Raw genomic sequence first — 57,671 nt, forward strand, 5'->3', positions numbered from 1 at the left:
TTTGCCACGCTCTTCGTTAGAACGACGCTGACGATCCTGCTCGAAAGCCTGTGCTTTCTGAGAGAAAGTCTGACGCTGTGCCATTACGTCTTTTTCCAGCTTGCTACGGTCGCTCGCTTTCATGGTAGAACCATCACGCTGCAGACGCTGCATTTTGGACTGAAGATCGTTTTCCATACCTTGCAGTTCACCAGCACGGCCTTTGAATTCGTTTTCCAGAGTCGCAGAAACACCCGTTTTCTGGGCTACCTGCTGGAAAAGATTACCCATGTTGACGATTGCAATTTTGTCCGCTGCCTGAGCAGAAGTCACCATTGCCAAACCCAGACCTGCAGCTAATAACCACTTTTTCACAATAAACTCCTTACCATCCCATTGGTACCCGAAGGTACCGTTCTTTGCGTGGCAAGGCGATCGTCTATGCGATCGCCGGTTGTCAGCGCTACACTGCCAACGCATTCCATTGCAACGGATAATTACCAGGTTTTACCAATGTTAAACTGGAACTGTTCCGCTTTGTCTCCATCGTATTTCTTAAACGGCTGGGCGTAGGAGAAGACCAACGGCCCCAACGGTGACATCCATTGTAATGCGATACCTGCAGACATGCGAATGTTGCTCGGATCGCTGTAATCCGGCACACCTTCTGCTTTCATCTGAGCAGTGTTATCCCAGTTGGTATCCCACACGGTACCCGCATCCCAGAAGAACGAGGTACGCACAGAGTTCGCATACTTATCGCTGATGAACGGCGTAGGCGTAATGATCTCCAGGCTGGCGACGCCCATGGCGTTACCGCCCACCGCGTCATCAGAGCTACAGACTTCTGACGAAGACTTCTTATCACAGTTATCAGAGTCGTTGCCGCCGTAGTACACCGCTTTCGGACCAATGTTATTGGACTGGAAACCACGTACTGTGCTGGAACCACCGGCATAGAAGTTCTCATAGAATGGCAACTCTTTGCCACCTAAGCCATCACCGTAACCCCAACGTGTACGACCCAGCACAACCCACTTGTGATCCTCATCAATTGGGAAGTAAGACGCCGTGTCCAGCGTAACTTTGTAGAACTCGTTATCAGAACCCGGAACGGTCACTTTACCGTTCAGGTTGACGCGAGAACCCGCTGTCGGGAAGAAACCACGGTCAAGGCGGTTATACGTCCAACCGTAGTTGAAGGTGAAGTCATCTGCAGCGAAACCGTTGTTGTCGCTGGAGGTGCTCGCCGACTGACCGATAGAGTCCAGATAACGCCACATTGCCACCTGCGGTTGCATATTGGACAGGTCGTTATGCACGTAACCTAAACCAGCACGCAGGGTGTTGTATTCGTTAATCGGGAAGCCAAGCGTGCCATCCACACCGTAACTTTTGTTGGTGTACGAGGACAGGTCCGCATCGTCTGCTTTAAAGTCGTTATAGAAAATACGACCGCCCAGGCTCACACCGTCAACGGTGAAGTATGGGTTAGTGACAGAGAACTCGGAATAGGTCTGGTAGTCGTTCTTGGTACCGTTGATACCAACGGAATAACCCGTACCTAACCAGTTATCCTGCTGAACGCCCACCTGGAAGCTCACGCCACTTTCGGTGCCGTAACCCACGCCGAAGTTGAAGCTACCGGTGTTACGCTCTTTCACCTTGTAAACCACGTCTACCTGATCCGGGCTGCCTGATACGCGCTGTGTATCGGTATCGACCGTTTCGAAGTAACCCAGACGGTTCAGACGCTCTTTACCCTGGTCAACGAGGTCGCTGCCCAACCATGCGCCTTCCATCTGGCGCATTTCGCGACGCAGTACGGAGTCTTTGGAGGTATCGTTACCTTCAAAGCGAATTTTACGCACATAGAAACGGTTACCCGCATCCACGTTAACGTGGAGCTTAACGGTTTTATCCGTGTCGTTGATTTCTGGCTGAGTCTGTACGCGCGGGTAGGCATAACCATAACGGCCGAGCAGCTTTTTAATGCCGTCTTCCATTTTGGTTACTTTCGCGCCGCTATACAGTTCACCCGGTGCAAGCTTGGTCAGACTCTCGATCTCAGCGGAATGACCCGCCAGGTTTCCGCTTACTTCAACACCGGAAAGCTTGTACTGATCGCCTTCAGTGATGTTAACCGTAATGTAGATACCTTTCTTGTCCGGAGTCAGACTGACCTGAGTAGAGTCAATGTTGAAACGGGCATAACCGCGGTCCAGATAGTAGCTACGCAGGGTTTCGAGATCGCCCGCCAGCTTCTGTTTCTGGTATTTACGATCGCCGACTACGTTCCACCACGGCACTTCATCGCGCAGCTGGAAGGTAGAGATCAGCTCGTCCGTACTGAACGCGTGGTTGCCCACGATGTTGATCTGCTGGATCTTCGCTGAAACGCCTTCCTGGAAGACGAGTTTCAGATCGACGCGGTTACGCGGCAGCGGGGTGACAACGGCTTTGACGCTCGCGCTGTACTTACCGACGCTGTAGTAGAAATCTTCCAGTCCTTTTTCGATGTCGGACAGGGTTGTGCGGTCCAGAGATTCACCCACACGAACACCAGATGCTTCAAGGTTTTGCTTGAGCATATCGTCTTTCACCGATTTGTTACCGGAGAAAGTGATACTGGCAATCGTCGGGCGTTCTTTCACCTGAACCAGCAGCGTATCACCATCGCGCAGGACGCGAACGTCCTCAAAGTTGCCAGTGGCAAACAGTGCACGAATGGTATTACTGATATCTTCATCATTAACCGTGTCGCCCTGGCGAACTGGCATACTGAGGAGGGCCGCACCGACGGCGACACGCTGAAGACCTTCGAAATGAATATCCTTCACTACGAAACCTTCAGCACCGTATACGGTTGCGCTGCTAAACAGCAGCGACGCTATGAGCAACTTTTTCATCGCCATCGTTATTATGCATTCTTCCTAACTATCTCTCTTACAACCGAGAGAAATCATTGAAAAGCGCAAGCCCCATTAACAGCACTAGCAGTATCGAGCCAATGCGATAACTAAAGTCTTGAACTCGCTCGGATACCGGTCCACCTTTTAGCTTTTCGATCGCTAAAAACAGCAGATGCCCCCCGTCTAATACGGGAAGCGGGAACAGGTTGATTATCCCGAGGTTCACGCTAATGAGCGCGAGAAACATGAGATAGTAAATCACCCCGAATTCCGCTGACATCCCAGCCCCTTGAGCGATAGAAATCGGCCCACTGAGGTTGTTCAGTTTTACGTCACCGGTAATCAATTTCCCCAACATGTTGACCGTCAGCTTCATCAGTTGCCATGTTTTATCCGTGGCTTCAAGGATGGCGCTGAACGGCCCATACTGGCGTATTGTCTTGTACTCATCTGGCAGCGGTATCACTTTGGGCACTACGCCCGCAAATCCTTCTGCCTTACCACCGCCCGGCTTGGTGTCCGGGATTAGCGTCAAGGAGAGCGGACTCCCCTGTCGTTCGATCTCAACTGCCAGCGGTGTGCCAGGATTATCGCGCACCAGAATAACAAACGTCATCCATTGTGTTAACGGTTGACCATCGACTTTAACGATCCTGTCGCCCGCTTGCAAACCTGCTTTACTCGCCGCTGAATCAGCCTGCACTTCAGCTAACACCGGTTCGATCTGCGCACCGCGTGGGCGAATGCCCAATGCCGCAACCGGATCTTCTTTATCTGGCTCAAACGCCCAGTGACGCAAATCGAGGACTTTGTCCTGACGCTGACTGGCACCAAAGGGTGAAACAGTGATGGTGGTCTGATCATCGCCGATTTTAGAAACCAATTGCAGCCTGACAGCTTCCCAATCAGGGGTTTCGATACCATCGATCGCTTTAAGTTCCATCCCTGGTGCAATTTGCGCCGTCGCGGCGATGGAGTTGGCGTTTATTTCACCAACAACCGGACGAACACCAGGGACACCGATGATAAACACCAGCCAATAGGCGAAGATGGCGAAGATGAAGTTCGCTACCGGACCGGCAGCAATGATGGCGGCGCGCTGGCCGACGGTTTTGTTGTTGAAGGCGTAGTGTCGCATCTCAGGCGCAACAGGCTCTACGCGCTCATCCAGCATTTTCACGTAGCCGCCGAGCGGGATCAGCGCGATGACAAACTCAGTACCATGGCGATCAGTGCGACGCCAAAGCGCTTTACCGAAGCCAATCGAAAAACGCTCGACCCGCACACCGCAACGCCGCGCAACCCAGAAATGGCCAAATTCGTGCACAGTGATGAGTACACCAAGTGCAACAATGAACGCCGCCAGATTCCATAGGATGCTCAGCATAAAACCTTCCGTTAAATCGTGCCAAATACCAGCAACAACAGGCATGCGAAGACCGGTACCGCAGCCGTCAGGCTATCGATGCGATCCAGTATTCCACCATGTCCTGGGATAAGGTGACCGCTGTCTTTGATCCCTGCTTCACGCTTGAACATGCTCTCGGTTAAATCCCCAAGAACGGACGCCAGTGCGGCAAAAATAGAACAAATCAGCAGCGTGGTCGGTGCGACGTCAAGATTCGCCCACACGCCATATCCCCAGGAGATAATCGCCGCCGTAAACAGACCGCCGATGAACCCCTGCCAGGTTTTGCCAGGCGACACTTTCGGCGCCAGTTTATGTTTGCCAAAGAGTTTACCAAACATATAGGCCCCGGAGTCAGCACCCCAGACGAGAATCATCACATAGAGCAGCCACAGTGAGCCGCTGTAGTGGTTGTCGTCGTAGTGCCAGACACGCAGCACAAGCATACCCCAGAAAAAAGGAACAATTGTGAGCAGGCCGAAAATCAGGCGCAGCGTTTTAGAGTTGCGCCAGAATGTTGCAGAGCCGGGATAAAAAAGCACCAGCAGCAATGCGACAACCCACCAGCCCAGCGAGGCCCACAGGGAACCCTCAATCAATGGCTGATGGATATTGTGATGATACTCAGGCAACAACAACAGCATCAGCGCCAGTAACAGGCCACAGAGTACAGCTAGCCATACCCGCTGAGTGCGCGAAGTAAAGCCGCTAAGCTGCCCCCATTCCCACGCGGCGAGCATACACACCACCAGCGTGACAATGGCAAATCCCACCGGTGGCAGTAAAAACAGCGCCGCGATAACGATGGGTATTAATACAAAAGCGGAAATCAGGCGATACTTCAGCAAAAGCTACCCCCATCAGACTTTTTCGGCGCCTGGCTCAGTGCCGCCGAAGCGACGCTCACGATTGGCAAAGGCATTCAGCGCACCTTCAAAGTCTTGTTCATCAAAATCGGGCCAAAGAACATCCGTAAAGTAAAGTTCGGCATAGGCAATTTGCCAAAGCAAAAAGTTACTGATTCGATGTTCTCCCCCTGTCCTAATAACCAAATCCACAGGTGCCAGTTCGTTCATGCAGATTTGCTGACCCAGCGCCTCTTCATCAATTTGGTCGGGTCTTAACAGCCCTTCCTGAACTTGCTCAGCCAGATGCCGAACACCCTGGATAATGTCCCAACGTCCACCGTAATTCGCCGCGATATTGAGCGTCAGACCGGTATTGTTTTCGGTCACCGCTTCCGCTTTACGAATGCGTTCCTGCAGACGTGAGTTGAAACGACTGGTATCACCGATAATGCGCAAGCGGACGTTGTGGCGGTGCAGGCTTTTTACTTCGCTGTCGAGCGCCCACACAAACAATTCCATCAACGCAGTCACTTCCTGCGGCGGTCGATTCCAGTTTTCACTGCTGAAAGCATAGAGCGTTAACGCATCAATGCCGTTATTGGCGGCAAAAGATACGGCGCGGCGAACAGATTTCGCCCCAGCTTTATGCCCAAAGGCTCGTATCTTCCCTTGTCTTTTCGCCCAGCGGCCATTGCCATCCATGATGATTGCTACATGGCGACAGCCATGAGCTGGCAAGTTTTCGCTTATTGGTTGATTCGCAGACAACATAACGCGTTTTTAGTCCCTGAAAGGATTTAACGGTACTCAGGAATACTGAAGCCTTTCCACAAAAAAGCCGTGTAAACCACGGCTTACCTGACCACTTTACGTCAAATACCAGCGATCAGGTGGCGCAGACTATATCACCGAAGCCCAACGCTAACAAATAGCACGACGACTCGTGGGTGGATTATCGCCCGCTTGCGAGACGCGTCACTTGTTCGCGTGCAACGACGCGCGCTTGCGCATCGACTGCCAGCACTTCTTCCACGCTCTGCGGTTCACGCAAATCCATCGCTTCAAGCACCGAAAGATTGAGTGCCGCGATATCCGTAAAGCGGATGTGCTGATTCAGAAATGCCTCAACGGTCACTTCATTGGCGGCATTGAGCGCGGTAGTCGCTGCTTGTCCCTGATCGAAGGCGTTCATCGCCAGTTTCAGACAAGGGTAGCGATCGTAGTCAGGCTCGCTGAAAGTCAGTGAGCTGATTTTGCAAAAGTCGAGCGGTTTTACCCCTGAGACTACACGGTTCGGCCACGCCATCGAATGGGCGATAGGCGTGCGCATGTCCGGTTCGCCCAGTTGCGCCAGCACGCTACCGTCCTGATAGCGCACCATCGAGTGAATCACCGACTGCGGGTGGATCAGCACTTCCATCTGTTTCGCCGATGCATTAAACAACCAGCGAGCTTCAATGTATTCCAGACCTTTGTTCATCATAGTGGCGGAATCGACGGAGATTTTTCGTCCCATCGACCAGTTCGGATGCCGACAGGCCTGATCGGGCGTCATTGCGGCCAGTTCAGACAGCGGCGTTTCACGGAATGGGCCACCAGACCCGGTAAGCAAAATTGACACCACGCCATTCTGCTCAAGTGAAGCGTACCCCAGGTTTTCCTGAAAAGGTTGCGGTAAACTCTGAAAAATCGCGTTATGTTCGCTATCTACCGGCAAAAGTCGCGCACCTCGCGCTTTCACGGCTTCCATAAACAGGCGGCCGCAGGTCACCAGCGACTCTTTATTTGCCAGCAGTACCGTCTTACCGGCATCGATAGCAGCAAGCGTTGGCAGTAAACCCGCTGCCCCCACGATGGCCGCCATGACCTGGTCCACGTCACTTAGCGCAGCCATTTCGCATGCGGCCTGCTGACCACTTAAAACCTCAGTGCGACTGCCATTCTCTGTCAGTAACGTTTTGACCTGGCGAGCACTTTCCTCGTCATCCATCACCGCATAGCGGGGAGTAAACTCCAGACACTGTTCAACCATGCGCTGCACGTTCTTACCGGCCACGAGGGCGATTACCGTGTACTGGTCAGGGTTGTGACGAACAACGTCGAGAGTGCTGCAACCGATAGAGCCGGTCGAGCCGAGAAGAGTTAAATGCTTCATGAGATGCCCGGAAGAAAAGTTAGACCATATAAAAGCAAAACGCCGCCAGCAAAGTCACAGGACTTTCTGAACGGCGTTTTATCAGATGACGTCAGAAATCAGAACTGCATCAGTTCCGCTTCTTTATCTGCCAGCGCCGCGTCAACTTTCTTGATCGCAGCGTCAGTCATTTTCTGCACGTCGTCCTGAGAACGACGATCGTCATCTTCGCTGATTTCTTTCTCTTTCAGCAGCGCTTTCACTTTATCGTTCGCATCACGACGCACGTTACGCACGGCAACGCGAGCGCCTTCAGCTTCGCCACGCACGACTTTGATCAGCTCTTTACGGCGTTCTTCTGTCAGTGGAGGCAGCGGAACGCGGATATCAGTGCCCGCAGAGCTTGGGTTCAGACCCAGATCGGAAGCCATGATGGCTTTTTCAACAGCCGGGCCCAATGAACGATCGAAAACGTTGATTTTCAGGGTACGGGTGTCTTCAACCGTTACGCTCGCCAGCTGACGCAGCGGAGTTGGGGTACCGTAGTATTCCACTACAATGCCATCCAGCAGGCTTGGGGAAGCACGACCAGTACGCACTTTGCTGATTTGGTTTTTGAACGCTTCTACGCATTTTTCCATGCGTGTTTCAGCATCTTTTCTGATGTCGTTAATCACGTTACGAATCCTTGAACACTAGTCTCAGGCAGACTATCCGCCAGCACAGCCGCTATAGGTGTGCTAAGTATAGTCGCGTTTAATTCATGACAACGCCAAAGGCGCGTCCAGGTAACAAACCCACTACAAAAGTAATGCGGAATCTTACCTGTATTTGTCGTCAACGGAAATTATTCCGTGATCAAAGTGCCTTCTTTTTCGCCCATCACTACGCGACGCAGTGCACCAGGCTTATTCATGTTAAAAACACGAATCGGTAATTTGTGGTCACGAGCCAGCGTAAAGGCGGCAAGATCCATCACTTTCAGCTCTTTATCCAGCACTTCGTTGTAGCTCAGCTGATCATACATGGTCGCAGTCGGATCGGTTGCTGGATCGGCAGTAAACACGCCGTCGACTTTGGTGGCTTTCAGCACCACGTCTGCTTCGATCTCGATCCCGCGCAGGCACGCTGCGGAGTCGGTCGTAAAGAACGGGTTACCGGTACCGGCGGAGAGGATCACCACGCGGTTATTGCGCAGCAGGCTGATCGCCTCTGCCCAGCTGTAGTTATCACATACGCCATTCAACGGAATAGCGGACATCAGGCGGGCGTTCACATAGGCACGGTGAAGCGCATCACGCATCGCCAGGCCATTCATCACGGTTGCCAGCATACCCATGTGGTCGCCCACAACGCGGTTCATACCCGCTTTCGCCAGACCAGCGCCACGGAAGAGGTTGCCACCGCCAATAACTACGCCAACCTGGATACCCAGTTCAACCAGTTCTTTGATTTCCTGTGCCATGCGGTCAAGAATGCTTGCGTCAATACCGAAGCCTTCCGTTCCCTGCAGTGCTTCGCCACTCAGCTTAAGCAGAATGCGTTTGTACACGGGTTTTGCATTGGTAGCCATGTTTCTTTCCTGAGACTGTCAACGATTAAGATGGGGGTTAATTCTGGCGACATAGTATGCCGCTTATCAGTACAGAAACCAGAGGGCTCTGTCTGATTTACACATGAGGGGCAAAAAGAAGCCGCCCTCAGGCGGCTCCTTCGCAATCATTAAGACTGCTTGGACATTGCAGCAACTTCTGCTGCGAAGTCAGTTTCAACTTTCTCGATGCCTTCGCCCACTTCGAAGCGGATGAAGCCAGTTACGTCAGCGTTGTGCTCTTTCAGCAGCTGAGCAACAGATTTGCTTGGATCCATAACGAAAGGCTGGCCAGTCAGAGAAACTTCGCCGGTGAATTTCTTCATGCGGCCTTCAACCATTTTCTCTGCGATTTCTTTAGGCTTGCCAGACTGCATGGCGATGTCCAGCTGAACCTGGTACTCTTTTTCTACTACTTCAGCAGACACGTCTTCTGGTTTCACGAATTCTGGCTTGCTTGCAGCGATGTGCATAGCCAGCTGTTTAACCAGCTCTTCGTCAGCGCCTTTAGCCGCAACCAGAACACCGATACGTGCGCCGTGCTGGTATGAACCCAGAACGTCGCCTTCCAGTGCTGCAACACGACGGATGTTGATGTTCTCACCGATTTTAGCAACCAGAGCAACACGTTCTTCTTCGAACTGTGCTTTCAGAACGTCAACGTCAGTGATTTTGCCAGCAACCGCTGCGTCCAGTACTTTGTTTGCAAAAGCCTGGAAACCGCCGTCTTTAGCGACGAAGTCAGTCTGGCAGTTAACTTCCAGAATGATGCCGTAGGTGCCGTCGATCTTAGTGATGATCACGCCGTCAGCTGCAACGTTACCTGCTTTTTTCGCCGCTTTGATTGCGCCGGATTTACGCATGTTTTCGATTGCCAGCTCGATGTCGCCGTTCGCTTCAGTCAGCGCTTTTTTGCAATCCATCATGCCTGCGCCAGTACGCTCGCGCAGCTCTTTTACCAGGGATGCGGTAATTTCAGCCATTCTTTAATCCTCGGGAGAGATGTCCTGCCCGGTTTAAGAAACCAGACAGGCTTAAAAGTGAAAAAGGGGCCAGATAGAGGCCCCTATTTATACACGGTACTAAATAAGGGACAGAACCTTATTATTCAGCTTCTACGAAGCTTTCTTCCGCCTGGGAAGCCAGATCCTGGGAACGGCCTTCACGAACGGTAGCAGCAACAGCGCTCAGGTACAGGCTAACAGCACGGATTGCATCGTCGTTACCCGGGATAACGAAGTCAACGCCGTCCGGATCGGAGTTGGTATCAACGATAGAGAATACCGGGATACCCAGGTTGTTAGCTTCTTTGATTGCGATGTGCTCGTGATCAGCGTCGATAACGAACAGAGCGTCTGGCAGACCGCCCATGTCTTTGATGCCGCCCAGGCTGTTTTCCAGCTTGTCCAGCTCACGAGTACGCATCAGCGCTTCTTTTTTGGTCAGCTTATCGAAAGTACCGTCCTGAGACTGGGTTTCCAGATCTTTCAGGCGCTTGATGGACTGACGAACAGTTTTCCAGTTGGTCAGCATGCCGCCCAACCAGCGATGGTTCACGAAGAACTGATCGCAGCTGTTTGCAGCTTCTTTCACAGCTTCGCTTGCAGCGCGCTTAGTACCAACGAACAGAATCTTACCTTTACGGGAAGAGATCTTGTTCAGCTCAGCCAGGGCTTCGTTGAACATTGGTACAGTTTTCTCAAGGTTGATGATGTGAACTTTGTTACGCGCGCCGAAGATGAAAGGCTTCATTTTCGGGTTCCAGTAACGGGTCTGGTGACCGAAGTGAACACCAGCCTTGAGCATGTCGCGCATGGAAACAGTTGCCATGTTTAAAACCTCTATTTAAAAGTTGGGGTTATGCCTCCACGTATCCCATATTACCGACCCCGAAGGGCACCCCGGAATATGTGCCGATACGTGTGTGTTATTTACACAATGTGAGAGTTGTCGCCTCTGGTCCATCTTGTGTATTACAAATGGATCGGAAGTCCGGCGCGCTTTATACCACAAAACGCCACCATAAACCAATAATTGTTGGCGGTGTGTGCTGTTAATGATTCTCAATTTGGCAGGCAACGCTCCAGACTGGTACCATTGACAACACTTAGACTAGTATTGTCGAAAAAATCGACACCGATGGACAGATTACATGGCTATCTCTATTAAGACCCCTGAAGAAATTGAAAAGATGCGCGTCGCCGGTCGTCTGGCCGCTGAAGTGCTGGAAATGATCGAACCGTACATCAAACCGGGCGTCAGCACCGGCGAACTGGATCGCATCTGTAACGACTATATCGTCAACGAGCAGCACGCGGTCTCTGCCTGCCTCGGCTATCACGGTTTCCCGAAATCCGTCTGCATCTCTATTAATGAAGTGGTGTGTCACGGTATTCCGGATGACGAGAAGTTGCTGAAAGATGGCGACATCGTCAACATCGACGTGACCGTCATCAAAGACGAGTATCACGGCGACACCTCCAAAATGTTTATCGTCGGCAAACCGACCATCCTCGGTGAGCGTCTGTGCCGCATCACCCAGGAGAGCCTCTACCTGGCGCTGAAAATGGTTAAGCCGGGCATCCGCCTGCGTACCATTGGTGCCGCGATCCAGAAATTCGTGGAAGCGGAAGGTTTCTCCGTCGTGCGCGAATACTGCGGTCACGGCATTGGCCGCGTGTTCCACGAAGAGCCGCAGGTTCTGCATTACGATGCGGATGACGGCGGTGTGGTGCTGCAAAAAGGCATGACCTTCACTATCGAACCGATGGTGAACTCCGGCGACTACCGCATCCGTACCATGAAAGATGGCTGGACGGTAAAAACCAAAGACAGAAGCTTGTCTGCGCAGTACGAGCATACTATTGTGGTAACAGACAACGGCTGCGAAATTATGACGTTGCGAAAGGATGACACCATCCCGGCGATACTCTCGCACAACGAATGATAAGAAGCCGGCAAATGCCGGCTTTTTTAATGGCTATAGCTTTTACTTATGGGTGGCGCACGAGATGAGTAACCTTTTACCCGAACAGTATCCGAACACGGCACTCCCCACCCTGCCCGACCAGCCGGACAATCCTGGAGTCTGGCCGCAGCGCGAGCTCACGGTGGCGGATATTAAAGCGCATATCGACGTTTTTCAGCGCTGGCTGGGTAAAGCCTTTGACGAGGGTATTTCGGCGGAAGAGCTCATCGAAGCGCGCACCGAATTTATCGATCAGCTGCTGCAACGCCTGTGGATCGAGTACGGTTTTGGTCAGATAAGCGACGTCGCGCTGGTCGCCGTGGGCGGCTACGGGCGCGGTGAACTGCACCCGCTTTCCGATATCGACCTGCTGGTGCTGAGCCGCAAAAAGCTGCCCGACGAACAGGCGCAAAAAATTGGCGAACTCCTGACGCTTCTGTGGGACGTGAAGCTGGAAGTTGGTCACAGCGTCCGCACGCTCGAAGAGTGCCTGCTGGAAGGGTTATCGGATCTCACGGTCGCCACCAACCTGATTGAAACGCGCCTGCTGATCGGCGACGTCGCCCTGTTCCTTGAGCTGCAAAAACATATCTTCAGCGACGGTTTCTGGCCGTCGGAGCGCTTCTTCGCCGCAAAAGTAGAAGAGCAAAACGTACGCCACCAGCGCTATCACGGCACCAGCTATAACCTTGAGCCGGACATCAAAAGCAGTCCCGGCGGCCTGCGCGACATTCACACCCTGCAATGGGTCGCCCGTCGCCATTTTGGCGCGACGTCCATGGATGAGATGGTCGGTTTTGGCTTTTTAACCGAAGCCGAACGCAACGAGCTTAACGAATGCCTGCATCTGCTGTGGCGCATCCGTTTTGCCCTGCATCTGGAAGTGACCCGCTACGATAACCGTCTCTTGTTCGACCGCCAGCTCAGCGTCGCCCAGCGCCTGAACTACAGCGGCGAAGGCAACGAGCCGGTTGAACAGATGATGAAGGATTTCTTCCGCGTCACCCGCCGCGTCTCTGAGCTTAACCAGATGCTATTGCAGCTCTTTGATGAAGCCATCCTGGCGCTGACCACCGATGAAAAGCCGCGTGCGATTGATGATGAATTCCAGCTGCGCGGCACCCTCATCGACCTGCGCGATGAAACGCTGTTTATCCGCGAGCCGGAAGCGATCCTGCGAATGTTCTACACCATGGTGCGCAACAGCACGATCACCGGGATCTACTCCACCACGTTGCGTCATCTGCGCCATGCGCGCCGCCATTTGACGCAGCCTCTTTGCTATATCCCGGAGGCGCGTTCGCTCTTCCTGAGCATGTTACGCCACCCCGGTGCTGTCAGCCGTGGTCTGCTGCCGATGCACCGCCATAGCGTGCTCTGGGCCTACATGCCTCAGTGGTCGCACATTGTCGGCCAGATGCAGTTTGACCTGTTCCATGCCTACACGGTGGACGAACACACCATTCGCGTGATGCTGAAACTGGAGAGTTTCGCTAAAGAAGAGACTCGGTCGAAGCACCCGCTGTGCGTTGAGCTTTGGCCGCGCCTCAGCCACCCGGAACTGATTCTGATTGCCGCCCTGTTCCACGATATCGCCAAAGGACGCGGCGGCGACCACTCGGTGCTCGGAGCCCAGGACGTGCTGAAATTTGCTGAACTACACGGCCTGAATTCGCGCGAAACCCAGCTGGTCGCCTGGCTGGTGCGCCATCATCTGCTGATGTCCGTCACCGCCCAGCGCCGCGATATTCAGGACCCGGAAGTGATCAAGCAGTTCGCCGAAATCGTTCAAACTGAAAACCGCCTGCGTTTTCTGGTCTGCCTGACGGTCGCGGATATCTGCGCCACCAACGAAACCCTGTGGAACAGCTGGAAGCAGAGCCTGTTGCGCGAACTCTATTTCGCGACCGAAAAACAGCTGCGTCGCGGGATGCAAAATACGCCGGATATGCGTGAACGCGTGCGTCACCACCAGCTTCAGGCGCTGGCGCTGCTGCGAATGGACAACATTGATGAAGAAGCGCTGCATCAGATCTGGTCGCGCTGCCGGGCCAACTACTTTGTCCGCCACAGCCCAAATCAGCTCGCCTGGCACGCGCGGCATCTGCTGAAGCATGATCTGAAAAAACCGCTGATCCTGCTAAGCCCACAGGCAACGCGCGGCGGGACCGAAATCTTTATCTGGAGCCCGGATCGGGCCTATCTGTTTGCCGCCGTCTGCGCAGAACTCGACCGGCGCAATCTGAGCGTTCACGACGCGCAAATTTTCACCACCCGCGACGGCATGGCGATGGACACCTTTATCGTGCTGGAGCCGGACGGCAGCCCGCTCTCATCCGACAGGCACGAAGGCATTCGCTTCGGTCTGGAACAGGCGATTACCCAGCACAGCTGGCAGCCGCCACAGCCGCGTCGCCAGCCGGCGAAATTGCGCCATTTTACCGTCGATACGGAGGTCAATTTCCTGCCGACCCATACGGACCGGAAATCGTTCCTCGAACTGATCGCCCTTGACCAGCCGGGCCTGCTGGCGCGCGTTGGCCAGGTTTTTGCGGATCTGGGAATTTCGCTGCATGGCGCCAGAATTACAACCATTGGCGAGCGAGTAGAAGATTTATTCATAATCGCCACCGCCGACCGACGTGCCCTTAATAATGAGCTGCAACTTGAGGTACAACAACGGTTGACAGCAGCCCTCAATCCAAACGATAAAGGGTGACGTGTTTTTTAGTGAAATGGAAAGAGTAAAAACAATGCAGCAGTTACAGAACGTTATTGAGTCCGCCTTTGAGCGTCGCGCCGAAATTACCCCGGCAAATGTGGATACCGTCACCCGCGAAGCGGTGAATCAGGTGATTTCTCTGCTTGATTCCGGCGCGCTGCGTGTCGCGGAAAAAATTGACGGCCAGTGGGTAACTCATCAGTGGCTGAAGAAAGCCGTGCTGCTCTCTTTCCGTATTAACGATAACCAGGTTATCGACGGAGCAGAAAGCCGCTACTTCGATAAAGTGCCGATGAAATTCGCTGATTACGACGAAGCGCGTTTCCAGAAAGAAGGTTTCCGCGTGGTTCCGCCTGCGGCCGTTCGCCAGGGCGCGTTTATCGCACGCAACACCGTACTGATGCCGTCCTATGTGAACATCGGTGCTTACGTTGACGAAGGCACCATGGTGGATACCTGGGCAACCGTCGGTTCCTGCGCGCAGATCGGTAAAAACGTTCACCTGTCCGGTGGCGTCGGCATCGGTGGCGTTCTTGAGCCACTGCAGGCCAACCCAACCATCATCGAAGACAACTGCTTCATCGGCGCGCGCTCCGAAGTGGTTGAAGGCGTGATCGTAGAAGAAGGCTCAGTGATCTCAATGGGCGTCTACATCGGCCAGAGCACCCGCATTTACGATCGTGAAACGGGTGAAGTGCATTACGGTCGCGTTCCGGCCGGTTCGGTTGTCGTTTCCGGTAACCTGCCGTCTAAAGATGGCAAATACAGCCTGTACTGTGCGGTTATCGTAAAAAAAGTCGATGCGAAAACGCGGGGCAAAGTCGGTATCAACGAACTGCTGCGTACGATCGATTAATCGGGTATAACAAAAAGCGGGGGCCACCCCGCTTTTTTTACATCTGATGGTGGCGAAGATAGATTTTTTCGTTAATTATTCATAGGTTATGTTGAGCTCAAGGGTACCGCTATGTACGATAATCTGAAAAGTCTGGGCATTACCAATCCTGATGAAATTGATCGTTACAGCCTCCGCCAGGAAGCGAACAACGATATTCTGAAAATCTATTTTCACAAGGACAAAGGAGAGTTTTTCGCGAAGAGCGTGAAGTTCAAATACCCGCGTCAACGTAAAACCGTCGTCGCTGATGGCGTCGGCCAGGGGTATAAAGAGGTTCAGGAAATCAGCCCGAATCTCCGCTATGTCATTGATGAACTCGATCAGATCTGCCAGCGCGATCGCACCGAAGTCGATCTTAAACGTAAGATCCTTGACGATCTGCGTCATCTTGAAAGCGTTGTGACCAACAAGATCAGCGAAATTGAATCGGATCTTGAGAAGTTAACGCGCGGGAAATAAATGCAAAACGGCAACTCCCGGTTGCCGTTTTTTGTTTTTCACTCTTCCTTAAAAGAGGGCGGAGTTAAGGCGTCAGGCCGTACATCACCGCTGCTCATCCAGTTGCAACGCCACATACAGCAGCAACCTGTCATCGAAATTCCCCAGATCCAGACCGGTCAGTTCCGAAATACGGTTCAACCGGTATTCCAGCGTATTGCGGTGAATAAACAGCGCTTTTGAGGTCGCCAGCGGCTGAACGTTATGACGAAACCAGGCCTGCAGCGTACGGCGCAGTAGCCCGTTATTATCCATCGCTTTCAGGCGCACCAGCGGTCGCGCCAGCTCATTGGCCTGCCAGCCGCCGCGTAAACTGTCGAGCAGCACCGGCAACATTAAATCCTGATAGAAATAGCCCCGGCTTTCGGGCATCCGCTGTTTCCCCACCATCATGGTGGTGCGCGCCGTTCGCCATGAACGCGCGATGCTGCCCGGCCCGCTGAAATAGTTGCCGAGCGCGACGCGGAAACGCAGCTGCCCGTTCTCTTTCATGCGTGAGATAAGTTGCTCAACCCGACGCCGATGGTCTTCCGCATCCCAGCGGCCAAACGGGTTCAGCGCCGGTTTCAGCACCACCATTTCCGTCAGCGACACGATTGCTACCAGGTTATTCCGCTCCGGTGTCGCCAGCGCGTTTTGCAGCTGCTGCAGCTCCGCCATTGCGCTATCCACACCAAGCTGACCGCTGTCTACCTCAATCACCGCCACCACGCGCGGTTGATTGAGATCGATACCCAGACGCTGCGCCCACTCCGTGAGCGCCGGCGTGTGCTCTTCGGCCTGAATCAGGTTCATCACCAGCTCTTCGCGCAGACGGCTGTCCTGGGCCAGGAGGTGCATCAGGCGCGATTGCTCCAGCATCATCTCGGCGGTCATGCACACCAGTTCACCGTATTTTCGCAGTGATTCTGGCTCGCCGGTCAGGCCGATGACGCCCACGATCTCCCCTTCCAGACGTAGCGGCAGGTTTATCCCCTGACGCACGCCGTGCAGGTGTCGCGCCACCGCATCGTCGATATCCACCACCCGCCCCTGGGAAAGCACCAGAAGCGCGCCTTCGTGCAATTCCCCAATGCGCTCACGATCGCCGCTGCCGATAATTCGCCCACGGGCATCCATTACGTTGATATTGGTATCGATGATGCGCATGGTTCGCGCCACGATTTCCTGCGCCATTTTGGTATCAAGATGCCAGCCAGCCATGTAACCCTCCTGTGAGCTGAGCTCAAGCATAGGGGAGTTCAAAGGGTGTCGCATTGTGCGGATGCACAAAGTCAGGGGGAGAAGTATGGACTTGTGGAAAGGGTCACAGAAACGAAGAAAGCCCCTGCCTGATAGCAGGCAGGGGCTGAGGGGATTACTGCATCAACAGGTACAGCGTAGTGTCACCACGCTGAATATTCAGCGCCAGCACCGTTGGTTTGCTGTCGAGAATTTTGCGCAGTTCCGCGATGTTTTTCACCGGCTGCTGGTTTGCGCCGATAATCACATCGCCTTTTTTCAGGCCAATACGCGCCGCCGGAGTGTTAGCTTTGACATTGCTCACCACCACACCTTTATCCGCACCTTTGTTGCTCATATCCGCACCTTCAATACCGCTGAAGATAGTGCTGGAGTCGACCTGATTTTGGCTGCTCTGCTGCAGTTCCAGACTCACGTTCACCGGTTTGCCATCGCGCAGCAGGCCCAGGTTCACTTTGCTGCCGACCGGCATAGAGCCGACTTCAGCACGCAGCGCCGCGAAGCTGCTGATTGGCTTGCCGTTCAGGGTGGTGATCACATCACCGGCCTTGATACCGGCCTTCGCCGCAGAAGAGCTCGGCATGACCTGGCTGACGAATGCGCCGCGCTGAGCGTCAACTTTCATTGCTTTCGCCAGCTCGGAGTTCAGCTCTGTACCCAGAATACCCAGCTCGCCGCGTTTCACCTGGCCAAACTCAACCATCTGACTGGTCAGGTTTTTCACCATGTTGCTTGGGATCGCAAAGCCGATACCGATGTTGCCGCCGTCCGGTGCCAGGATCGCGGTGTTAATCCCGATCAGCTCACCGTTCAGGTTCACCAGCGCACCGCCGGAGTTACCACGGTTAATCGCCGCATCGGTCTGAATGAAGTTTTCGTAGTTTTCCGCATTCAGGCCGCTACGACCCAGCGCAGAAACGATACCGGAGGTCACGGTTTCACCCAGACCAAACGGGTTACCGATTGCCACGGTGTAATCACCAACGCGCAGAGCATCGGAGTCAGCGAGTTTAATCGCCGTCAGGTTTTTCGGATCCTGAATCTGGATCAGAGCGATGTCAGAGCGAGGATCTTTACCCACCACTTTGGCATCAAATTTACGGCCATCGCTCAGCTGCACTTTGATGGTGCTGGCGTTGTCCACCACGTGGTTGTTGGTCACAACATAGCCTTTCGCGGCATCAATAATGACACCTGAGCCGAGCGCCATGAATTTCTGCTGCTGACCGCCGCCGTTACCCGTACCTGGGCCATCATCGCCCGCGCCGCCACCCTGACAGAATGGCGAACTCTGGAACGGGGAACCGTCCTGGCAGAACGGTGAGTTGTCACCGAAGAACTGCTGGAAGTTGCGCGGCATGCGCGGTGTATTAACGGTTGTGCTCCCCTCAACGTTAATACTCACCACCGATGGCATCACTTTTTCGAGCATCGGGGCAAGGCTTGGCATCTGCTGCGCCGTGGCGGCCGAAGAGGCGGTCTCGGCTGCGGTGGCAGTCAGAGGGGATAACGCTAAACCTAAACTCAGAGCCAGTGCACTCATTGCTAATGTGGTTTTTTTCATGTTCTCAATCTCGATTTACAGATAACGCAAAATTGCTGTGTACATCAGATTCGTTTTATAGCCCGAAGTTCCGGGAATAAGTTTTTGGAAAAAGTAAAAATTTATTGTTCGTCTTTACAAAACTCATTCATTATTCCACTGCCATCAGGCGCCGGTATTCATCCCATGCATACAAATCGGTCATTCCGCTGATATAGTCCTGAATAAGACGGCAGCGATAATAATATTCCAGCACCGGCCACTGCACGGTATCGCGTTCAATTTTACTCACCGCTTCGACGTAGGCAAGACGATGGCGTGTCGAGAGTTTATGCAGCAGCCGCGTTTCTATCGGCAGACGCTTAATACGATCTTTTTCCACCAGCTCGGTAAAATCGTCGACGGATAATTGCAGCAGCGGTCGATAAATTTCCAGCAGGCCGCTGATCACCCGGTAACCCTGCAATTCCAGCTGTTCGACGTCGGGATGGCTGAATACATGCCGCATCGCAACGTTCTTATACAACTCAAGCAGTTGGCTGAAGCCACTGTCATCTTCCAGCAGCGCGTGATTAAACTCCCCGCTAAAAATCGCCGGCAAATTATCGATAAAACGTGATGCCGCGTAGGGCACCAGTTTATTTAATGTATTGACGCGCAAATACATAAAGAACTGATCTTCTGTGCTGCGACTCAATGAATTAGAACGCGATTTATCCCACGCATTTTCGACCACCTGAGAAAACAGAGAGCCTTTCTCATGCGTGCCCCAGGCCTCGTAAAGATGCTGGTAAAGCTCTTCAACGCTGAATATTCTTTTCTCAACCGCGTCTTCCAGATCGGCCACGCAATAGGAGATATCGTCGGCGGCTTCCATAATCCAGGTCAATGGAAAGCGGCCATGCGGCGTCAGCGAAAGTTCTTTACGCAGCCTTTCAATATAGCGTTCTTCGGATAAATAATAGCCGGGCTTTTTCATTAAATAGCTGTGCGTCGCGGGCGGTTCACCCATCCACCACGCCGGGCGGGTGTATTTCAGAATGCAGCCGACCTGCGCCCACGTCAGGTTCATGCGCATCAGGGAGTGCACCAGCCGAATCCCCTGCGCATTGCCTTCGAACTGGCAAAGATCCTGCCGCACCTTGCGACGCAAATCGTTTAAGGTCTCTTCGCCTTCGCGCAGACGAAGCGCCCTGACGATACAACGGTCATCGCTCAGCGGCTGGCTTGCCGCATCGGAGGGGAACAGCTTCTGTTTGAACCAGTCGTTTATCGCCGCCTCGCCAAAATGACCAAACGGCGGGTTGCCAATGTCATGCATCAGACAGGCCATCTCTACGATGCTCTCGAACGGCCCGGTCAGTTCATCCAGACCGTAGGTTTCGAGCAAACGCTGCTCTTTCAGGCGACTTAAAATCTCTTTGGCGATGTAACGCCCGACCTGCTGTACTTCCATGGAATGGGTGAGGCGCGTGCGAACCGCGGCATTACGCTCCAGCGGGAACACCTGGGTTTTTTGTTGCAGGCGGCGGATCGCCGGGGAGTTCACAATGCGCCCGCGATCGCTTTCAAAGATACGCAGGATCTCGTGCTCGCTCTTTTCTCCCTGCGGAGAACGGAAACGACGATGCCAGTTAATTTTGTTGCGAAAATCGATTGGTGCCATGAGCTCCCCCGCCTGAGAATGCGTTTCCCCTGATGCGCATGATAGACTATGCATCTTAACAAGGCACATCGCGAGTAAATCTATGAAAATCGGCATTATTGGTGCAATGGAAGAAGAAGTTACGCTGCTGCGTGACAAAATTGAGAACTGTCAGACGCTCTCTCTGGGTGGGTGTGAAATCTACACCGGCCAGCTGAACGGAACTGACGTCGCTCTGCTGAAATCAGGCATCGGTAAAGTGGCGGCAGCACTGGGCGCGACCCTGCTGCTTGAGCGCTGCAAACCGGACGTAATCATCAACACCGGTTCTGCGGGCGGTCTGGCTCCTACGCTGAAAGTGGGCGATATCGTGGTCTCCGATGAAGCGCGCTATCACGATGCCGATGTCACGGCATTCGGTTACGAATATGGCCAACTGCCTGGCTGCCCGGCAGGCTTTAAAGCCGACGATAAGCTGATTGCTGCCGCAGAAAACTGCATCGCCGAGCTGAACCTGAACGCCGTGCGCGGTCTGATTGTCAGCGGTGATGCGTTCATCAATGGCTCTGTCGGTCTGGCGAAAATCCGCCACAACTTCCCACAGGCGATTGCCGTAGAGATGGAAGCGACCGCTATTGCACATGTGTGCCACAACTTCAGCGTGCCGTTTGTGGTGGTTCGCGCCATCTCCGACGTGGCCGATCAGCAATCCCACCTGAGCTTCGACGAGTTCCTGGCAGTTGCCGCCAAACAGTCCACCATCATGGTCGAAACCCTGGTGCAGAAACTGGCGCGTGGCTAAGTATGCAAGGGCGCTGGTCGCCCTCTTCTTACTTGCACCGGCGTGGCTTGTGGCCGCGCCGCGTGTTATTACCCTCTCCCCCGCCAATACGGAACTGGCTTTTGCCGCCGGGATCACCCCCGTGGGTGTGAGCAGCTTTTCTGACTATCCCCCGGAAGCGAAAAAGATCGAAGAGGTCTCGACCTGGCAGGGGATGAATCTCGAGCGCATCGTGGCGCTAAAGCCGGACCTGGTGCTTGCCTGGCGCGGCGGGAATGCCGAACGTCAGGTCAACCAGCTCTCATCGCTCGGCATAAAAGTGCTGTGGGTCGATGCCATCAGCATTGAGCAAGTGGCACAGGCGTTACGTGATTTAGCCCCCTGGAGCCCGACGCCGGAAAAAGCGCTGCAGGCCGCACAGCAAATGCTGAACGACTACGCTGCACTGAAGAAAAAGTACGACACGCCGGTGAAAAAGCGCGTCTTCCTGCAGTTTGGCAGCCAGCCGCTGTTTACCACCGGAAAAGGGTCGATACAGAATCAGGTTCTGGAAGTGTGTGGCGGTGAAAATATCTTCGCAGCAAGCCGCGTTCCCTGGCCTCAGGTCAGCCGTGAACAGGTACTGGCGCGTCAGCCACAGGCCATTGTGGTGATAGGGAATGCGAGTGAGATTCCGAAAATTGAAAATTTCTGGCAAAGCCAGCTAAAAATTCCCGTTATTGCCCTACACAGTGACTGGTTTGAACGGGCAAGCCCGCGTATTATCCTCGCCGCAAAACAACTCTGCTCTGCCCTGGCGCAGAGCCATTAATTAGGCCCTCATTCTCTGAGGATTGAAAAATGCTCGTTTATTGGCTGGATATCCTTGGCACAGCCGTTTTTGCTATCTCCGGCGTTCTGCTTGCGGGCAAATTACGCATGGACCCCTTTGGCGTATTAGTGCTCGGCGTGGTGACGGCCGTCGGCGGTGGGACGATCCGCGATATGGCGCTCGATCATGGCCCGGTGTTTTGGGTCAAAGATCCCACCGACCTGGTGGTCGCGATGGTGACGTGCCTGCTGACCATCGTGCTGGTGCGCCAGCCACGCCGGTTACCAAAATGGATCCTGCCGGTGCTTGATGCCGTGGGTCTGGCGGTGTTTGTCGGGATTGGCGTCAATAAAGCCTTCATGGCGGGAACCGGTCCGCTGGTGGCAATCTGCATGGGCGTATTGACCGGCGTCGGCGGCGGGATTATCCGCGATATTCTGGCGCGCGAAATCCCAATGATTCTGCGCACCGAAATCTACGCCACCGCCTGTATTATCGGCGGAATTGTCCACGCAACCGCGTTCTACACCTTTGGCGTCGAGCTGGAAACCGCAGCGATGATCGGCATGGTGGTGACGCTGGTGATTCGTCTGGCGGCAATTCGCTGGCACCTGAAGCTGCCGACGTTTGCACTGGATGAAAACGGAAGGTAAAAGCAAAACGGCAACCCAAGGTTGCCGTTTTTGGTGTTCGTACCCTCTCCTGGTCGGAAAAGGCCGCATCACTGTTAAATACTGAACGAAGATCCACACCCACAGGTGCTTTTCGCGTTCGGGTTAGTCACCACAAAGCGCGAACCTTCCAGGCCTTCGGTGTAATCCACCGCGCCACCGACCAGATATTGCAGGCTCATCGGGTCAACGACCAGCGCGACACCCTGCTTCTCAATGGTCATGTCACCGTCGTTAATCTGATCGTCAAAGGTGAAACCATACTGGAAGCCGCTGCAACCACCGCCGGTAATATAAACACGCAGTTTCAGCTCCGGATTATTTTCATCCGCAATCAGGCTTTTCACTTTAATGGCTGCTGCTTCGGTAAACTGCAACGGCAGCGCTACGTCATCACTCATTTTTTGCTCCCATGAATACTGCTACTGAATCGGATTAAAAAACATCCAATTCTTTTTTTCATTATCTAATACCCTGGTAATTCATTCAAGTATTCTGCTTCTCAGCCAGTGCCGCCTCCTGCTTCGCCAGGGTACGCGCAAGAATGGTGGAGTATAACGGCTTTCCGCCAAGGAATTGGGCTAATAGTGTCGCGCCGAGACAGGTAATGATCATTGGCAAAATGAGCTGATAATTGTCGGTCATCTCCAGAACCAGCACGATGGCGGTCAGCGGCGCGCGCAACGACGCCGCCAGCAGCGCCCCCATTCCGGCAACGGCAAAGGTCCCGGCCTGCAACTCATACGCCGGGAATCCCGCTGCGGCGGCCATTCCAAAAGCGGTGCCGAGCAACATTCCCAGCGCCAGCATCGGCGCAAAAATTCCGCCCGGGGCGCCCGAGGAAAAACAGAGCAGCGTCGTCACCACGCGGGAGATAAACAGAAACAGCAGCATTCCCAGGCTAAAATTGCCGGCCACGGCGATGGGAATCAGGTTGAATCCGCCGCCTGCTGCACCCGGTTCGATCACGCCCAGCACACCGCACATCCCGCCGAGCAGACCGCCGATCAATACCCATTTCGTGATATTACCGCCGTGAATGCGCTGGAACATATCCTGTGTTTTGAGTATCAGGAAATTAAACAGCGGCCCCAGCACGCCAAAAATCATCCCCAGAATCAGATACAGCCACAGCGTGTTCACCGGCGCATTGGTGAGCTTACCCACCTCAATGACTGCGGATTCGCCGTTGAAAATACGAAACACAATGCTCGACATGATCACGCCAGTGAAGACCGCCTTGATCGAGATAAGGTTGTAGCGAAACTGCGGGCGCATCTCTTCGATGATAAACAGTATCCCGGCCAGCGGCGCGTTGAAGGCCGCCGAAAGCCCCGCCGCGGCCCCGGTCGCCAGCAGCGTATGGCGTGCTTCGCCGCTGCGCATGCGGAAAACATCCGCCACCATCCGCCCGATATTTCCGCCGAGCTGCACCGTTGGCCCTTCACGGCCTAACACCATGCCTGCCCCGAGCGTTCCCATCCCACCGATGAATTTCACCGGAATCACCCGCCACCAGCGCACCGGACGCAGCTCTTCCAGCGCGCCTTCGATCTCGGGAATACCCGATCCGCCCGCCTCCGGGGCAAATTTGCGTACCAGGAAATAGCCCAGCATTGCCAGAAGCGCCGACAAACCAAAAGCCATCGACCACAGCAGCCACGGGTTATCGGCCACACCGCCCAGCGTGCCGATGCGCCAGTTTTGTACGCCATTGACGGCTTTCTCAAACGCCACGCCCACAAGCCCTGCGAGCGTTCCGACTACTGCGGCCATCACCAGGATCACCAGCGGCGTTTTGTCGCGATTCAATAAGCGTCGAACGCTGACCCGACGGCGCTGGCGGGCAAATTGCTGTTCTTCAAAAGAGGAGTTTTGTGCTGTCATCACGGCTTCTTTTATTGGTCATACAATTAACGCAGGGATTTTAATGCCCCTGACGCTGCCCGTCGCCTGAAAAATCCTAAACAATTGTTCAGGATCATTGGGGCAAAAATTTTATAACCTTCGGCGAATCCCTTAGAATAGCTGGCTAAACCCTTTTCTACGAACCAGGAACGACGCTATGAGTAAGTCTGAAAACCTCTACAGTGCAGCACGCGAGCTAATCCCAGGCGGGGTCAACTCTCCTGTTCGCGCCTTTACCGGCGTCGGCGGAACGCCGCTGTTTATTGAACGTGCGGACGGCGCGTATCTGTACGATGTGGACGGCAAAGCCTATATCGATTATGTCGGCTCCTGGGGTCCGATGGTGCTGGGTCACAACCACCCGACTATCCGCAATGCGGTGATTGAAGCTGCACAGCGCGGCCTGAGCTTCGGTGCACCTACCGAGATGGAAGTCAAAATGGCGGAGCTGGTGACCGAACTGGTCCCGACCATGGACATGGTGCGCATGGTGAACTCCGGTACGGAAGCCACCATGAGCGCTATCCGCCTAGCGCGCGGCTTTACCGGTCGCGACAAAATCATCAAATTCGAAGGCTGCTATCACGGTCACGCCGACTGCCTGCTGGTAAAAGCCGGTTCCGGCGCGCTGACCCTCGGCCAGCCGAACTCTCCGGGCGTACCGGCAGATTTTGCCAAACACACCCTGACCTGCACCTATAACGATCTGGAGACGGTTCGCGCCGCCTTCGAACAGTATCCGCAGGAGATCGCCTGCATCATCGTGGAACCGGTCGCGGGTAATATGAACTGTATCCCTCCGCAGCCAGAATTCCTGCCAGGCCTGCGCGCGCTGTGCGACGAATTCGGCGCGCTGCTGATCATCGACGAAGTAATGACCGGCTTCCGCGTGGCGCTGGCAGGTGCTCAGTCTTATTACGACGTGGTGCCAGACCTGACCTGTCTGGGCAAAATCATCGGCGGCGGTATGCCGGTGGGCGCCTTTGGCGGCCGCAAAGAGGTGATGGAAGCGCTGGCCCCGACGGGTCCGGTTTATCAGGCGGGTACCCTGTCCGGTAACCCGATTGCGATGGCGGCAGGTTTTGCCTGCCTGACCGAAGTGGCGCAGCCGGGTATTCACGAAACCCTGACCGATTTGACCACCCAACTGGCGAACGGGCTGTTGGAAGCCGCAGAAGAAACGGGCATTCCGCTGGTGGTGAACCACGTGGGCGGCATGTTCGGGATCTTCTTCACCGATGCGAAAACCGTGACCTGCTATCAGGACGTGGTGAAGTGCGACGTTGAGCGCTTTAAGCGTTTCTTCCATCTGATGCTGGAAGAGGGTGTGTATCTGGCACCGTCAGCGTTTGAAGCGGGCTTTATGTCCGTGGCGCACAGCGAAGAAGATATCAATAACACCATCGACGCAGCGCGTAAGGTGTTTGCGAAGCTTTAATCGCCACGCGACAAACAAAGTAAATGCAAAACGGCAGCCTCTCGGCTGCCGTTTTTTTATCGGCTCTGCTTTCTCAGCAAATAAATAAAGTACGGCGCACCAATAAACGTCGACAGCAGCCCCGCCGGGATCTGATACGGAAACAGCACCATCCTGCCCAGCCAGTCGGCGATCACCAGTATCATTCCGCCCACCAGCGCGGAGATCACGATATGCGGCATCGTGCGGCGGAACCCCATCATGCGCGCGATGTGCGGCGCCATCAGACCAACAAAACTCAGTGGGCCGATGGTCATGGTCGCGACGGCGGTCAGGCAGGCCGCCAGCAGCAGCAAGCCGACGCGCGATGGCGTCAATGCAATCCCGACCGCGCGTGCCGTTTCACCGCCCAGTGGCAGAATCGTCATCCAGCGGCGGCACAACGGCGTGATTGCCAGCAGCAAGATCATCGCAATCCCGGAATGCACCACCTGTGCCCCCGTCGCGCCGTAAGTCGAACCAGAAATCCAGGTCAGGATCTGCGCCATGCGCGGATCGCCGCTGGCCTGCAGCATCATCAACAGCATGGTAAATGCGGTGCTGAGCGCCATACCGGCAAGCAGCATCCGGTGCGGTGAAAAGCCCCCGCGCCCGGCGGCGATCATAATGATCATCAGCGTGGCGGCGGCACCAATACTGCCCGCAGGCATCAGCCAGCCAAACGCATCGCCCGGTACGAAGAAAAGCATCATCACTACGCCAAACGCCGCGCCGGAGCTGATGCCCAGCACTTCCGGGCTGGCCATCGGGTTACCCGTCAGACGCTGGATAATGCACCCGGCGACCGCCAGCATCACGCCTGCGATCAGCGCCGAGAAAATACGCGGCCAGCGCCATTGCAGCAGTTCATCCAGCATCGGGCCTGTCGCCCAGTGCCAGCCGCTCGCATCGCGCCCCAGTGAGAGGGCAATCCACGCGACAATCAGCAATACGATCAGCCCGGTCAGCACAAACCATTGAATGTGCTGACGCTCGGCATAGACTTTATCCCCAGCGTCCATCGCGGGCGCGCTCATGCTGCGCAGACGCGGCAGCAGCCATAGCAGCAACGGCGCCCCAATCAATGCGGTGACGGAACCGGTGGAGACTTCCATCCACACGCGGGCGAGCCAGAGAATGATTTGATCCGACAGCCAGAGGATCAGCGCCCCAATCAGCGGCGCCAGCATCAGTCGCGACAGCAGGCGACGCGCACCGAGCATTTTCGCCAGCAACGGTGCAAACAGGCCGATAAAGCCGATAATCCCGACCGCATTTACCAGCAGTGCGCTGAGCACAATCGCCAGCGTCAGCGCGGCAAGACGTGCCAGAGAAAGCGCCAGCCCGAGATTGCGCGCCACGCCATCATCCAGCCCCATCAGCGTCAGCGGACGCAGCAGCAGCAGGGTCAGCACTACGCCGCCGATCAGCTGTGGCCACAGGCGTTGCACGATACTCCAGTCGGTCTGGGTCAGCGTCCCGGTGCTCCACAGGAACATGCTTTGCAGCTCGTCGTGATGGAACAGCACCAGCAGCTGGTTGATGGCCCCGCAGTAGAGGCTCACCACCAGCCCCGCCAGAATCAGCGTTACCGGAGAAAGACGTTTCCCCCACGCCACACCGAAGACCAGCGCACCGACCACACAGGCCCCCGCCAGCGCAGCGAACTGGCTGGTGAGTGCGCCGGGCAGCGCCCAGAGCGTGGTAATCGTGATACCAAGCTGTGCGCCAGTGGCGACGCCAAGCGTCGTCGGTTCCGCCAGCGGGTTACGCAGCACCTGCTGGAACAGCACGCCGACCAGCCCCAGCCCCGCGCCCACCAGCAATGAAATCGCCAGGCGTGGCAACAGGCTGTAGTGGAACAGCATCTGCTGGATGTTATCGATATCCGGTACGGAGAAGGCCTGGCCCCACTGCGCGCGCGGCAGCGCAATCGACAAATTTGACCAGGTTAAGAACAGTGCGACGACGAAAACGACGGTTAACAGCAGCGTCGGGAAAAGTGCGATCCGCGATCTCATGCTTTGCCTCCCAATGCGCTATCAAGCACGCGGGCAAAGTGCATCGCCGACAGCGTCGCTCCGTAGAACCACACCGCAGGCACACGCTGGAAACGCTGCTCGCGCACGAACGGCATCGCCTGCCACAGCGGCGTCGCCATCAGGGTTTGCATCTCACGGTCATTGCCATGATCGAAACAGAGCACGTCTACATCGCGGAACTGCGCCAGACGATCGATGCCGACAGTGGTACTGCCCCAGAAGGTCATCTCCCCTTCCCAGGCATTCGTAATAGCGAAGCGATCGAGCACTTCCTGGAACAGGCAGTTTTTGCCAAATACCAGCACGTGACGCGCATCCAGCAGCGTGACCATCAGCAACGGACGGTTGCCACGCGCGGCAAAGCGGGGTTTGAGCGAATCGATAAAACCGTCGAAATGGTCGAGGTGCTGTTTTGCCGCCGCCTCGCGGTCCAGAAGCTGGGCCATTTCATTAATCGAATGACGCGCCATGGTCAGCGGTTTTTTACCGTCGCTGAAGGTGAACCCCCGCCCCGGCGCAATGCGTGCCAGCGTCTCCGGCGAAGGGCCGTAGCCCGCAGACCAGACCAAAAACGAGGGTTTCATCTGCGTCAGGAGTTCGAGATTCGGCTCGGTGCGCAGGCCGATATCGATGGTTGACGCGGGGATCTTTGGCTCGTTGACCCACATGTTGTAGTTAGGAATATCCGCCACGCCGTACGGCGCGATGCCCAGCGCCAGCATCAGCTCAACCGGCAGCCACTCCAGCGCCACAATGCGGTGCGGATCAACAGAAGCCGCACGCGCGGTATTCATTTTTAACAGCAGTGGCGAAAGCGCCAGCGCCGTCAGTAACCGACGGCGACTTATCAACGTTGGATCCAGCATCAATACACAAAGCTCACCGGTGCAGCCCCTGACGGGTGAGGCAGGATACCCATTGGAATTCCGTAGATCAGTTCCAGCGTTTCGCCGCGCATCAGCTCAGACGGCGTACCTTGCGCAATCATCTCGCCCCCGCGCAGGGCCACCAGATAATCGCAGTAGCGCGCGGCCATATTGATATCGTGCAGAACGGCGATCACCGTCAGCCCTTTCTGCTGGCTGAGGCGATGAATCAGCGCCAGCACATCCACCTGATGGGCGATGTCCAGCGCCGAGGTTGGTTCGTCCAGCAGCAGGCAGTTACTGTCCTGAGCCACCAGCATCGCGATCCACGCGCGCTGACGCTCGCCGCCGGAGAGGCTATCCACCAGACGGTGCGCCAGCGGTTTTAACCCCACCAGCGCGATCGCCTCTTCCACTTTCTCTCTGTCAGCCACACCAAACCGCCCGAGCGCGCCGTGCCACGGATAACGTCCAATCGCCACCAGTTCGCGCACGGTCATCCCTTCAGCCTGCGGCAGTTGCTGCGGCAGATAGGCGACTTTGCGGGCAAAGGCTTTGCTTTTCCAGCTCTCAAGCGGCTGCCCGTCGAGCAGGATCTCCCCTTCGGACGGCGGCTGATGGCGCCCCAGCATTTTGAGCAGCGTGGATTTACCCGAACCGTTGTGACCGATAAGGCCCGTGACTTTGCCGACAGGGAATGTCAAAGAGAGCGGATGCAGCAGCGTGCGTCCAGGGACGCGAAAGGAGGTGTTATTAAGCGCAAACGTGGTATCGGAGTGCGGTCTAATTTCCTGCATAGTGGCCAACTTGTTAAAGGGCACGGCGAACCGTGCCCGAAGAGAGATTAGAAGCGGAAGGTCGCCGTGGCGACAACCTGGCGTTCAGCACCCCAGAAGCAGCCGTAGGTGTTGAAGCAGCTTGCGACGTATTCACGATCCAACAGGTTGTTGACGTGAACCGCCACGTTGGAGCCCGCCATACCGAAGCGCGCCAGATCGTAACGGACCAGGGCATCGACAACGGTGTAACTGCCCACTTTGAAGGAGTTCGCCGGGTCGCCATAGCTGGAGCCGGTCAGACGGCCGCCGGTCCCGAGTGTCAGGCCAGACAGTGCGCCATCAAAGAAGGTGTAGTCACCCCACAGCGAAGCCATGTGTTTTGGCACCTGCGCAGGCGTGTTGCCTTTGTAGTTGGTGTCGGTGGTGTATTCCGCATCCGTGTAGGTGTAAGACCCTACGACGTTAACACTCGCAGACAGCGCCGCTTTAGCTTCAATTTCCACGCCGCGTGAACGAATTTCGCCACCCTCAACGGAGAAGAATGAGCCTGCCGGGTCAGCCATCAGGTTGTTGGTTTTGGTCAACTGGTAGACCGCACCGGTCAACACGATAGGACGATCGCTCGGCACATATTTCACGCCCGCTTCGTACTGCTTACCTTTAGACGGTGAGAACAGTTTACCCTGCGCATCGGTCTGAGACGCCGGTTCGAAGGATTCGCTGTAGCTGAAGTACGGGGTTACGCCGTTATCAAACAAGTAGTTAACGCCACCACGCCAGGTGAACTGGGCATCGTCACGTTTGGAGGTGGTGTTGTAAACACGGTTGTAGGATTCCTGATCGGCCCAGTCGTAACGACCGCCCAGAGTCACCAGCACTTTATCCCACTGCGCCTGGTCCTGAACGTACAGACCCGTTTGCTTCTGACGGTTCAGGATCTGATACGGACCGGACGTAGCCGGATCTTTCGAATTGAAATCGAAATCGGTGTACACCGGATTGTAGAGATCCAGCAACGGCACGGAGTCGTCGTAGCCGAACCAGGAGTTGATGTCGTTACGCATACGCATAAAGTCAACGCCGGTCAGCAGGGTGTGGTCAACGGCACCGGTCGCAAATTTGCTCTGCAACTGGGTATCCACGGTGAAGTTTTGCAGCTTCTCATCATCAACCACGTATTTACGCGCCAGATAATGGCCCTTGTCCGCTGGCGCTAAGGCCGCACACTGTTTGCTGCCCGCATTCGCCGGATCGGTACATACACCGTAACCGTAGACGCTGTTTTGCGAGGTTTTATTCTCAGCAAAGCGCAGGTTCTGACGCACGGTAAAGGTGTCGTTGAATTCGTGGTCGAAGCTGTACCCAACCATTTTCTGGTTACGGGAGTAGGTATTGTTCTTCGCACCTTCGTTGAAGTCGGTCGGCAGACGGCTGCCGTTTGGCAGTGGCTCAACCGTACCCTCTTTTGGCAACCAGCCGTAGTAGCCCGTTTCTGGCTCATTCTGGAAGTAAGAGAGGAAGGTGAAGTTAGTTTTGTCATCCGGACGCCAGGAGAACGACGGCGCGATAGCATAACGCTGCTCTTCCGCACGCTCCTGCTGGGCGTTATTGGAACGCGCTACGCCGGTCAGACGGTAGGAGTAGACGCCGTCATCATCGATTGCATCGCTGAAGTCAAACCCGGTCTGGAACAGGCTGTCGGTGCCGACTTTGAACTGGATCTCTTTCAGCGGCTCCGTCATTGGGCGCTTGCTCACCATGTTCAGCAAACCGCCTGGGCTGCTTTTTCCGTACAGCACGGAAACCGGACCGCGCATGATTTCAGCGCGCTCCAGCATATAAGGGTCAATCACCGCGTCGTTGTAGAAGTTGCCCTGCATCTTCATACCGTCGAGGTAGTTGTTCTGGCTCTGACCATCGGCCGCAAAACCGCGAATGACCAGATAGTCATAGGTGTTTGATGCGCCACGCGTGCCAACTGCAACGCCTGGGGTGTAGCTCAACGCCTCTTTTACCGAGCGTGGCTGATGCAGCGCCATCTCTTCGGCGGTCACCACAGAAATAGACTGCGGGACTTTTTGAATAGGGGTATCGGTTTTGGTGCCGGTTGCGGACTGACGCGCCGCGATGGTTGCCGCCGGTCCCCATGCACTTTCTTGTGCCGCTGGGGCCGCCGTCACCGTAATGGTGTCTTCTTTTTTGGGGGTGTCAGCCGCATGTGCAAAAGCAGACATGCCGCCTACCGCTGTGGCTACAACGACCGCGATTTTACGCAGCGAAGGACTCTTTGGCTGAGCAGTTTTGAGCGCCATTGGTATATCTCTGATGAAAGAGTGAATGATAACGTAAACGAGAATTATTATTATGACCGCAGAATAATATGCGAAACGCTGGCGGCATAGCAAGCGATATGCGGCCCTACAAGAATTGAGGGTTTAAGAAATAACCAGAGGGAAAATGAGGAGTTAAAGCAGGATTAAATAAGGGTTAGGAATATGTTCTTTATGCGTGAATAAACTCCCTCTCCCGCAGGAGAGGGAATTCTCAGACTTAGTTACTGCCAAACATATCTTTGATCCAGCCCGCCACGCCGTCGCTGTCTTTCTTCTCATTCTGCGGCTGCTGCTGTTGTTGCTGCGGCTGCTGTTGAGGCTGAGACTGCTCAAACGGATTGCCCGTCGGCTGTTCTGGCTGGCTTTGCTGGCACAGCGATTCCGGTTTGTCCGTCCAGACCGGCAGGGAACGCATCCCGCCGCCGCAGACGAAGTTACCCGATTCATCCACACCCATATCGACGATATCTTCCGGCGGCGTCAGGTTCAGCGGCACCGGCGACTGGTTGGTCAGGTAACGCTGGTAGATAGACATCGCGCCGCTCGCACCGTACAGACGGGTCGGCTGGTTGTTATCACGTCCAACCCAGGTGATCACCACTTCACGGCCATCAATCCCGGCAAACCAGGTATCGACGTTGTTGTTGGTGGTCCCGGTTTTACCCGCCAGATGCAGGCCCGGATATTTCGCGCCCAGCTGGCGACCCGTACCGCGCTGCACCACTTGCTGCATGGTCCACAGGGTCATGTAAGCAGCCTGCGCGGGAACCACGCGTTCTGCCTGCGGGAAGCTCTGATAAAGCACCGTACCGTCTTCAGCAATCACCGAGCGCACCGCAGAGAGCTGCGCACGGTTACCGCCGCTGGCGATGGTCTGGAAGGCCTGCGCCACTTCGATAGGCGTCAGGTTCAGCGCCCCCAGAATCATCGCTGGCACCGGATGCAGCTGATCTTTTGGCACACCCAGTTTCTGCCAGGTGTCGGTAATCGCCGGCAGACCCAGCGCCATACCGAGGTTAACCGTCGGGACGTTCATCGAACGCGTCAGAGCATCCACCAGCATCACCTGGCCGCTGAACTGTTTATCGTCGTTCTGCGGAGACCATACCTGGCCATTCGGCTGACGCAGCGCAATCGGCGCATCGGCAATCCAGGTATTGAGTCGATACTGATTCGGCTGGCTCAGAGCAGTCAGATAGGTCGCCGGTTTTGCCAGAGAACCAATCGAACGACGCGCCTGCATCGCACGGTTGTAGCCCGCAAACTGCGGCTCTGCCCCGCCAACCATCGCGCGCACTTCTCCGCTATAACGATCGACGACGACCATTGCGGTTTCCAGATCGCTCAGCTTGCGCTGCTTTTTCAGCACCGGAATGCCGTCAACGGCAGCTTTCTCAGCGGCGTCCTGCGCCACGGAGTCAAAGGTGGTAAAGATCTTCACGCCGGAGAGATCTTTCACTTTGTCGCCGAGTTTGGTCTGCAGCTCCTGACGCACCATCTGCATAAATGCAGGCTGTGGCGAGATCACGCCACCGCGCGGTTGCACGCCCAGCGGACGCGCGCTCAGCATGTCGTACAGCTCCTGATCGATCACCTGCTGCTGTTGCAACAAGCGCAGAACCAGGTTACGACGCTCCAGCGCCAGTTTCGGGTTGCGCCACGGGTTATAGATTGACGCGCCTTTCACCATCCCCACCAGCAGTGCCTGCTGGTCGAGGCTCAGCTCTTCCACCGGACGGCCAAAGTAGTAGAGGCTCGCCAGCGGGAAACCGCGAATTTCATTATCGCCGCTCTGACCGAGATACACCTCGTTCATGTACAGCTCAAGAATACGATCTTTGCTGTAGCGGGCGTCCATCAGCACGGCCATGTACGCTTCGTTGGCTTTACGCCAGTAAGAGCGTTCGCTGGAGAGGAACAGGTTTTTCACCAGCTGCTGGGTCAGGGTACTCGCCCCCTGCACCGTACGACCGGCCGTCAGGTTCGCCAGCACCGCACGCCCGATGGAGTACAGGCTCACGCCGTCGTGCTCGTAGAAGTGGCGGTCTTCGGTGGCCAGCAGGGTATCAACCAGCAGATCCGGGAAGCCATTACGCGCGACAAACAGGCGCTGCTCGCCGTTTGGCGAGGAGAGCATGGTGATCAGGCGCGGGTCGAGACGGAAGAAACCGAACTGACGGTTGCTGTCCAGATTCTCGATGGTTTCCAGGTGGTCGCCGTCAAAGGTCAGACGCGCGCGCACCTGCCCCTCTTTGCTGTCCGGGAAATCGAACGGACGGCGAATCATCTCGATGCTGCTCGCCTGCACGGTAAACTCGCCAGGGCGGGTCATTTTCGACACCTGACGGTACTGCGTGGCTTCCAGCAGTTTGACCATTTCGTTCTTGCTGATGGACATGTCCGGCTCAAGGTTCACCATGCGACCGTACACCGCCGCAGGCAACTGCCAGACTTTACCGTCGATACGGCTGCGGATCTTCTGATCCAGGTACACGCCGTAAATCGCCATCAGAACAACAAATACAATAAACAGCTTCAGCAGCAGCCAGAGCCAGCCGCGTCTGCCACGAGGCTTCCGCCCTTTGCCTTTTCCTTTCCGCGGCATGGGTTCATCCTCATCATCGTCTTCATAGTCATCGTCATACTCCTCATCGCTGAGGCGACGACGGCTGATTTTTTCCTTCGCCGGACGCGCAGGTTTACCCTTACGTCCTATTGGCTCGCGGTCATTCCCCGCCATGCTTTCTCTCCGCAACATTCCAGGCGCAATGGCCCGATTCTCTTTTCTTCCACCCAACGGTGAAAGAAGAAATCTCTCAAAACCTATGAATACTTCTTCGTCCGCCGCGTCGGCGCGGTATTCGCCGGATCGTCCGGCCAGACGTGTTTCGGATAACGCCCTTTCATCTCTTTCTGCACATCGCGATAGCTACCAGCCCAAAAAGCACCGAGATCGCGCGTGATTTGCAATGGACGATGGGCGGGCGACAGCAGCTCCAGCACCAGTGGAACGCGCCCGTCGGCTATCGACGGCGTGGTGGCTTCACCAAACATCTCCTGCATCCGTACCGCCAGTGCCGGAGGATTATCCTCATGATATCGAATGGCGATCCGGCTTCCGGTCGGCACAGTGTAATGCGAGGGGAGCGAACTCACCAGTCGTTGACGTAATGACCAGTCGAGTAAATTCTCAAGCGCGGCCTTCACATCCAGTGATTTCAGCGCTTTCAGGGAATGCACACCGCCCATTTCTGGCAGTAACCAGGTTTCCAGGGAGGCCAGCAGCGCATCGTCGTCCACCTCGGGCCACGGGTACTCCGGCAGCCAGCGCGCGGCGCAGTGTAAGCGCAGGCGATACTGTTCCGCTTCCGGCGTCCAGTTCAGCACAGTCAGCCCTTTATCGCGAATACCGTTGAGCATCGCCTGGTGCAGCTCGTCTTCCGACGGTTTTGCCAGCGGTTTAACGCTGACGGTCAGTTTGCCGATCTGGCTGCGGCGAAACGCTTTCAGGGTGCCCTGCGCGTCGTCCCACTCGATGGTGTCCGACTGCTGCAACAGCTGCGGGCAGTCGCGTGTGAGCGCGTCGATATCCACCGCTATCGCCTGTAAAATTCGCGCGTCCGGGGACGAACTGCCCTGCAACAGCAGCGGTGCTATCAGCCATTCGTGGCGAGTGAGCGCGTCATCGCTGTCAAGCATCGCGCCCATGCCGTTCGCCAGCTGGTAGCGGCCATCGATCCCCCGCCTGCGTGCGATGCGATCCGGGAAAGCCTGCGCCAACAAACTGGGGATCAGATCGCTGTCCAGCGCTCCGCCACGGCGGTTCAGGCGCTGACAAAGCCGCTGGGCGCGCTGCTGCCAGTTAGGCTGATTGCGCGAAAAGGCCGAGGCCAAATCGCTGCTCCCGCCGCGCGGAGGCTCTTCCAGAATCGCCGCAAGCTTCGCGGCAGTGGCGATTTCATCATCCTCTTTTGCCGCCACCAGCATCGCCGCCAGACGCGGTTCGTTGCCAAGAGACGCCATTTTCTGGCCGCGAGGTGTCAGGCGTTCATTCTCAAGCGCACCAAGCTGAGTAAGCAGCCTGCGCGCCGCCGCCAGATTCACCGCAGGCGGCTGATCGAGCCAGGCCAGTTGACTCGGGTCCGGGCAGCCCCATTGCAACAGCTCCAGCAGCAGGCCGGAGAGATCGCTTTGCAGAATTTCCGGCGTGCTCTGCGTCGCCGCACGTTCTGCCTGCTCGGCGCTGGTCAGGTGCAGACAAATCCCCGGCTCCAGGCGTCCGGCGCGGCCTGCGCGCTGGACCATGGATGCCTGGCTGATACGCTGCGTGAGCAGGCGGGTCAGGCCGGTGCGCGGATCGAAGCTCGCCACCCTCTCCTGCGCCGTATCGACCACCAGACGAATGCCCTCGATCGTTAAACTGGTTTCGGCAATGTTGGTCGCCAGCACCACCTTGCGCTGCCCGGCAGGTGCCGGAAGGATCGCTTTACGCTGTTCGTTCAGCGACAGTGCGCCATACAGCGGGCAGAGCAGCACATCGCTGCCGACGCGTGACGCCAGTTTCTCCTGCACGCGCTGAATTTCGCCGACGCCTGGTAAAAAGAGCAGCAGCGAGCCAGATTCGTGGCGCAACAGCTCCGCGGTAGCGATAGCGACCGCCTCATCAAAGCGCAGGTTCACCGACAGCGACTGGTAGCGGCGATCGACGGGAAATGCCCGCCCTTCGGAGGCGATCACCGGTGCATCGGGAAGGATTTGTTGCAGACGTGGGTTGTCGAGCGTCGCCGACATCAGCAGCAGCCTGAGATCGTCGCGCAGCCCGTGCTGAACATCGAGCAGCAGCGCCAGCGCCAGATCGGCCTGCAGGCTGCGTTCGTGGAATTCATCGAGGATCACCAGCCCCACGCCGCTCAGTTCCGGATCGTTTTGCAGCATCCGGGTGAGAATGCCCTCCGTCACCACTTCGAGGCGCGTCGCGGGGCCGATGCAGGTTTCGGCGCGCATGCGGTAGCCGATCGTTTCGCCCGGCTTTTCATTCAGCAGTTCGGCGAGGCGTTGTGCCACGTTGCGGGCCGCCAGCCGGCGCGGTTCCAGCAGAAGAATTTTTCCGGGAATATTCCCCTCTTTGAGGATCTGCAGCGGCAACCAGGTCGATTTACCGGCGCCCGTGGGCGCATTCAGCAGGATCTGAGGGGCATGTTGTAACGCGGCAAGTAGCTCGGGAAGTACGGCGGCGACCGGCAATGAGGACACGAACAGCTCCAGAGGGTTAACATTAGACGGCGGACATTGTAGCATCGGCGCATATCATTACCGAGCCCCCCTATGTCTGATTCAAAACGACTGTTTTTCGCCATTGAGCCACCGGCCACTGTTCAGCGGCAAATCGTCCGCTGGCGCGCGGCGAATTTTCCGACCGAAGCGGGCCGCCCGGTTGCGGCCGCCAACTTACACCTGACGCTGGCGTTTCTCGGTGAGGTCAGCGCAGAAAAGCAGCAAGCGCTGTCGGCGATGGCCGGGCGGATCCGCCAGCCGGGTTTTACCCTCAATCTGGACGACGCCGGGCAGTGGCTGCGCTCTCGCGTTGTGTGGCTCGGGACGCGTCAGCCGCCGCGCGGATTGTTGCAGCTGGCGAATCTCCTGCGCGCCCAGGCCGCTCGCAGTGGCTGCTATCAAAGCCCGCAGCCCTTTCACCCGCACCTCACCCTGCTGCGTAATACCGCGCATGCGGTTGCCATTCCCGCCCCAGGCTTTAGCTGGGCCTTTCCGGTAACCGAATTTGTCCTCTACGAATCCGTATTCCATCAGGGACGCACCCGCTATACGCCGCTGACGCGCTGGACGTTAAGCGAATAATCAAGGACTCACGATGAAGTTTAGCCCTGCCTTACAGCAAGCCACCCTGATTCAGCGCTATAAGCGCTTTCTGGCCGACGTGATCACCCCCGAGGGCGAGCATCTCACGTTGCACTGCCCGAACACCGGTGCGATGACGGGCTGCGCCACGCCGGGCGATACGGTCTGGTACTCCACCTCTGCCAATCTTAAGCGTAAATATGCGCATACCTGGGAAATCACCGAGACCCAGCAAGGGGCCTTTATCTGCGTGAATACCCAGCGCGCCAACCCGCTGGTGAAAGAGGCCATCGACGCCGGGCTGATTCCAGAGCTAATGGGCTACAGCACGCTGAAAGGCGAAGTGAAATATGGCGAGGAAGGCAGCAGAATTGACTTCATGCTACAGGCGGATGACCGCCCTGAGTGCTATATTGAAGTCAAATCAGTGACGTTAGCAGACAGGGATAATGGCTACTTTCCGGATGCGGTGACGCTACGCGGCCAAAAGCATCTGCGAGAGCTAATGAGTGTTGCGGCGGCGGGCAAGCGCGCCGTATTGCTGTTTGCCGTGTTGCATTCAGCGATTGAACGATTCTCACCCGCCCGCCACATTGACCCAAAGTACGCACAATTGTTGAATGAGGCACAAAAGCAGGGGGTAGAAGTTTTCGCTTATAAAGCGGAACTTTCTGCCGATAATATGACTCTGAAGTCGACGCTCCCCGTTGTGTTATAAGGGGTTAGAAGATGACGATTTGGTGTTCTGGCCGCGTGCGCAAATACGCTTTTCCTCACAGGCTTGTCAAGTGTTACGTTTAGATAATTGCCTTACGGAAAAGCATCTGCTATTTATAGCGACCTGATTTTTCCCCCACACGGGGATCGATAGTGCGTGTTAAGGAGAAGCAACATGCAAGAAGGGCAAAACCGTAAAACATCGTCCCTGAGTATTCTCGCCATCGCTGGGGTGGAGCCGTACCAAGAGAAACCGGGCGAAGAGTATATGAACGAAGCCCAGCTGTCTCACTTCAAGCGTATTCTTGAAGCATGGCGTAATCAACTTAGGGATGAAGTCGATCGCACTGTTACCCATATGCAAGACGAAGCAGCAAACTTCCCGGACCCGGTAGACCGTGCCGCTCAGGAAGAAGAGTTCAGCCTCGAACTGCGTAACCGTGACCGCGAACGCAAACTCATCAAAAAGATTGAGAAAACGCTGAAGAAGGTCGAGGACGAAGATTTCGGATACTGCGAGTCCTGCGGTGTGGAAATTGGCATTCGTCGCCTGGAAGCGCGTCCGACTGCCGATCTGTGCATCGACTGCAAAACGCTGGCTGAAATCCGCGAAAAACAGATGGCAGGTTAATTCCTGTTCTGTCGTAACGATCATAAAGGCGGGAGTCACTCCCGCCTTGTGACTTTTTGTCTGCTGTGACTATGCCTCAATCCGACTATATCGGGCGCTTTGCGCCATCTCCCTCTGGTGAGCTACACTTTGGTTCGCTCATCGCCGCTCTCGGCAGCTACCTGCAAGCGCGTTCTCAGCACGGCCTCTGGCGCGTGCGTATCGAAGATATTGATCCCCCTCGTGAAGTTCCCGGTGCAGCAGAAACCATCCTGCGTCAGCTGGAACATTACGGTTTGAACTGGGACGGAGAAGTATTGTGGCAGTCAAACCGCCACGAGGCTTACCACGAACAGCTGGCGTGGCTGTATGAGCAAGGGCTGTCTTATTACTGCACCTGCACCCGTGCGCGTATTCAGCAGGCAGGCGGCGTCTACGACGGCCATTGCCGAACCCTGAATAACGGGCCGGAGAATGCGGCGGTGCGTCTGCTTCAGCATCATCCTGTCACCCGCTTTAAGGATTTACTGCTCGGCGAAATTAACGCCGATGAGCGTCTGGCGCGTGAAGATTTTATTATTCATCGTCGCGATGGCTTATTTGCTTATAATCTTGCTGTGGTGGTGGACGATCATTTCCAGGGCGTGACAGAAATTGTGCGCGGCGCAGATTTGATTGAACCGACGGTGCGACAAATTTCGCTCTACCAGCAGTTAGGCTGGAAGGTTCCGGACTATATTCATTTGCCGCTGGCGCTGAATGAACACGGGAATAAACTTTCCAAGCAGAATCACGCGCCCGCGCTGCCTGACGGGGATCCGCGCCCCGTTTTGATCGACGCATTACGATTTCTAAACCAAAATGTGAACAATGAATGGCAGGATTTATCCGTTGATGAATTGCTGAAAAAAGCCGTCGAGGGCTGGTCGCTCTCTGCCGTGCCAAAAATCCAGCATTCTCAAACGCGTCTCGCTGAGCTATGATTAGCCGCTTTTTACACGAAGCATCTCCGCTGTATCAAGGCGGCAACTGAGTGAATCACCGCGAGTTTACGTTTGTAAACGGCCCGTGAGAGCGAAGGCAGCCAACGCAGAGGCAGCATAAAAGATGACGTGTAATTTTTTGTCCAATATATGAAACACACTACCGAGGTGTACTATTTTTACTCGAGTCGCTAATTTTTGCCGTAAGGTGCTAAGCCGCGATGAGAGCGTAGCGAATGACGCTATTGCTCAATCCCATATGTCGGTTATTCCGCGTGAGCAGCACACTATTTCCCGCAAAGATATCAGTGAAAATGCCCTCAAGGTGCTCTATCGTCTGAATAAAGCAGGCTACGAGGCCTATCTCGTGGGCGGCGGGGTTCGCGATTTACTGCTTGGCAAAAAACCAAAAGATTTTGATGTGACGACCAGCGCCACGCCGGAACAGGTGCGTAAATTATTCCGCAACTGTCGTCTGGTAGGCCGTCGTTTCCGTCTTGCACACGTGATGTTTGGTCCGGAAATTATCGAAGTGGCAACCTTCCGTGGCCACCACGAAGCCGGCGCACCAACCGATCGCACGACCTCTCAGCGTGGCCAGAACGGCATGCTGCTGCGTGACAACATCTTTGGTTCCATCGAAGAAGATGCCCAGCGTCGCGATTTCACCATCAACAGCCTTTACTACAGCGTGGCCGATTTCACGGTGCGTGATTTCGTGGGCGGCGTACAGGACCTGAAAGAGGGCGTGATTCGCCTGATTGGCAATCCTGAAACTCGCTACCGCGAAGATCCGGTGCGCATGCTGCGCGCCGTGCGCTTTGCCGCCAAGCTGAATATGCAGATAAGCCCAGAGACCGCTGAGCCGATTCCGCGTCTGGCGACGCTTATCAACGACGTGCCACCGGCGCGTCTGTTCGAAGAAGCGCTGAAAATGCTGCAAGCCGGTTACGGGTATGAAACCTATAAACTGCTGCGCGAAAACAGCCTCTTCCAGCCGCTGTTCCCGACCATCGTGCGCTACTTCACCGAAAGCGGTGACAGCCCGATGGAGCGCATTATCGCTCAGGTGCTGAAAAACACCGACACCCGCATTCATAACGATATGCGTGTGAACCCGGCGTTCCTGTTCGCGGCAATGTTCTGGTATCCGCTGCTCGAAACTGCGCAGAAAATTGCTCAGGAAAGCGGCCTGGCCTATTACGATGCTTTCGCGCTGGCCGCCAACGACGTGCTGGACGAAGCCTGCCGTACGCTGGCAATTCCTAAGCGCATCACCACGCTGGTTCGCGATATCTGGCAGCTGCAATTACGCATGTCTCGCCGTCAGGGCAAGCGCGCGTGGAAGCTGATGGAACATCCGAAATTCCGCGCGGCTTACGATCTGCTGGCGCTGCGCGCTGAGATCGAGAACAACAAAGAGCTGCAAAGTCTGGCCCAGTGGTGGGGCGAATTCCAGGTTTCCGCTCCGCCGGAACAGAAAGGAATGCTCACCAATCTGGATGAAGAGCCAGAACCGCGTCGCCGTCATCGTCGCCCACGCAAGCGCGCCCCGCGCCGCGAAGGCAGCGCATGACCCTTGCGTATATCGCCATCGGCAGCAATCTGGCCTCTCCTCTGGAGCAGGTTAATGCTGCCGTTCAGGCGTTAAGCGAGATCCCACAGAGCCGCCTCGTGAAGGTTTCTGCGTTTTACCGCACGCCGCCGCTCGGACCGCAGGATCAGCCTGATTACCTGAACGCCGCCGTGGTGCTTGAAACATCCCTCGATGCCGAAACCTTGCTGGATAACACCCAGCGTATTGAGCTTCAGCAGGGCCGCCAGCGTAAAGCAGAACGCTGGGGACCGCGCACGCTGGATCTCGATATCATGCTGTTCGGTGATGAAGTCATAAATACGGACCGCCTGACGGTGCCGCATTACGACATGAAAAATCGCGGTTTTATGCTCTGGCCGCTGTGGGAAGTCGCCCCTGAATTAACCTTCCCCAACGGCGAATCGCTGCAGGCGATTTTGCAGCAGCTCAACGCCGAAAAACCCGCCCTCTGGTAATCCCGTTTTTTTGCTGATAACCCCTAAAATAATTGGTGTTAATCGGTTGCCTAAAATCATTGTTCCCCCGAATGTTACTGTTAGAATGCGCAAAGATTCGTTTTGGGCTATCAGGAAACATTATGAAACCAACCACCATCGCCTTATTGCAGAAATGCAAACAGGAAAAAAAACGCTTCGCCACGATCACCGCCTATGACTACAGCTTTGCGAAGTTGTTTGCCGACGAAGGCATTAAGGTCATGCTGGTCGGCGACTCGTTAGGGATGACGGTACAAGGACATGATTCCACCCTGCCAGTGACGGTAGAAGATATTGCTTACCATACCCGCGCCGTTCGTCGCGGTGCCCCAGAGTGCCTGCTGCTTTCCGACCTGCCTTTCATGGCCTATGCCACGCCAGAACAAGCCTTCGAAAATGCCGCCGCCGTGATGCGCGCAGGCGCCAATATGGTGAAAATCGAAGGCGGAGCCTGGCTGGTCGACACCGTGAAAAAACTGACCGAGCGCGCGGTGCCGGTTTGCGGCCATCTGGGTTTAACACCGCAGTCGGTGAATATTTTCGGTGGATATAAAGTTCAGGGGCGCGGCGAAGCAGGTCAAACGCTGCTGGACGACGCGCTGGCGCTGGAAGCCGCCGGTGCGCAGCTGTTGGTGCTGGAGTGTGTGCCCGTTGAACTGGCCAAACGCGTCACCGAAGCGCTCTCAATCCCCGTGATTGGCATTGGCGCAGGCAACGTGACCGACGGGCAAATCCTGGTGATGCACGACGCTTTCGGCATCACCGGCGGCCACATTCCTAAATTTGCGAAAAATTTCCTAAGCACCGCGGGCGACATGCGCGCTGCGGTCAGGCAGTATATTGCCGACGTCGAATCCGGTGTTTACCCGGCTGAAGAACACAGTTTCCATTAAGGAGTCTCATTGTGCTAATCATTGAAACCTTGCCACTGCTGCGTCAGCACATTCGCCGCCTGCGTCAGGAGGGTAAACGTATCGCCCTGGTCCCGACCATGGGCAATCTGCATGATGGCCACATGAAACTGGTCGACGAAGCGAAAGCCCGCGCCGATGTCGTCGTGGTGACGATTTTCGTTAACCCGATGCAGTTCGATCGTGCCGACGATCTGGCGCGCTACCCGCGCACGCTGCAGGAAGATTGTGAAAAGCTCAAAAAACACCATGTGGATTTCGTCTTTTCACCCACGCCTGACGATATTTATCCGCAGGGCACCGAAGGGGCGACCTTCGTCGATGTGCCGGGCATTTCGACCATGCTCGAAGGGGCCAGCCGTCCGGGGCATTTCCGCGGCGTTTCGACCATCGTAAGCAAGCTCTTCAACCTGGTACAGCCGGATATCGCCTGCTTTGGCGAGAAGGATTTCCAGCAGCTGGCCCTGATCCGCAAAATGGTCGCAGACATGGGCTACGACATCGAGATCGTCGGCGTGCCGATAGTGCGCGCCAAAGACGGTCTGGCGCTTAGCTCACGCAACGGGTATCTGACCGCTGACCAGCGCAAAATCGCGCCGGCGCTGAGCAAAGTCATGAACGCGATGGCGGAGAAGCTGGAAGCTAACGAATTGACGGCGGAAGAGATTATCGCTATCGCGGAACAGGAGCTGAACGAAAAAGGGCTGCGTGCCGACGACGTTCAAATCCGCGATGCGGACACGCTGCTGGCGCTTTCAGACACCAGCAAACGCGCGGTGATTCTGGTGGCCGCATGGCTCGGTCAGGCGCGCCTCATCGACAACAAAGTGGTTGAGCTGACGCAGTAGACAGCGACCAAAAATCGGGCAATACTGCGCTAATATTTGCCTGGGGAATGTTTCCCCCCACCCTGCCCTCTCCAGCCGGAGGGGACTGCATGAAGAGTAAAGGTAACGTTATGATTCGCACAATGCTGCAAGGTAAGCTTCACCGCGTCAAAGTGACGCAGGCAGACCTGCATTACGAAGGTTCCTGCGCGATTGACCAGGATTTCCTTGAGGCGGCGGGTATTCTCGAATACGAAGCCATTGATATTTACAACGTAACCAACGGCAAACGCTTCTCTACCTATGCGATTGCCGGTGAGCGTGGCTCAAAAATCATCTCCGTCAACGGCGCGGCGGCACACTGTGCTGACGTGGGTGATATCCTGATTATCGCCACCTACGTCACCATGCCGGACGAACAGGCGCGCAGCTGGCAGCCTAAAGTGGCCTATTTTGACGGCGACAACGAGATGAAACGTACCGCGAAAGCCGTACCGGTTCAGGTTGCCTGATGTTACCCCTGCGGCTGATTGCTGATCAGCCGCGACATTGTCTCCAGCGAATCCGTTCTTAAGATATACAGGCGTTTCAGTAAGAACGGATTATCTCCCGGTTTCACCTTCCCTTTTACCGTCGTCACCGCCAGATGAAAACCGGCGTCGTTCGCCGCTTTCACCGCTTTGTCATCGTAACCGCCGAACGGATACGAGAGATAGAGCACACGTGGGTTGAACTGTGCCAGCGAGCGCCGCGAGCGTTCAAAATCAAACAGAATGACGTGGTAGCTGCGGCTCAGCAAAATAGGATGTTTATTGCCATCGACGCGGTGCAGGAAGTGGGTGTGCGACTGGATATCAAACACATCCTGAATCTCTTTCAGCTCCGACACGCTCATAAATTGCAGCGATTTCGGGTCCCACTTCTGCGGATGGCCTTTGATTCGCGACGAGATGATAAACGCCGTCGCCTTAAAGCCATACTGCTTCAGAATCGGCCACGCGTAGCGGTTGACCGACTTCAGACCATCGTCAAAGGTAATCACCACCGCGCGGGCGGGCAGGTTCATTTTATTGCGCACGTAGCCTTCCAGCTGATAGAGCGTCAGCGTGGTGTAACCCTGATCGCGCAGCCAGGTCATCTGGTTGTTAAAGGCGCGCACGCTGGTGGTCGTGGAGGTGTGACGGAAGCGGGTGTTCTCTTCGTCGCGCAAAATATGGTGATAGGTGATCACCGGAATGCCGCTGTCTTCCTGCGCATCCAGGCTGCTGATCCACGCCAGACGGTTGCCCATGCGGATTTGAAACCAGGTCTGGTTAAGTCTGTCTTTCAGCTTGCTGAGAATGGGATAGCGCAGGTTTGAACTCAGCGTACCAAACGGGGCGCTGCCGCTGTTGGGTGCGTTATACACCGGGGTGTCTTTCCAGGTGATCAGATTCTGGTTACTGAGCGGCTTGTTGAGATCGCCCAGACTGTCCTGTACGCGCTGTTTCCCCTGCACCTTTTCCAGATGGCCTTTGTCGATAAACCCGGTGCCAAAGCCGAAGCGAAATTCGTAGTAGTCTGCCGCCGTAGGAACGACTGCAAGAATCTGCCCCGCGCGCACATTGCCGACGTTAACAACCTCGTTGCCCACCTGCGCCCAGATCGCTGCATCTTCAGTGGTTTGCATATATTGAGCGGGTAAGCCCTGTTGGCTTAATAAACTGGCAGAGACGCCGCCGGAGACCAGCAGCAAAAGAAGGGAAAAAACGCGTATAAACATGGGATTATTATCGACACTAAAAATCAGTCGCCATTGTAGCAAAAGCGACATCAATACCAATGTTTAATTCTTATACAGATCGTGGAGCAGGACAAAAGGCGGGTTTTTCTGCTGCTGATGCCAGAGGCTGCTGACGCCGGGGATCTCCTGCCCGACCAGCGTATCGCGGAACTCCGCGCTGCTCAGCGTTTCGCGCAGCGGGTACATCATCTCCAGCAACGCGTAGTTAATCCCGGAAATCACTTCACAGTTTTCATGCTTGTGACTCAACAACGCGGCGGCGCGATACGGCGCGGCGCCCGATTTGTCGGTCATAAAAATGACGCCTTCACCGGTATCCGTCTCATGCAGCGCATCGCACATCATACGGCTCAGCATGTTGGTGCTCAGCCCGCGCCAGTAGTTCACCGCCCGGCACTGAGGCAGCGGACCCAATTTTTTTTCCAGGCGATCGAGCATTGCCTGGGCATCGTCATCATGACAGGTAATCACCCAACCCAACATAGCGTCTCTCCTTTAGGGGAAAGTAGTTTAGCGGAGTGAAGATTAATTTATGGTGATAACTATCAAAGAAAATGCCCCGGCAGACAGAGTGCTGCCGGGGATGCGGCTTAGCTGCGCAATCCGCGTCCGCGCTGGATCAGATACCAGCACAGAATATAGAAAGCGATGATGAAGACGGCGAGGACGATGACGGTGGTAAACAGCGGCACGTCAGTTATGCCGAGGAAGCCAAAGCGGAATCCGCTGATCATGTAGACAATCGGGTTCAGGTGCGACAGCGCCTGCCAGAACGGTGGCAGCAGCGTCAGGGAGTAGAACACCCCACCGAGATAGGTCAGCGGCGTCAGGACAAAGGTCGGGATCAGGCTGATGTCATCGAAAGTGGTCGCAAACACTGCGTTCAACAGGCCAGCCAGCGAGAACAGAATCGCGGTCATCAGCAGGGTCAGCGCCACGAACATCCATGAATGCACCTGGAACGGGACAAAGAACAGCGAAATAGCCGTCACCAGAATCCCTACCGCCAGCCCGCGCGCTACGCCGCCGCCCACATAACCGGCGATGATGACGTGCGTTGGCACCGGGGCCACCAGCAGCTCTTCAATGTTACGCTGGAACTTCGCGCTGAAAAACGACGACGCCACGTTGGCATAGGCGTTGGTGATCACCGCCATCATGATCAGGCCCGGCACGATAAACTGCATATAGGTAAAGCCATGCATTTCACCGATACGGGAGCCAATCAGATTCCCGAAGATGATGAAATAGAGCGTCATGGTGATCACCGGCGGCACCAGGGTTTGCACCCAAATGCGCATAAAGCGGTTAATCTCTTTGGCCCAGATACTTTTTAGCGCCACCCAGTAAAGATGCATCATGCCTGCTCTCCTTGTTTATCCTGGACCAGCGAGACAAACAGTTCTTCCAGTCGGTTAGCTTTGTTACGCATACTCAATACCTGAATGCCCTGCGCGCTCAGCTGCGCAAAGACGCTGTTAATGCCCTGCTCGCGCAGGACTTCCACTTCAAGCGTCGACGTGTCCACCAGACGATACTGATAGCCCTCCAGCTTCGGCAGCGGGCTTTTGGCCGCCAGATCGAGGATAAAGGTTTCGGACTTCAGCTTGGACAGCAGGTTCTTCATCGAGGTGTTTTCCACCAGCTCGCCGCGCTGAATGATGCCGATATTGCGGCACAGCATTTCAGCTTCTTCGAGGTAGTGGGTGGTCAGAATGATGGTGGTGCCTTTGTCGTTCAAATCCTTCAGGAAACCCCACATCGAGCGGCGCAGTTCGATATCCACGCCCGCCGTTGGCTCATCAAGGATCAGCAGTTTTGGCTCGTGCATCAGGGCGCGGGCGATCATCAGACGGCGCTTCATCCCGCCGGAGAGCATGCGCGCACGTTCGCCGCGTTTTTCCCACAGATCGAGCTGTTTGAGGTACTTTTCGCTGCGCTCGATGGCGTCCTGACGTTCTACGCCGTAGTAACCCGCCTGATTGACCACAATTTGCTGCACGGTTTCAAACGGGTTGAAGTTAAATTCCTGCGGCACCAGCCCCAGCTGACGTTTGGCGTTGACCACATCTTTTTCGAGATCATAGCCAAACACCGCGACGCTGCCCGAAGACTTGTTCACCAGCGAGCTGATGATGCCGATGGTCGTGGATTTCCCCGCGCCATTCGGCCCCAGCAGGGCGTAGAAATCCCCCGCTTCGACCTGCAAATCAATTCCGCGCAGCGCCTGAACGCCGCCCGGATAGACTTTTTTAAGCTGCTTAAGCTCAAGTGCGATAGTCATGAATTAAACTTACCTATAGTTCTGACACACGTTGTGTGGTTTCAATAAAAGTCGAGTTACCCTATATTAGCGCAACGCTATTACTCGGTTACAGGTCGTTAACCTCTATGAATGACATAGATACACTCATCAGCAACAATGCACTATGGTCAAAAATGCTGGTAGAAGAGGACCCGGGATTTTTTGAGAAGCTGGCGAAGGCGCAGAATCCACGTTTTTTATGGATTGGATGCTCTGACAGCCGCGTCCCGGCGGAACGCCTGACAGGCCTTGATTCGGGTGAACTGTTCGTTCACCGTAACGTCGCAAACCTGGTCATTCACACCGATCTCAATTGTCTTTCCGTCGTGCAGTACGCGGTTGATGTGCTGGAAGTTGAGCACATTATTATCTGCGGCCATTACGGCTGCGGTGGTGTGCAGGCGGCGGTCGAAAACCCGGAGCTGGGGCTGATCGACAACTGGCTGCTGCATATTCGCGATATCTGGTTCAAACATAGCTCACTGCTGGGCGAAATGCCGCAGGAGCGTCGCCTCGACACCCTGTGCGAGCTTAACGTGATGGAGCAGGTCTATAACCTTGGCCACTCCACCATCATGCAGTCAGCATGGAAGCGCGGGCAGAAAGTCTCCGTTCACGGCTGGGCGTACGGTATCCATGATGGATTGCTGCGCAATCTGGAAGTGACTGCCACCAACCGCGAAACCCTGGAGCAGCGCTACCGCTCCGGGATTGCCAACCTGAAGCTCAAGCACGTTAACCACAAATAACCTGCAAAAAAGCCGGGCGGCGGCTTCGCCTTACCCGGCCTTGAGATGTGCCGTTCACGCTTTACAGGCCCGGTCAGCACAACGCTTCCGGGCTAGACCGCTGAGATTACTCGTCCAGCAGTACCACTTTCCCGACATACGGCAGATGGCGATAACGCTGTGCGTAATCGATGCCGTAACCCACCACGAACTCATCCGGAATCGAGAAACCAACAAATTCAACCGGGACGTCAACTTCACGGCGAGTCGGTTTATCCAGCAGAGTGCAGATCGCCAGGGATTTCGGGCCGCGCAGGCTCAGGATCTCGCGCACTTTAGAGAGCGTGTTACCGGAGTCGATAATATCCTCTACGATTAACACATCCTTGCCGCGAATATCTTCATCCAGATCTTTCAGGATTTTCACGTCACGGGTGGTCGACATACCGCTGCCGTAGCTGGACGCGGTCATGAAATCCACTTCATGGGACACCTGAACTTCACGGCACAGGTCTGCCATGAACATGAATGAGCCGCGCAGCAGACCCACCAGCACCATATCGCTGCCGCTGTCCTGATAACGTTCGGTGATTTGACGACCCAGTTCGGCGATACGCGCTTTGATCTCCGCTTCCGGGATCATCACTTCAACACTATGTTTCATATTACTAACCGTATGATTTAAAACCAATCTATCACTGCGGATGCAGATACGTCCGGCAATGATTCACAAGTACGGCAGTATACCAGCAAATGGATTCGCCTGGCGCATGAGTTACAAAAAGCTCATTTTGTGATTCCGATCACACTTGTTAATACCTATAATTAATTGCTATCAAATAATTAACAAACTACAGAGTACTTTTCTATGGCTGAAATAAAATCTCAACAGCCGCGTCTACTGGTAACGTTAACAGCCGCTTTTGCCGCATTCTGCGCGCTGTATCTGTTAATCGGTGGCGTATGGCTGGTCGCGCTTGGCGGCTCCTGGTACTACCCGATTGCGGGCCTGGTCATGATTGCTGTGACCGTCCTGCTTTTGCGGCGTAAACGTTCCGCGCTGTGGCTTTACGCAGCACTTCTGCTCGCAACGATGGTCTGGGGTGTCTGGGAGGTCGGCTTCGATTTCTGGGCGCTCACGCCGCGTAGCGACATTCTCGTCTTCTTTGGTATCTGGCTGATCTTGCCCTTCGTCTGGCGTCGCCTGCTGGTGCCGTCCAGCGGTGCGGTTGCGGCACTGGTCGTGGCGTTGCTCATCACCGGTGGCATTCTGACCTGGGCCGGATTTAACGATCCGCAGGAAGTGAAAGGTACTCTGAGTGCCGATTCCACGCCTGCCGCCGCCATTTCTCAGGTGGCTGACGGCGACTGGCCAGCGTATGGGCGCAATCAGGAAGGACAACGTTACTCGCCGCTGAAGCAAATCAACGCCGATAACGTGAAAAACCTGAAAGAAGCCTGGACGTTCCGTACCGGCGATCTGAAGCAGCCGAACGATCCGGGTGAGCTGACCAACGAAGTCACCCCGATCAAAGTGGGCGACATGCTGTACCTGTGTACCGCTCACCAGCGTCTGTTCGCGCTGGATGCGTCGACCGGTAAGGAAAAATGGCACTTTGATCCGCAGCTGAACACCAACACCTCCTTCCAGCACGTGACCTGTCGTGGCGTCTCTTACCACGAAGCGCGCGCGGACAACGCCAGCCCGGACGTGGTAGCTGACTGTCCTCGCCGTATCATGCTGCCGGTGAACGATGGCCGTCTGTTTGCGATCAACGCCGAAACCGGCAAGCTGTGCGAAACCTTTGCCAACAAAGGTATCCTCAACCTGCAGACCAACATGCCGGATACCACGCCGGGCCTGTACGAGCCGACGTCACCGCCGATCATCACCGATAAAACCATCGTCATTGCCGGTTCTGTCACGGATAACTTCTCTACCCGTGAAACCTCTGGAGTGATTCGTGGTTTCGACGTGAACACCGGCAAACTGCTGTGGGCCTTCGATCCGGGCGCGAAAGATCCTAACGCCATCCCGTCGGATGAACACACCTTTACCTTTAACTCACCGAACTCCTGGGCACCGGCAGCGTATGACGCGAAGCTGGATCTGGTCTATCTGCCGATGGGCGTGACCACGCCGGATATCTGGGGCGGGAACCGCACGCCAGAGCAGGAGCGTTACGCCAGTGCCATCGTGGCGCTGAACGCAACGACCGGGAAACTGGCCTGGAGCTATCAAACCGTTCACCACGATCTGTGGGATATGGATATGCCGTCCCAGCCAACGCTGGCCGACATTACCGTCAACGGAAAAACTGTTCCGGTCATCTACGCGCCAGCGAAAACCGGCAACATCTTCGTGCTCGACCGTTCTAACGGCAAACTGGTGGTTCCGGCTCCGGAAAAACCGGTACCGCAGGGCGCAGCGAAAGGCGACTACGTTTCGAAAACGCAGCCGTTCTCTGACCTGAGCTTCCGTCCGAAGAAAGATCTGACCGGCGCGGACATGTGGGGCGCCACGATGTTCGATCAGCTGGTGTGCCGCGTGATGTTCCATCAGCTGCGCTATGAAGGCATCTTCACCCCGCCGTCTGAGCAGGGCACGCTGGTCTTCCCGGGTAACCTGGGGATGTTCGAATGGGGCGGTATCTCGGTCGATCCAAACCGTCAGGTGGCGATTGCCAACCCGATGGCGCTGCCGTTTGTCTCGAAGCTGATCCCACGCGGTCCTGGTAACCCGATGGAGCAGCCGAAAGACGCGAAAGGCAGCGGCACTGAAGCCGGTATTCAGCCGCAGTACGGCGTGCCGTATGGCGTTACGCTGAACCCGTTCCTCTCTCCGTTTGGCCTGCCGTGTAAACAGCCTGCCTGGGGTTATATCTCCGCGCTGGATCTGAAAACGAACCAGGTGGTATGGAAAAAACGTATTGGTACGCCACAGGACAGCATGCCGTTCCCGATGCCGGTTCCTGTTCCGTTCAATATGGGTATGCCGATGCTCGGCGGCCCGATCTCTACTGCCGGTAACGTTCTGTTCATTGCGGCAACCGCAGATAACTACCTGCGTGCGTACAACATGACTAACGGTGAGAAACTGTGGCAAGGCCGTCTGCCGGCCGGTGGACAGGCCACACCGATGACCTACGAAGCGAATGGCAAGCAGTACGTTGTCATCTCCGCGGGCGGTCACGGGTCATTTGGCACGAAGATGGGCGACTATATCGTCGCGTATGCGTTGCCGGATGATGTGAAGTAGATGTGAGTGAAATGCAAAACGGCAACCTTCGGGTTGCCGTTTTTAGAACTCTGGCCGGGTAAGGCGAAACGCCGCCCGGCTTTTTTACACCGTAAATCCTAGCATCATCCCCGTATCTTCATGTTCCAGCAGATGGCAGTGGGCCATATAGGCAAACTCCTTCGGCGCGTCATGCTCAAACTTCACCAGCACTTCGCTGACTCCGCCCTCTACCCGCACCGTATCTTTCCAGCCCGTTCGATGTGCCGCCGGTGCTTTGCCGTTCTCGGAGATAATGCGGAACTGCGTGCCGTGAATGTGGAACGGATGCAGCATCATGTCGCCCTCGCCTGAAATCACCCAGCGTTCGTACTGGCCCTTGCTGGCCGCAAACATCGGGGTGTTCATATCAAAGGCCTGGCCGTTGATACGGTTGGCGTTATGGAAATCAAACCCTTTCCCGCCGCCGTGATTCATATGGCCCATGTTGCCCATCTTGCCGTGGTCCATATTCAAATGCCCCATCGACTGGCCGTGGTGCATGCCCGCCATCGCCTGATCGCCATATTTGTTCATCAATGCCTGCATGCCCATCATGTCGAGCATGGGGTCCATCGACAGCTGGAGTTTACGCTGGGTTAATCCGTCGAGGGACGGCAGCGCAGGCATGGCCGCCAGCGTATCCGGCAGCGTACCGGAGGCCGTCACCCGCAGCGGCTGTATGCGCAGCACCGGATGCGGCTTATCGAACGGCGCAACGGCCATCCCCATCTGACTCACCGGGAGGGTAATGAGGTCAAACGGTTTCCCGTCGCTGATATCCACCAGCACTTCAAAACGCTCGCCCATCAGCATCGGCAGTTCGCTGACTTTCACCGGCTCAGCCAGCAGCCCGCCGTCGCTCGCCACCACGTACATTGGACGCTGGTCGCTGGTGGCAAAGTTGAGGGAGCGCGCGTTACAGCCGTTGAGCAAGCGCAGGCGCAGCCAGCCTCGTGGCGCTGAATGCTGCGGATAAATCGCCCCGTTGGTCAGGAGCGTATCGCCAAACCAGCCGACGGCGGCGCTCATCACGTCGAGCTGATAGTCGATCTGCCCCTCAGCGGTAAATTTCTTGTCCTGTACGATCACCGGCACATCGTCGATGCCCCACTGTTTTGGCAGACGCAGCATCCGGCTTTCGTCGTCTTCAATCAGCACCAGTCCCGCCAGCCCCATCGCCACCTGATGCCCGGTTTTGCCATGCTGATGGGGATGGAACCAGCAGGTCGCTGCGTGCTGGTCCGGGGTAAAGGTCACCGTGCGCTCACCGCCCGCTTTGATCACCCCCTGCGGGCCACCGTCGACCTCGCCGGGAACCTCCAGGCCATGCCAGTGCAACGTCGTCTCTTCCGCAAGGGTATTATGAATATTCACCGTCACCGGTTTGCCCCGGGACAGCTGAAGCGCCGGACCGAGCAAATTACCGTTATATCCCCATGTGGTGGCCTGATGCGCGCCAAAGGTCGATTTTCCCGACTGAACGATTAACTGGATGCGACTGCGGGCGTCGGCAGTCAGTAAATCAGGGATGGGGAGGGTGGGTCTGTCGGCGGCGAATGCGGCGCGGCTCCATAAAGGTAACGCGCTGGCAGCCCCCAGTACGGCTGAATATTTCAAAAAATCACGACGTTGCATGTTCATTCCTTTTTTCCGTGCAGGCGATATTTTGAGCTTAAACCCTCCCCTTGGGAGAAGGTCAAGTAAAGCGGCAATAATAAAGGTCGTCGCGCTGGTATCAAGTATGCTAACGTTTAATTTCCGTGACGCAGTGGTAAAAGCAATGAAGACGTTTTTCAGGACAATTTTGTTCGCCAGCCTGGTGGCGATGAGTGCGAACAGTTATGCGCTGAGTGAAAACGAAGCGGAAGATATGGCCGATCTGACGGCAGTTTTTGTTTTCCTGAAAAACGATTGTGGATACCAGAATTTACCCAACGGGCAGATTCGTCGTGCACTGGTTTTTTTTGCCCAGCAAAATCAATGGGATCTCAGCAACTACGATAGCTTTGACATGAAGGCGCTCGGTGAAGACAGTTACCGCGATTTAAGCGGCATTGGCATTCCTGTCGCGAAAAAATGCAAAGCGCTGGCCCGCGATTCGCTGAGCCTGCTCGCCTACGTGAAGTAACCCTTCCCGACGCCCCTTTGTTGCAATGATGGCCGTGCATGCGCGGTCGTTGTTGGCTATGATGTTGCGCCCATTTTGCGTGGGTGTAATGGATGTTAACAAAGGAGGTATCAGCCTGTGACCGCTAACACCTTGTGGCATGAAACGCTGCATGACCAGTTTGGTCAGTACTTTGCCGTTGATAACGTGCTTTATCATGAGAAGACCGATCATCAGGATCTGATCATTTTCGAGAACGCTGCCTTCGGGCGCGTCATGGCGCTGGACGGCGTGGTGCAAACCACCGAGCGCGATGAGTTTATCTATCACGAAATGATGACCCATGTGCCGCTGCTGGCGCACGGGCACGCGAAACACGTGCTGATCATCGGCGGCGGCGACGGCGCAATGCTGCGCGAAGTCTCCCGCCATAAAACCGTCGAGAGCATTACGATGGTCGAGATCGACGCCGGCGTGGTCTCTTTCTGTCGCCAGTACCTGCCAAATCACAATGCTGGCAGCTACGACGATCCGCGTTTTACGCTGGTGATCGACGACGGCGTTAATTTTGTAAATCAGACAAGCCAGACCTTCGATGTGATCATTTCCGACTGCACCGATCCCATCGGGCCGGGCGCGACGCTCTTCACCTCGTCCTTCTACGAAGGCTGCAAACGCTGCCTGAACCCTGGCGGGATTTTCGTGGCGCAGAACGGCGTCTGTTTCCTGCAGCAGGACGAAGCCCTCGACAGCCATCGCAAGCTGAGCACCTATTTTGGTGACGTCAGCTTCTATCAGGCGGCGATCCCAACCTACTACGGCGGCATCATGACCTTTGCCTGGGCGACGGATAACGGGGCGCTACGCCATCTGTCGACCGAGATAATCCAGGCACGCTTCCATCAGGCAGGCCTGAAATGCCGTTACTATAATCCGGCAGTCCACACGGCGGCCTTTGCCCTGCCACAATATCTGCAAGACGCGCTGTCCTCTAAGGGGGTGAACTAAATTGAAAAAGCTGAAACTGCATGGCTTTAACAACCTGACCAAAAGCCTGAGTTTTTGTATTTACGATATCTGCTACGTGAAAACAGCGGAGGAGCGCGATGGTTATATCGCCTATATCGATGAACTCTACAATGCCAACCGCCTGACCGAGATCCTGTCAGAAACCTGCTCCATCATCGGGGCCAATATCCTGAACATTGCGCGTCAGGACTATGAACCGCAGGGTGCCAGCGTCACGATCCTCGTGAGCGAAGAGCCGATCGACCCGCAGCTTATCGATCCCACCGAGCACCCTGGCCCGCTGCCCGAAGCGGTGGTCGCCCATCTCGATAAGAGCCATATCTGCGTGCACACCTATCCCGAAAGCCACCCGGAAGGCGGGCTGTGTACCTTCCGCGCTGACATCGAGGTCTCCACCTGTGGAGTGATTTCACCGCTGAATGCGCTGAACTATCTCATCCACCAGCTGGAATCCGATATTGTGACCGTGGACTATCGCGTGCGCGGTTTCACCCGTGATATCAACGGCATGAAGCATTTTATCGATCATGAGATCAATTCGATTCAGAACTTTATGTCCGAGGACATGAAGGCGCTGTATGACATGATGGATGTGAACGTCTACCAGGAAAACATCTTCCACACCAAGATGTTACTGAAGGAATTCGACCTGAAGCATTACATGTTCCACACCAGGCCAGAAGATTTAAGCGAAGAGGAGCGGAAGGAAATTACCGACCTGCTCTGGAAAGAGATGCGCGAAATCTACTACGGCCGCAATATTCCGGCCGTGTAAAGCGCACGGGGAGCAAGGAAGCTCCGCTGATTTACTTCTGTTTCATGAAATCACGGTACGCCGCTACCACCTGCAAAAAGTCCTCCACGCCGCACAGCGACAGGCTCTCTTCGTCGTAGTAGCTCATCCCCTCTTCCATCTCATCGCCTGAAAACTCAAGCTGATTGGCGCGCACCATGACCTCTTCCCCGTCCATCCAGAGGGTGTATTCATGTCCGACGCGCTGCCAGGATCGCTCGCTGCCTTTTACGGTTTGCGCAGCGTCTTCGACTTCGTCGAGCAGGGCGAGATTTTCTTTCACTTCTTCGTTAAACCAATGCCCGACCACCTCGTGGCCCATCGACATACGCACTTTCACCACTCCGGTGATATCGCGCAGAAATTCGTAATCCATGGTGTTTTCCTCTGCAGAGCCATTGGCGTAATTATCGCAGATAGAGAGGAGATAAAAAGCGGGACGGGTGTCAGGAGTGGAAAATAAAAAACCCCGCAGGCAAAACGCGGGGTTTTATTGTCTTGCAGGCCGGGCAGCGCAGTGCCGCCCGGCAACACCTTACACGGCGGTCTGGAAGATCACGCCGTCGGCTTTCTCGGTGTACTGAGAGAGCTTGTCGAAGTTCAGATAGCGATAGGTATCCACCGCCGTCTTATCAACCTGAGCAACGAAGGTCTGGTACTCTTCCGGCGTCGGCAGTTTGCCGATCAGCGCCGCAACAGCCGCCAGCTCCGCAGAGGCCAGATAGACGTTCGCACCGGTCCCTAAACGGTTCGGGAAGTTACGGGTCGAGGTAGAGACTACCGTTGCACCGTCAGCCACACGCGCCTGGTTACCCATACACAGGGAACAGCCAGGGATTTCGATACGCGCACCGCTCTTACCAAAGACGCTGTAGTAGCCCTCTTCCGTCAGCTGTGCCGCATCCATACGCGTTGGCGGAGCGACCCACAGACGCGTTGGCAGCTGGCCTTTGTGGGTATCCAGCAGCTTACCGGCAGCGCGGAAGTGACCAATGTTGGTCATGCAAGAGCCGATGAACACTTCGTCGATCTTATCGCCCTGCACGTCAGACAGCAGACGCGCATCGTCAGGATCGTTTGGTGCGCACAGGATTGGTTCTTTGATATCCGCCAGATCGATGTCGATAACCGCCGCGTATTCCGCGTCAGCATCGGCTTCGAGCAGTTGCGGATCGGCCAGCCATTTTTCCATACCTTGAACGCGACGCTCGAGGGTGCGACGATCGCCGTAACCTTCTGCGATCATCCACTTCAGCAGCACGATGTTAGAGCTGAGATACTCAACGATCGGCTCTTTGTTCAGCTTGATGGTACAGCCTGCCGCAGAACGCTCGGCAGAGGCATCCGTCAGCTCAAACGCCTGCTCAACTTTCAGATCCGGCAGACCTTCGATCTCCAGAATGCGGCCTGAGAAGATGTTTTTCTTCCCTTTCTTCTCAACGGTCAGCAGGCCCTGTTTGATCGCGTACAGCGGGATCGCATGCACCAGATCGCGCAGGGTAATGCCCGGCTGCATTTTGCCTTTGAAGCGCACCAGTACGGATTCCGGCATGTCCAGCGGCATCACGCCCGTTGCGGCAGCAAACGCCACCAGGCCAGAGCCTGCCGGGAAGGAGATGCCGATCGGGAAGCGG

General features: G+C 55.7%; 51 protein-coding genes (2 of these 51 only partly in view). 22 read left to right on the plus strand and 29 right to left on the minus strand.

Annotation, left to right across the window (positions count from 1 at the left end; genetic code table 11):
- The 10 genes from skp to rpsB all read right to left on the minus strand — a co-directional run.
- On the minus strand, window positions 1-354 hold the 5' portion of the coding sequence (skp, locus tag OVA10_RS20480; RefSeq protein WP_100777552.1) for a molecular chaperone Skp. The gene continues 141 nt to the left of window position 1, outside the view; 354 of the gene's 495 nt are visible here — the first part of the coding sequence; the start codon lies at window positions 352-354; the stop codon falls past the left edge of the window.
- Window positions 355-476: 122 nt separating this feature from the next.
- A complete protein-coding gene (gene bamA, locus OVA10_RS20485) occupies window positions 477-2,894 on the minus strand; it encodes an outer membrane protein assembly factor BamA (protein ID WP_102104632.1) in 2,418 nt (805 codons plus the stop codon).
- Between the two features lie 31 nt (window positions 2,895-2,925).
- Complete coding sequence (rseP, locus tag OVA10_RS20490) at window positions 2,926-4,278, minus strand: sigma E protease regulator RseP (protein ID WP_123429459.1); 1,353 nt, start codon at window positions 4,276-4,278, stop codon at window positions 2,926-2,928.
- A gap of 11 nt (window positions 4,279-4,289) precedes the next feature.
- Entirely contained in the window at window positions 4,290-5,147 is an 858-nt protein-coding gene (gene cdsA, locus OVA10_RS20495; RefSeq protein WP_107702222.1) for a phosphatidate cytidylyltransferase, read from the minus strand.
- Window positions 5,148-5,159: 12 nt separating this feature from the next.
- Complete coding sequence (gene ispU / locus OVA10_RS20500) at window positions 5,160-5,918, minus strand: (2E,6E)-farnesyl-diphosphate-specific ditrans,polycis-undecaprenyl-diphosphate synthase (protein WP_100777556.1); 759 nt, start codon at window positions 5,916-5,918, stop codon at window positions 5,160-5,162.
- 181 nt (window positions 5,919-6,099) lie between these two features.
- Window positions 6,100-7,302, minus strand: coding sequence for a 1-deoxy-D-xylulose-5-phosphate reductoisomerase (gene ispC, locus OVA10_RS20505; RefSeq protein WP_181827357.1), 1,203 nt, complete (start codon window positions 7,300-7,302; stop codon window positions 6,100-6,102).
- 98 nt (window positions 7,303-7,400) lie between these two features.
- On the minus strand, window positions 7,401-7,958 hold the full coding sequence (gene frr / locus OVA10_RS20510) for a ribosome recycling factor (protein WP_095280841.1): 558 nt from the start codon (window positions 7,956-7,958) through the stop codon (window positions 7,401-7,403).
- A gap of 170 nt (window positions 7,959-8,128) precedes the next feature.
- Window positions 8,129-8,854 (minus strand): UMP kinase, encoded by a 726-nt coding sequence (gene pyrH / locus OVA10_RS20515; protein ID WP_100777558.1) that lies wholly within the window; start codon window positions 8,852-8,854, stop codon window positions 8,129-8,131.
- Between the two features lie 149 nt (window positions 8,855-9,003).
- The gene (gene tsf, locus OVA10_RS20520) at window positions 9,004-9,855 is read right to left on the minus strand and encodes a translation elongation factor Ts (RefSeq protein ID WP_100777559.1); all 852 of its coding nucleotides are present in this window, start codon (window positions 9,853-9,855) and stop codon (window positions 9,004-9,006) included.
- 121 nt (window positions 9,856-9,976) lie between these two features.
- Window positions 9,977-10,702, minus strand: coding sequence for a 30S ribosomal protein S2 (rpsB, locus tag OVA10_RS20525; RefSeq protein ID WP_100777560.1), 726 nt, complete (start codon window positions 10,700-10,702; stop codon window positions 9,977-9,979).
- A gap of 322 nt (window positions 10,703-11,024) precedes the next feature.
- On the opposite strand from rpsB, the gene map reads away from it, so the two are divergent.
- From map to OVA10_RS20545, 4 genes are all read left to right on the plus strand, one after another.
- Window positions 11,025-11,819, plus strand: a complete 795-nt coding sequence (map, locus tag OVA10_RS20530) for a type I methionyl aminopeptidase (protein ID WP_102104629.1) — start codon at window positions 11,025-11,027, stop codon at window positions 11,817-11,819.
- 64 nt (window positions 11,820-11,883) lie between these two features.
- Complete coding sequence (gene glnD, locus OVA10_RS20535; RefSeq protein ID WP_102104628.1) at window positions 11,884-14,559, plus strand: bifunctional uridylyltransferase/uridylyl-removing protein GlnD; 2,676 nt, start codon at window positions 11,884-11,886, stop codon at window positions 14,557-14,559.
- 34 nt (window positions 14,560-14,593) lie between these two features.
- Window positions 14,594-15,418, plus strand: a complete 825-nt coding sequence (gene dapD, locus OVA10_RS20540; protein WP_008501915.1) for a 2,3,4,5-tetrahydropyridine-2,6-dicarboxylate N-succinyltransferase — start codon at window positions 14,594-14,596, stop codon at window positions 15,416-15,418.
- A 111-nt stretch (window positions 15,419-15,529) separates the two neighbouring features.
- Window positions 15,530-15,919: a DUF3461 family protein gene (locus tag OVA10_RS20545; protein ID WP_100777563.1), complete on the plus strand. Its 390-nt coding sequence runs from the start codon at window positions 15,530-15,532 to the stop codon at window positions 15,917-15,919.
- Window positions 15,920-16,003: 84 nt separating this feature from the next.
- Here the strand turns inward: OVA10_RS20545 and cdaR are convergent, their stop codons facing one another.
- The 3 genes from cdaR to dgt form a co-directional block, all read right to left on the minus strand.
- A complete protein-coding gene (gene cdaR, locus OVA10_RS20550; RefSeq protein ID WP_181827355.1) occupies window positions 16,004-17,161 on the minus strand; it encodes a DNA-binding transcriptional regulator CdaR in 1,158 nt (385 codons plus the stop codon).
- A gap of 154 nt (window positions 17,162-17,315) precedes the next feature.
- Window positions 17,316-18,764 (minus strand): serine endoprotease DegP, encoded by a 1,449-nt coding sequence (gene degP / locus OVA10_RS20555; protein WP_123429461.1) that lies wholly within the window; start codon window positions 18,762-18,764, stop codon window positions 17,316-17,318.
- 130 nt (window positions 18,765-18,894) lie between these two features.
- Window positions 18,895-20,409 (minus strand): dGTPase, encoded by a 1,515-nt coding sequence (gene dgt / locus OVA10_RS20560; RefSeq protein ID WP_248859691.1) that lies wholly within the window; start codon window positions 20,407-20,409, stop codon window positions 18,895-18,897.
- 82 nt (window positions 20,410-20,491) lie between these two features.
- Between dgt and mtnN the strand changes: the two genes are divergently transcribed.
- Genes mtnN through OVA10_RS20575 form a run of 3 tightly spaced genes read left to right on the plus strand, consistent with a single transcriptional unit; the run spans window position 20,492 to window position 22,633 of the window.
- Window positions 20,492-21,190, plus strand: a complete 699-nt coding sequence (gene mtnN, locus OVA10_RS20565) for a 5'-methylthioadenosine/S-adenosylhomocysteine nucleosidase (protein WP_123429463.1) — start codon at window positions 20,492-20,494, stop codon at window positions 21,188-21,190.
- Window positions 21,183-21,980 carry a vitamin B12 ABC transporter substrate-binding protein BtuF gene (btuF, locus tag OVA10_RS20570; protein WP_129035400.1) on the plus strand — a complete coding sequence of 266 codons (798 nt, stop codon included), beginning with the start codon at window positions 21,183-21,185 and terminating at the stop codon, window positions 21,978-21,980. The genes mtnN and btuF overlap by 8 nt, the downstream gene beginning before the upstream one ends.
- A gap of 29 nt (window positions 21,981-22,009) precedes the next feature.
- Window positions 22,010-22,633, plus strand: a complete 624-nt coding sequence (locus OVA10_RS20575; RefSeq protein WP_100777569.1) for a TRIC cation channel family protein — start codon at window positions 22,010-22,012, stop codon at window positions 22,631-22,633.
- 74 nt (window positions 22,634-22,707) lie between these two features.
- On the opposite strand, the gene erpA is transcribed toward OVA10_RS20575, so the two are convergent.
- Window positions 22,708-23,052: an iron-sulfur cluster insertion protein ErpA gene (gene erpA / locus OVA10_RS20580; RefSeq protein ID WP_100777570.1), complete on the minus strand. Its 345-nt coding sequence runs from the start codon at window positions 23,050-23,052 to the stop codon at window positions 22,708-22,710.
- Between the two features lie 85 nt (window positions 23,053-23,137).
- Window positions 23,138-24,538, minus strand: coding sequence for a H(+)/Cl(-) exchange transporter ClcA (gene clcA / locus OVA10_RS20585; RefSeq protein WP_107702230.1), 1,401 nt, complete (start codon window positions 24,536-24,538; stop codon window positions 23,138-23,140).
- 178 nt (window positions 24,539-24,716) lie between these two features.
- Here clcA and hemL point away from each other — a divergent pair, with 178 nt between their 5' ends.
- Complete coding sequence (gene hemL, locus OVA10_RS20590; RefSeq protein WP_100777572.1) at window positions 24,717-25,997, plus strand: glutamate-1-semialdehyde 2,1-aminomutase; 1,281 nt, start codon at window positions 24,717-24,719, stop codon at window positions 25,995-25,997.
- A gap of 56 nt (window positions 25,998-26,053) precedes the next feature.
- Here hemL and fhuB read toward each other — a convergent pair whose 3' ends face one another.
- The 6 genes from fhuB to hrpB all read right to left on the minus strand — a co-directional run bounded on the left by fhuB (window position 26,054) and on the right by hrpB (window position 37,288).
- Entirely contained in the window at window positions 26,054-28,036 is a 1,983-nt protein-coding gene (fhuB, locus tag OVA10_RS20595; RefSeq protein ID WP_102104624.1) for a Fe(3+)-hydroxamate ABC transporter permease FhuB, read from the minus strand.
- On the minus strand, window positions 28,033-28,923 hold the full coding sequence (gene fhuD, locus OVA10_RS20600; protein WP_268196707.1) for a Fe(3+)-hydroxamate ABC transporter substrate-binding protein FhuD: 891 nt from the start codon (window positions 28,921-28,923) through the stop codon (window positions 28,033-28,035). The genes fhuB and fhuD overlap by 4 nt, the downstream gene beginning before the upstream one ends.
- Complete coding sequence (gene fhuC / locus OVA10_RS20605) at window positions 28,923-29,720, minus strand: Fe3+-hydroxamate ABC transporter ATP-binding protein FhuC (protein ID WP_123429467.1); 798 nt, start codon at window positions 29,718-29,720, stop codon at window positions 28,923-28,925. The genes fhuD and fhuC overlap by 1 nt, the downstream gene beginning before the upstream one ends.
- Before the next feature lie 47 nt (window positions 29,721-29,767).
- Window positions 29,768-32,014, minus strand: a complete 2,247-nt coding sequence (gene fhuA / locus OVA10_RS20610) for a ferrichrome porin FhuA (protein ID WP_268196709.1) — start codon at window positions 32,012-32,014, stop codon at window positions 29,768-29,770.
- A 238-nt stretch (window positions 32,015-32,252) separates the two neighbouring features.
- A complete protein-coding gene (gene mrcB, locus OVA10_RS20615; RefSeq protein ID WP_268196711.1) occupies window positions 32,253-34,775 on the minus strand; it encodes a bifunctional glycosyl transferase/transpeptidase in 2,523 nt (840 codons plus the stop codon).
- 83 nt (window positions 34,776-34,858) lie between these two features.
- A complete protein-coding gene (gene hrpB, locus OVA10_RS20620) occupies window positions 34,859-37,288 on the minus strand; it encodes an ATP-dependent helicase HrpB (protein ID WP_268196712.1) in 2,430 nt (809 codons plus the stop codon).
- A gap of 72 nt (window positions 37,289-37,360) precedes the next feature.
- Here hrpB and thpR point away from each other — a divergent pair, with 72 nt between their 5' ends.
- The 9 genes from thpR to panD all read left to right on the plus strand — a co-directional run bounded on the left by thpR (window position 37,361) and on the right by panD (window position 44,524).
- A complete protein-coding gene (thpR, locus tag OVA10_RS20625; RefSeq protein ID WP_123429470.1) occupies window positions 37,361-37,891 on the plus strand; it encodes an RNA 2',3'-cyclic phosphodiesterase in 531 nt (176 codons plus the stop codon).
- A 13-nt stretch (window positions 37,892-37,904) separates the two neighbouring features.
- A complete protein-coding gene (gene sfsA, locus OVA10_RS20630; protein ID WP_100777580.1) occupies window positions 37,905-38,609 on the plus strand; it encodes a DNA/RNA nuclease SfsA in 705 nt (234 codons plus the stop codon).
- A 174-nt stretch (window positions 38,610-38,783) separates the two neighbouring features.
- Window positions 38,784-39,239 carry an RNA polymerase-binding protein DksA gene (gene dksA / locus OVA10_RS20635; RefSeq protein ID WP_001155232.1) on the plus strand — a complete coding sequence of 152 codons (456 nt, stop codon included), beginning with the start codon at window positions 38,784-38,786 and terminating at the stop codon, window positions 39,237-39,239.
- A 71-nt stretch (window positions 39,240-39,310) separates the two neighbouring features.
- Window positions 39,311-40,201, plus strand: coding sequence for a tRNA glutamyl-Q(34) synthetase GluQRS (gene gluQRS / locus OVA10_RS20640; protein ID WP_268196713.1), 891 nt, complete (start codon window positions 39,311-39,313; stop codon window positions 40,199-40,201).
- A gap of 175 nt (window positions 40,202-40,376) precedes the next feature.
- A complete protein-coding gene (gene pcnB / locus OVA10_RS20645) occupies window positions 40,377-41,777 on the plus strand; it encodes a polynucleotide adenylyltransferase PcnB (protein WP_100777582.1) in 1,401 nt (466 codons plus the stop codon).
- Entirely contained in the window at window positions 41,774-42,253 is a 480-nt protein-coding gene (gene folK, locus OVA10_RS20650) for a 2-amino-4-hydroxy-6-hydroxymethyldihydropteridine diphosphokinase (protein WP_129035408.1), read from the plus strand. The genes pcnB and folK overlap by 4 nt, the downstream gene beginning before the upstream one ends.
- A 122-nt stretch (window positions 42,254-42,375) precedes the next feature.
- Window positions 42,376-43,167, plus strand: a complete 792-nt coding sequence (gene panB / locus OVA10_RS20655) for a 3-methyl-2-oxobutanoate hydroxymethyltransferase (RefSeq protein ID WP_123429473.1) — start codon at window positions 42,376-42,378, stop codon at window positions 43,165-43,167.
- 11 nt (window positions 43,168-43,178) lie between these two features.
- The gene (gene panC, locus OVA10_RS20660; protein WP_100777585.1) at window positions 43,179-44,033 is read left to right on the plus strand and encodes a pantoate--beta-alanine ligase; all 855 of its coding nucleotides are present in this window, start codon (window positions 43,179-43,181) and stop codon (window positions 44,031-44,033) included.
- Between the two features lie 110 nt (window positions 44,034-44,143).
- Window positions 44,144-44,524, plus strand: a complete 381-nt coding sequence (gene panD / locus OVA10_RS20665; RefSeq protein WP_095284178.1) for an aspartate 1-decarboxylase — start codon at window positions 44,144-44,146, stop codon at window positions 44,522-44,524.
- 2 nt (window positions 44,525-44,526) lie between these two features.
- Here panD and OVA10_RS20670 read toward each other — a convergent pair whose 3' ends face one another.
- The 4 genes from OVA10_RS20670 to OVA10_RS20685 form a co-directional block, all read right to left on the minus strand.
- Window positions 44,527-45,774, minus strand: a complete 1,248-nt coding sequence (locus tag OVA10_RS20670) for a polysaccharide deacetylase family protein (RefSeq protein WP_100777586.1) — start codon at window positions 45,772-45,774, stop codon at window positions 44,527-44,529.
- Window positions 45,775-45,837: 63 nt separating this feature from the next.
- Window positions 45,838-46,278 carry a PTS sugar transporter subunit IIA gene (locus OVA10_RS20675; RefSeq protein ID WP_102104616.1) on the minus strand — a complete coding sequence of 147 codons (441 nt, stop codon included), beginning with the start codon at window positions 46,276-46,278 and terminating at the stop codon, window positions 45,838-45,840.
- A 107-nt stretch (window positions 46,279-46,385) separates the two neighbouring features.
- Window positions 46,386-47,156 carry an ABC transporter permease gene (locus OVA10_RS20680; RefSeq protein WP_100777588.1) on the minus strand — a complete coding sequence of 257 codons (771 nt, stop codon included), beginning with the start codon at window positions 47,154-47,156 and terminating at the stop codon, window positions 46,386-46,388.
- The gene (locus tag OVA10_RS20685; protein ID WP_100777589.1) at window positions 47,153-48,079 is read right to left on the minus strand and encodes an ABC transporter ATP-binding protein; all 927 of its coding nucleotides are present in this window, start codon (window positions 48,077-48,079) and stop codon (window positions 47,153-47,155) included. The genes OVA10_RS20680 and OVA10_RS20685 overlap by 4 nt, the downstream gene beginning before the upstream one ends.
- A gap of 107 nt (window positions 48,080-48,186) precedes the next feature.
- Here OVA10_RS20685 and can point away from each other — a divergent pair, with 107 nt between their 5' ends.
- Window positions 48,187-48,849, plus strand: coding sequence for a carbonate dehydratase (can, locus tag OVA10_RS20690; RefSeq protein ID WP_095280808.1), 663 nt, complete (start codon window positions 48,187-48,189; stop codon window positions 48,847-48,849).
- A gap of 106 nt (window positions 48,850-48,955) precedes the next feature.
- Here can and hpt read toward each other — a convergent pair whose 3' ends face one another.
- On the minus strand, window positions 48,956-49,492 hold the full coding sequence (gene hpt / locus OVA10_RS20695; RefSeq protein WP_100777590.1) for a hypoxanthine phosphoribosyltransferase: 537 nt from the start codon (window positions 49,490-49,492) through the stop codon (window positions 48,956-48,958).
- Between the two features lie 204 nt (window positions 49,493-49,696).
- On the opposite strand from hpt, the gene OVA10_RS20700 reads away from it, so the two are divergent.
- Window positions 49,697-52,087, plus strand: coding sequence for a glucose/quinate/shikimate family membrane-bound PQQ-dependent dehydrogenase (locus OVA10_RS20700; RefSeq protein WP_102104615.1), 2,391 nt, complete (start codon window positions 49,697-49,699; stop codon window positions 52,085-52,087).
- An 84-nt stretch (window positions 52,088-52,171) separates the two neighbouring features.
- Here OVA10_RS20700 and cueO read toward each other — a convergent pair whose 3' ends face one another.
- Complete coding sequence (gene cueO, locus OVA10_RS20705; protein WP_268196714.1) at window positions 52,172-53,743, minus strand: multicopper oxidase CueO; 1,572 nt, start codon at window positions 53,741-53,743, stop codon at window positions 52,172-52,174.
- A 145-nt stretch (window positions 53,744-53,888) separates the two neighbouring features.
- On the opposite strand from cueO, the gene OVA10_RS20710 reads away from it, so the two are divergent.
- From OVA10_RS20710 to speD, 3 genes are all read left to right on the plus strand, one after another.
- Window positions 53,889-54,236: a YacC family pilotin-like protein gene (locus tag OVA10_RS20710; protein WP_100780766.1), complete on the plus strand. Its 348-nt coding sequence runs from the start codon at window positions 53,889-53,891 to the stop codon at window positions 54,234-54,236.
- 117 nt (window positions 54,237-54,353) lie between these two features.
- Window positions 54,354-55,223: a polyamine aminopropyltransferase gene (gene speE / locus OVA10_RS20715; protein WP_268196715.1), complete on the plus strand. Its 870-nt coding sequence runs from the start codon at window positions 54,354-54,356 to the stop codon at window positions 55,221-55,223.
- Between the two features lies 1 nt (window position 55,224).
- Window positions 55,225-56,019: an adenosylmethionine decarboxylase gene (gene speD / locus OVA10_RS20720; RefSeq protein ID WP_100777594.1), complete on the plus strand. Its 795-nt coding sequence runs from the start codon at window positions 55,225-55,227 to the stop codon at window positions 56,017-56,019.
- A gap of 31 nt (window positions 56,020-56,050) precedes the next feature.
- On the opposite strand, the gene yacL is transcribed toward speD, so the two are convergent.
- Both yacL and acnB read right to left on the minus strand, forming a co-directional pair.
- Window positions 56,051-56,413 (minus strand): protein YacL, encoded by a 363-nt coding sequence (gene yacL, locus OVA10_RS20725; RefSeq protein ID WP_100777595.1) that lies wholly within the window; start codon window positions 56,411-56,413, stop codon window positions 56,051-56,053.
- 159 nt (window positions 56,414-56,572) lie between these two features.
- Window positions 56,573-57,671, minus strand: the 3' end of a protein-coding gene (gene acnB, locus OVA10_RS20730; protein ID WP_100777596.1) for a bifunctional aconitate hydratase 2/2-methylisocitrate dehydratase. Its footprint extends 1,499 nt past the window's final position; 1,099 of the gene's 2,598 nt are visible here — the last part of the coding sequence; its start codon lies off the right edge, out of view; it ends in the stop codon at window positions 56,573-56,575.

Source organism: Lelliottia sp. SL45 (assembly GCF_026672535.1).
GTDB classification, from domain to species: domain Bacteria; phylum Pseudomonadota; class Gammaproteobacteria; order Enterobacterales; family Enterobacteriaceae; genus Enterobacter; species Enterobacter nimipressuralis.

Excerpts from the sequence above, each read along its gene's own strand:
- bamA (WP_102104632.1), bottom strand. The coding sequence starts at position 2,894 with ATGGCGATGAAAAAGTTGCTCATAGCGTCGCTGCTGTTTAGCAGCGCA.
- rseP (WP_123429459.1), bottom strand. The coding sequence starts at position 4,278 with ATGCTGAGCATCCTATGGAATCTGGCGGCGTTCATTGTTGCACTTGGT.
- ispU (WP_100777556.1), bottom strand. The coding sequence starts at position 5,918 with ATGTTGTCTGCGAATCAACCAATAAGCGAAAACTTGCCAGCTCATGGC.
- ispC (WP_181827357.1), bottom strand. The coding sequence starts at position 7,302 with ATGAAGCATTTAACTCTTCTCGGCTCGACCGGCTCTATCGGTTGCAGC.
- pyrH (WP_100777558.1), bottom strand. The coding sequence starts at position 8,854 with ATGGCTACCAATGCAAAACCCGTGTACAAACGCATTCTGCTTAAGCTG.
- tsf (WP_100777559.1), bottom strand. The coding sequence starts at position 9,855 with ATGGCTGAAATTACCGCATCCCTGGTAAAAGAGCTGCGCGAGCGTACT.
- rpsB (WP_100777560.1), bottom strand. The coding sequence starts at position 10,702 with ATGGCAACTGTTTCCATGCGCGACATGCTCAAGGCTGGTGTTCACTTC.
- map (WP_102104629.1), top strand. The coding sequence starts at position 11,025 with ATGGCTATCTCTATTAAGACCCCTGAAGAAATTGAAAAGATGCGCGTC.
- glnD (WP_102104628.1), top strand. The coding sequence starts at position 11,884 with ATGAGTAACCTTTTACCCGAACAGTATCCGAACACGGCACTCCCCACC.
- dapD (WP_008501915.1), top strand. The coding sequence starts at position 14,594 with ATGCAGCAGTTACAGAACGTTATTGAGTCCGCCTTTGAGCGTCGCGCC.
- OVA10_RS20545 (WP_100777563.1), top strand. The coding sequence starts at position 15,530 with ATGTACGATAATCTGAAAAGTCTGGGCATTACCAATCCTGATGAAATT.
- cdaR (WP_181827355.1), bottom strand. The coding sequence starts at position 17,161 with ATGGCTGGCTGGCATCTTGATACCAAAATGGCGCAGGAAATCGTGGCG.
- degP (WP_123429461.1), bottom strand. The coding sequence starts at position 18,764 with ATGAAAAAAACCACATTAGCAATGAGTGCACTGGCTCTGAGTTTAGGT.
- dgt (WP_248859691.1), bottom strand. The coding sequence starts at position 20,409 with ATGGCACCAATCGATTTTCGCAACAAAATTAACTGGCATCGTCGTTTC.
- mtnN (WP_123429463.1), top strand. The coding sequence starts at position 20,492 with ATGAAAATCGGCATTATTGGTGCAATGGAAGAAGAAGTTACGCTGCTG.
- OVA10_RS20575 (WP_100777569.1), top strand. The coding sequence starts at position 22,010 with ATGCTCGTTTATTGGCTGGATATCCTTGGCACAGCCGTTTTTGCTATC.
- erpA (WP_100777570.1), bottom strand. The coding sequence starts at position 23,052 with ATGAGTGATGACGTAGCGCTGCCGTTGCAGTTTACCGAAGCAGCAGCC.
- clcA (WP_107702230.1), bottom strand. The coding sequence starts at position 24,538 with ATGACAGCACAAAACTCCTCTTTTGAAGAACAGCAATTTGCCCGCCAG.
- hemL (WP_100777572.1), top strand. The coding sequence starts at position 24,717 with ATGAGTAAGTCTGAAAACCTCTACAGTGCAGCACGCGAGCTAATCCCA.
- fhuB (WP_102104624.1), bottom strand. The coding sequence starts at position 28,036 with ATGAGATCGCGGATCGCACTTTTCCCGACGCTGCTGTTAACCGTCGTT.
- fhuD (WP_268196707.1), bottom strand. The coding sequence starts at position 28,923 with ATGCTGGATCCAACGTTGATAAGTCGCCGTCGGTTACTGACGGCGCTG.
- fhuC (WP_123429467.1), bottom strand. The coding sequence starts at position 29,720 with ATGCAGGAAATTAGACCGCACTCCGATACCACGTTTGCGCTTAATAAC.
- fhuA (WP_268196709.1), bottom strand. The coding sequence starts at position 32,014 with ATGGCGCTCAAAACTGCTCAGCCAAAGAGTCCTTCGCTGCGTAAAATC.
- mrcB (WP_268196711.1), bottom strand. The coding sequence starts at position 34,775 with ATGGCGGGGAATGACCGCGAGCCAATAGGACGTAAGGGTAAACCTGCG.
- thpR (WP_123429470.1), top strand. The coding sequence starts at position 37,361 with ATGTCTGATTCAAAACGACTGTTTTTCGCCATTGAGCCACCGGCCACT.
- sfsA (WP_100777580.1), top strand. The coding sequence starts at position 37,905 with ATGAAGTTTAGCCCTGCCTTACAGCAAGCCACCCTGATTCAGCGCTAT.
- dksA (WP_001155232.1), top strand. The coding sequence starts at position 38,784 with ATGCAAGAAGGGCAAAACCGTAAAACATCGTCCCTGAGTATTCTCGCC.
- gluQRS (WP_268196713.1), top strand. The coding sequence starts at position 39,311 with ATGCCTCAATCCGACTATATCGGGCGCTTTGCGCCATCTCCCTCTGGT.
- folK (WP_129035408.1), top strand. The coding sequence starts at position 41,774 with ATGACCCTTGCGTATATCGCCATCGGCAGCAATCTGGCCTCTCCTCTG.
- panB (WP_123429473.1), top strand. The coding sequence starts at position 42,376 with ATGAAACCAACCACCATCGCCTTATTGCAGAAATGCAAACAGGAAAAA.
- panD (WP_095284178.1), top strand. The coding sequence starts at position 44,144 with ATGATTCGCACAATGCTGCAAGGTAAGCTTCACCGCGTCAAAGTGACG.
- OVA10_RS20670 (WP_100777586.1), bottom strand. The coding sequence starts at position 45,774 with ATGTTTATACGCGTTTTTTCCCTTCTTTTGCTGCTGGTCTCCGGCGGC.
- OVA10_RS20675 (WP_102104616.1), bottom strand. The coding sequence starts at position 46,278 with ATGTTGGGTTGGGTGATTACCTGTCATGATGACGATGCCCAGGCAATG.
- OVA10_RS20680 (WP_100777588.1), bottom strand. The coding sequence starts at position 47,156 with ATGATGCATCTTTACTGGGTGGCGCTAAAAAGTATCTGGGCCAAAGAG.
- OVA10_RS20685 (WP_100777589.1), bottom strand. The coding sequence starts at position 48,079 with ATGACTATCGCACTTGAGCTTAAGCAGCTTAAAAAAGTCTATCCGGGC.
- can (WP_095280808.1), top strand. The coding sequence starts at position 48,187 with ATGAATGACATAGATACACTCATCAGCAACAATGCACTATGGTCAAAA.
- hpt (WP_100777590.1), bottom strand. The coding sequence starts at position 49,492 with ATGAAACATAGTGTTGAAGTGATGATCCCGGAAGCGGAGATCAAAGCG.
- OVA10_RS20700 (WP_102104615.1), top strand. The coding sequence starts at position 49,697 with ATGGCTGAAATAAAATCTCAACAGCCGCGTCTACTGGTAACGTTAACA.
- cueO (WP_268196714.1), bottom strand. The coding sequence starts at position 53,743 with ATGCAACGTCGTGATTTTTTGAAATATTCAGCCGTACTGGGGGCTGCC.
- OVA10_RS20710 (WP_100780766.1), top strand. The coding sequence starts at position 53,889 with ATGAAGACGTTTTTCAGGACAATTTTGTTCGCCAGCCTGGTGGCGATG.
- yacL (WP_100777595.1), bottom strand. The coding sequence starts at position 56,413 with ATGGATTACGAATTTCTGCGCGATATCACCGGAGTGGTGAAAGTGCGT.